Below are 44,506 nucleotides of genomic sequence, written 5' to 3'. Positions count from 1 at the left end.
TAACAAAAATTACGTTAGGTGTGTTTGCCATTCTCAAAAAGGGCGAAAAAACTAATTGACATAGTACGCTTATACACAAAAAAAGACCTCCCACTACAATCAAGAAATGGGAGGTCTTTTCACCCATCGAACGGAAGCAGGCGCTCGCGCTCGGCAGGGCACATCTTCAATTTGAACGGTTTACTCGGTTACGTGAGCGAAATGCTCTTCTACAATCGTCGCACAGCGCTCGCAAATCTGCGGGTGGGCTTTGTGTACACCGACGTCCGTCTTGACGACACGGCAGCGCTCGCATTTTACTCCGTCTGCAGCCGTTACCAGCACTGTGATGCCTTCAAGCTTGGTTGCATCTTCCGGTGCGGTTTCCCCCGCTTTATGCAGGTCGACATGTGCCACGATAAAGAGGTCGGCAAGGTCTGACATGGAAGCAAGCACGTTGGCCACTTCTTCGTTGTGCGGGTACAGGGCCAGTTTCGCGTCGACGGAGTTGCCGAATACCTTGTTGCGGCGCGCCTCCTCCATCGCTTTCAAGACTTCGTCCCGCACAGCGAGGAAGGCGTCCCACTTGCTCTGTGCCTCTGTCGCGAAGCCCAGGTGCTGCTCGTTCGCTTCCGGCATGTCGGTCAGCTGCACGCTTGCTTCATCCACGCCCGGGATGTAGCGCCATACCTCATCAGCGGTATGCGGCAAAATCGGAGCGACCAGCTTCACCAGATTGAGCAGGCAGTCGTACATGACAGTCTGAGCTGCACGTCGTTTGAGACTGGACGGAGCTTCGACGTAGAGGCGGTCCTTGCAGATGTCCAGATAGAACGCCGACAGGTCGATCGTGCAGAAGTTGTGAACGGCGTGGAATACGGTATGGAATTGATACTCGTCGTATGCTTTCCGCACCCGTTTCACCACCTGTGCCCCCTTGGCCAGCACATAGCGGTCCAGTTCGCTCAACTGCTCGTAAGCGACGCGGTCCTGATTCGGATCAAATCCGTCCAGGTTCCCCAGCAGGAAGCGGAAGGTGTTGCGGATTTTGCGATAAATTTCCGCGATCTGATTCAAAATCGCATCGGAAATCCGTACGTCCGTCTGATAGTCAACAGATGCTACCCACAGGCGCAGAATGTCTGCCCCCAGTTTGTCGATGACTTCTTGCGGCACGACTACGTTGCCGAGCGACTTGGACATTTTTCGCCCTTCCCCGTCCAGTGCAAAGCCATGGCTCAAAACACCCTTGTATGGAGCGCGGCCGTGTATGGCAACGGATGTGGACAGGGACGAGTTGAACCAGCCGCGGTATTGGTCTGAGCCTTCCAGATAGAGATCGGCAGGCCAGCTGAGGTCTTCCCGTTCTGCCAGGACCGCTTGGTGGCTGGAACCGGAGTCGAACCAGACGTCCATGATGTCTGTTTCTTTGCGGAATTCGCCGTGTCCGCACTTGGAGCAGGTGAGGCCTGCCGGTACAAGCTCGCTCGTATCTTTGGAGAACCAAACGGAAGAACCTTCTTTGCGGAACAGTTCCGCCACGTGATCAATCGTCTTGTCATTGATGATCGGCTCGTTGCAGGATTTGCAGTAGAAAATCGGGATCGGTACGCCCCATACGCGTTGACGGGAGATACACCAGTCGCCGCGGTCGGCAATCATGTTGGCCAGACGGGTTTCACCCCAGTGCGGAACCCATTTTACTTCCTTGATCGCATCCAGCATTTGCTGGCGGAAGCCGTCGATGGAAGCAAACCATTGCTCTGTCGCACGGTAAATCACCGGTTTTTTCGTCCGCCAGTCGTGCGGGTACGAGTGGGTGAAAAAGCTGAGTTTTAAGAGCGCACCGACTTCTTTCAGTTTTTCCGTAATCGGCTTGTTGGCATCGTCGTAGAACAAGCCTTCAAAACCTGGCGCTTCGGCTGTCATTTTCCCTTCATGGTCAACCGGACACAATACGCCAAGGCCGTATTTCTGTCCTACGTTGAAGTCGTCTTCCCCGTGTCCAGGAGCGGTATGGACGCATCCCGTACCGGCATCCAGCGTCACGTGTTCGCCCAGAATAAGCGGAGACTCACGGTCGTAGAACGGATGCTGGGTCACGACGCCTTCCAGTTCGCTGCCTGCATAGGTCGCCAGTACCTCAACGCTCTCCCAGCCAATTTCTTTTGAAGCCGCTTCAAGCAGGCCGCTCGCCAGCAAGAATTTGCGGTTGTCCGCAAGTACCACACTGTACTCGAGTTCAGGGTGAAGGGTAATTGCCAAGTTGGCCGGAATCGTCCATGGAGTCGTGGTCCAAATGACTACGCCAGTATCCGTATCCAGTTTGCCTTTGCCGTCTTTTACCTGGAAGCTGACGTAAATGGACGGCGAACGCTTATCCTTGTACTCGATTTCCGCGTCTGCCAGTGCGGTTTCCGACGAAGGAGACCAGTAGACACAGCGCAGTCCTTTGTAGATATAGCCTTTCTTTGCCATTTCTCCGAATACGCGGATCTGTTGCGCTTCATACTCAGGCTTCAGCGTTACGTACGGGTTTTCCCAGTCTCCGCGCACGCCGAGTCGCTTGAATTGGCTGCGCTGCTTGTCAATGTAGCTCCACGCGTACTCTTCACAGCGCTTGCGGAAGTCGTTTACTTCAATATTCCGCCGGTCCAGCCCCTCGGCGTTGATAATCGCCTGCTCAATCGGCAAGCCGTGCGTATCCCAACCCGGTACATAGGGCGCATGGAAACCAGCCATGGATTTGTAGCGGACGATGAAGTCCTTCAGAATTTTGTTCAACGCATGGCCGATGTGAAGATTGCCGTTTGCGTACGGAGGACCGTCATGCAGGATGAAGGTTGGTCGGCCTTTGGTACGCTCCTGTACCTTTGCATACATGTTCTGTTCATCCCACCACGCTTGTATTTCGGGTTCGCGTGTCGGCAGATTTCCCCGCATCGGGAAATCGGTTTTGGGCAGATTAAGGGTTTTGCTGTAGTCCATTGCCTGATTCACTCCTCGTTCATAAGTAACAAAAAAAAGCCTCCACTCATCCCTGTAGGGACGAGAGAAGGCTCCCGCGGTACCACCCTAATGAACACAGATCTGCGGATTACAGTCTGGTCACTTTTTCATTCGTAACGGGAATGACGCGCTCACTTACTTGCGGCAGGTATAACGAGCTCCGCTTTCGGCTATTGAACTCCCGGGTGATTTTCGGTGATGGCGACTGACCGGGCTTCCACCTGTCCCCGGCTCTCTTGGCAGTGCTTGATCACGTACTCGTCCCGTTCATCGTTGTAAGGATTTTACACTTGTATGTTTCATAAAAAGTTTGCAATCAATTATAGTACCATGATTGACGGTTCGTCAACGGTTTATTCCGTCACCAAAGAGGAATCCGCTTGTTCAATGTCGTCCCAAGCGCCGTTTTCCAACATCTCCAACTGGGCTTCCAGCAGTGTGCGGAAACGCATGCGATAGACGGATGCGCGCTTTTTCAGCTCTTCGATTTCAATTGCAATCTTGCGGGATTTGGCCAACGCTTCGTTGACAATCCGGTCGGCGTTTTTCTCCGCTTCCTTCAAAATCAACTGGGCTTCCTTCCGCGCATTCGATTTTACATCTTCTGCCGTTTCCTGCGCCACGAGGATCGACTTGCTGAGGTTTTCCTCCAGGCTCTTGTAGTGGTCGACCCGCTCATTCAGCATGGCAACACGCTCTTCCAGATCCTTCTTTTCCTTAATCAGGAGCTCGAACTCCTTAATGATCTGATCAAGAAACTCGTTCACTTCATCGATGTTATAGCCGCGAAAACCCGTACTAAATTCCTTATTGTGTATGTCCAATGGCGTTAAAGGCACGAGAACCCCCCACTTTTTCCAGAATCGTACAACATGATTTCGACAACGATAGCGCTTTTCCTGCCGGAAATTGCAAATTTTTGGTCTGTTTTCATCTTATGTGACCAAGCCGACAATCATGCGCAAACGCCCGCTGCGAGTCGGCCCAGACACCTCCAGGATCCGAAAGCGGCCGAATCCGGCAAGGGAAATCATGTCTCCTGCCTGCAGCGCATGAGCGGGATCATCTACGATCTTCCAGTTCACCTTTAGCTTTCCTGCGCGAATCGGCACCAGCGCCTTGGCTCGCGACAGGTTGTACACCTCGCCAATCACGGCATCAACCCGCGGCGACGGAACGGTAACGGTTTTTTCCGCAAACCGGATTTCCGGCGGTTGAAAATCCTGCCAATCGACGGCCTCAAATCGAACAGGCACACGATGGATATGCGTTACCTGGGAACAGACGAAGTCAGCCACCTCTGCGGCAATCACGACGTAGCATCCTTGTGAGCCGACGATCATGTCGCCAAACTTCTCCCGCTTCAAACCGACGTGTAACAGCGCTCCCATCACATCGCGGTGCTGCAGGGTCAGAAAGCGCTGATCCGCCTGAATGTGCAGGAGTGTCAGTCCGAAATCGGCTTCTTCCACGACAAAATAATCTGGATGCAAAAGAGCCCTTACCCGCTCTGCACCTTCGTACCCGCCGCTGGCCGATACAGTTACATCCTGCACCTGCGAGGAAAGGCTTTGCAAAATGGACAACTGACGCGGATCCAAAAAATCAGTAAGGCGCATGGATTGCTTCCGCTCCACCAGCGTCAGCATTTCCAGCGCCCTTTCCACAAAGGGAAGCTCTTCTTTTCGAAAATGGTTAAAGATACTCATGGCCGTCCGTCCCTAGAACAGTTTCATCAGAATCGACAGGAGACCGATCCGCGCAAAGTGAAGGGCAAACAGCGCAACGATCGGGGAGATGTCGATGAAGCCAAGGGTCGGGATGAAGCGGCGAAACGGCGCCAAATATGGTTCCACCAAACGTACCAGCAGTTGCCCGATGCCCGTATCCCGCATTTGCGGCACCCACGACATCAATACGTACGCGATGATCATGTACTGATAGACGGTAAAAACAAAATCGATAATGGTTATGACATAGCCCATCTGGACTCACCCTCTGTGAAAAATTCTACTCCTCAACAACACCGGAAATCGTGCCTTGGATATCAACATGATCCGGCGTGCAGACGAAAATATGGTCGCCTACTTTTTGAATATCGCCATTCAGGGCGTAAACCGTGCCGCTGAGGAAGTCGATAATCCGTTTAGCCTGGTCCTTATCCACCCGCTGCAGGTTCACCACCACCGGACGGCGATGACGCAGGTTGTCCGCGATATCCTGTGCGTCGCTGTAGTGACGCGGTTCAAACAGGATCAGGCGGATGCCTTCCTTTTCGCGCGCTGCCTGGAACGGGACGACATTATTTGCCCGAGAGACGGGAGTCCGCTTGGGATAGCGCTCCTGCTCGTCCTGTTCTTCTTCCACAACCGATTCCTCGAAGTACTCTTCGTTTTCAAACCCCAAAAAGCCCATAATCTTATTCATAACACCCATGGGTATCCTCCTCCCCGCAGACCAGGATTACGACTCGTCCGGCTTCACCAGAATGGAACCGAGCCTGACATATGTGGCACCTTCCTCAATTGCGACTTCAAAATCCCCGGACATGCCCATGGAGAGTTCTTCAATAGTGGCATGAGCAAAATCCCACTGATTGATTCGCTCTTTCCACTCAGCGAGTTGACGAAAGACGGTTCGCGTCTCTTCCGGGTTTTCGACATGAGGCGCCATGGTCATTAATCCCAAAATCCTTATATGTTTCATATTACTGGTTTCCCGCAAAAAAGCCAATACATCATTGGGACTAAGCCCAAATTTTGTCTTTTCGCCGGAAATATTCAGCTGCAGAAAGCACGAAACGACACAATCCAACTGTTTTCCCCGCTTGTTGAGGGCCTCAGCCAGTGACAATCGATCCAACGAATGTATGTAGGTGAAACGGCCCACCACGTCTTTTACCTTGTTGGTTTGCAAGTGACCAATAAAATGCCAGGTTCCCTGATCACCGTATTGTTCGTACTTCGGCAGGGCATCCTGAACGCGATTTTCCCCGATGTGTGACACGCCGACATCCAGGAGATCACCGATCACTTCTGCGTCGACATATTTCGTAACTGCGATGATTTTGACATCTTCCCGCTTCCGGTTACTCCGGTGGCAGGCGGCCGTAATTCGTTCTTCAATCCGTTTCAATCTCTCACGAAGTTGTTCCCGTTCACTTGTGCGCATGAGACTGCAGCTCCTTTCCTACTCTTTCCAACCAATAAAGGACGCCATCCGCCCCGTTTTCCCCGCTTCCTTGCGATGGGAGAAAAACAGGTCGGTCCGGCAGCTTGTACACCAGCTCGTCCGCAGCACCTGTTCTTCCTGCACCCCCGACTCAGCCAGGATCTCTTGATTCAGTCGGGCCAAATCCAGCAAGTACCGTCCGTTTTCCCGCGGGGTGATTGCCGCTTGCCAATTTTCGGCGGACTTACGGACACGCTCCGCGATCCGCTCATCCACTTCATAGCAGCAGCCGCCAATGGACGGCCCGATGGCCACCTGCAACTCTTCGGCACGCGTCCCGTAATGAGAGTGAAAGGCCTTGACCATTTCCTCGGCAATACGGCCGACGGTTCCCTTCCAGCCGGCGTGAGCCAATCCGATTGCCCCGGTCGTCGGGTCGAGGAAAAAGAGCGGTACGCAGTCGGCGTAAAATGAGGTGAGAAGAATCCCCGTCCGGTTGGTGTGAAGGCCATCCGCAGCAGGCACCACGTCTGCGAGGCTTTCCCTTCCTGCCCCGCCGGCGGTTACCTGACAAACCGTATTACCGTGCACCTGTTCGGCGCAGGTCCATGTTTCAAAGGGCATGCCCAATTGTTGGGCAAGTCGTTTTCGGTTGGCTACCACTCTTTCATCCGCGTCGCCTACATGCAGCCCCATGTTGCTGGCGGAAAACGGAGGCTCGCTGACTCCCCCCGTCCGCAGGGTGAATCCTGCCACCAAATCGGGATGTTTTTCTTCCCACTCGCGTATATGCAACGGCCGGTTCGGATCCGACCAGACAAACGGCTCAGTCATGGTGTCAACCTCCTCCATATGGGTAATCATACCACAGCCGAAAAGAAAAGAAAGACACAAGTCCCTGTGCCTTTCCCCGTTCGTTATGCCCGGTACTCTTCGTCGGCATTGTTCTTTGCGTCCACTTTCAACGTCTCTTCCATCCGGACCAATACAACGTCTTTCCCGATTTTCACAATGTTTCGCCAGGGAATCACATAGTCGTTTCCCGCGGCGAAAAATCCAAGGAATTTTCCCGGACCGGGCACAACGATCGCTTCCACTCGCCCGTGACGCAGATCAATTTCCAGATCAGAAATCTGACCCAGCCGCTTTCCATCCAGGATGTTGACTACTTCTTTTGTCTGAAAGTCGGAAATTTTGACCAATCCTGTTCACCTGCGCTTTCCTCCATTACTTCTAGTATATGAAGGGGTAGGCGATTATGTCCGAGAAAAAAGGCCCGAGCATATGCCGGGGCCATGAATCTTACGACTGCACGTGTTTTTGCATGTGGGCGATTGCTGCCTTTTCCAAACGGGAAACCTGCGCCTGTGAGATGCCGATTTCTTCGGCGACCTCCATTTGTGTCTTGCCCTCGTAAAAGCGCATGGAAAGGATCATTTTTTCCCGCTCGCCCAGGCGCTGCATGCCCTCGCGAAGGGCGATCTCCTCCACCCAGGTTGCGTCCTTGTTCTTTTCATCGCTAATCTGATCCATCACGTAGATGGGATCGCCCCCGTCCTGGTAAATCGGTTCGAACAGCGAAACCGGATCCTGGATGGCGTCCAAAGCAAACACGACATCTTCTTTGGCAACGTTCAGCTCGTTCGAAATTTCCACGATCGTAGGTTCCCGGGAGTGCTTGTTTGTCAGGTTGTCTCTCACCTGCAGCGCTTTGTATGCAATATCCCGCAAAGATCGCGACACGCGTATCGGGTTGTTGTCCCGCAGATAACGTCGAATCTCGCCAATAATCATGGGAACGGCGTAGGTGGAGAATTTCACGTTCTGGCCGAGATCAAAGTTGTCAATCGCCTTCATCAATCCGATGCAACCCACCTGGAACAGGTCGTCGACGTACTCGCCCCGGTTGTTAAACCGCTGAATGACGCTCAACACCAGCCGAAGGTTGCCGTTCACCAGTTTTTCCCGCGCTGCCAGCTCGCCGCTCTGCAATCGTTCGAATAGTTCCCTCATTTCTTTGTTGGTCAATACCGGAAGCTTCGAGGTGTCTACCCCGCAGATCTCTACCTTGTTGCGCGTCACGTCTTTCCCTCCTCGAAGAAAAGAAAAAAGTTCCTAACCCGGATGTCTTGAAAGGCCGCGTGCTGACGCTTGCGCCGAACAAGAGAGTGGCTGAACCAACCATCCACTTTCTGGTACGGTTTAGGAACAGTATCCCCTTCGATTTGGAAAATATGCGTTACACCATTTTGTTGAATTCTTTTCGCAAACGTTTAATGATTCGCTTTTCGAGTCGGGAAATGTACGATTGGGAGATGCCAAGCAGGTCGGCGACGTCTTTCTGGGTCTTTTCCTCTCCGCCCGCCAGCCCGAAGCGGAGCTCCATGATGATTCGTTCCCGTTCGGTAAGTTTATCCAGCGCTTTTTTCAACAGTTTGCGGTCCACCTGATCTTCGATGTTCTTGTAGATGGTATCGTTCTCCGTTCCCAAGACATCGGACAGCAGCAGTTCGTTCCCGTCCCAATCGATATTGAGCGGCTCGTCAAACGATACCTCGGAGCGGATCTTGTTGTTGCGGCGCAGGTACATGAGAATTTCGTTTTCGATACAGCGGGAAGCGTACGTCGCCAGCTTGATGTTCTTCTCCGGGTCAAAGGTATTGACTGCCTTGATCAGGCCGATGGTACCGATACTGATCAGATCTTCGATGTTGATCCCGGTATTTTCAAACTTGCGGGCAATGTAGACGACGAGTCGCAGGTTGCGCTCGATCAACATGCTGCGCACAGCGGAATCTCCCGAAGGAAGGCGGCTTAAGAGGATTTCTTCTTCTTCACGGGTGAGCGGCGGTGGTAACGCTTCGCTGCCGCCGATGTAGTAGATCTCTTCGGCGCGGGCACCAATCCACAGCAGAATACGATACCAGAGCAATTGAATACTGAGGCGAAGTTTTATGTACATATTAGCCCTCCTGTTCTAGAGATGTGCTGGTTTGATGAGGATCCATCTGCATCAAGGCGGGATGGACAATCGCTTGGTACTGTTGATCGGCAGCGAGACCGAACGGATTCAGTCCGATCAGAACCCTTGAACTCCCGTAGCGAACTCCGTTTTGAACCAAAACAACTTCGTCAGGCTTAATGGCGAGAAGAAAATCCATTCCTCTGGACACGCTGCGGTAGGGGATCAGACGAAGCCTGGACTGCCACTCCGCCGGCAGCGTCTCCAGCAGTCCGTCCATTTTTTCCAACCGCTTCTCCCCTTGCTCTGCCAAGGACAGCAGAGAGGGAGGAAGCAGGTGTGCAAACAGACTGCATTCCATAATCATCACCGGGATACGGGTAATCGGTTCATGGAGCTGATTCCCCGTGTCGACGAGTCCCCGGCAAATGACGCTCTCTTTTGCCACACGCACTACTACCTCAACGAGAAACGCTTCCAGCCTCCGCGGTTCCTGGATTGCCTGGTAGCTGCGCCGACTGAGAAAGTAGACCAGGATGAATCCTGCCAGCAGGACGAAAAACGTTGGCTTGGAACCGACCCCAAAGCTGTCGTTGTGTGTGACCAGGATGCCGTTGACAATTTCACTCTGGGAGGAGAGAAAGTACTGCAAGCCGAACACGCCTCCGCCGAATACAAAGGCGATGAAGTAAAAAATGATAAGGTTTTGGATGAATGCGAGAAGCCTTTTGAAGCCAAAAGCGATCCACAGCATGATGACGGAGAACAGCAGCTTTACCGACCATTGGTACATGGAGGCGAACGAAGGAAGGAAAAAAAAGACGAGGTAGGTGGAACCGAACATCGACGCCAGGAATATCCTCCACCACACCATCGGCTCTTTGCGAAAATAGGCCGTAAACCAGAGCAGCAAGGCATCAATGGCGATATTCAGGAGTAGAATGATATCAAGATAGATAACCACACTGTCTTCACCCCCGCCTGGCAAAGACAGTATATATCAATGTTTATGTGCAAGTCTGTCAGATCTTGACCGTATTTTTTCGGTTTTTTTGTAGAAAGGAATAAAGCCCCAAATGGAGAGCACTGCAAAACGGTTCCGTTCATGGGAAAACGGAGGCGTTCTCTTTGCTCCGCTTCGTTGCAGCCCGCCAAGGGGGTTCTCTGTCCGCTCCGAGACGATCCACGGGGCGGGGGCTAAACATCTCGAATAAAACAATAACCTTGCCTACGCAAAGGAAGGCAAGGTTATCTTTTCTTCTATTACTTCTTGTTGCGACGACGGTTTCGCAGGAACGCCGGAATATCCAAGTTGTCCAGATTGCCCATGGAAAACAGGGATTTTTCTTCCTCATCTTCCTTGCTGCGAGCTGTCGTGTGCGTGGAAGACTGCACCGGACGGGCCGGCGAAGCCGGTTGCTGCGATCGGCGCACCGTGGTGTTCTGTCTTTGGTTTTCCTCGAAACCGGTGGCAATTACCGTAACGATAATTTCATTTTTCAAATCTTCGTTGATGACGGCACCGAAGATCATGTTCACGTCAGGGTCCGCTGCGGAAGAGACGATGTCAGCCGCTTCGTTTACCTCGTACAAGCTAAGGTTGTTGCCGCCGGTGATGTTCATCAGGACACCGCGAGCACCCTCAATGGAAGTTTCCAGGAGCGGGCTGGAAATGGCCCGACGCGCCGCCTCTGCTGCGCGGTTTTCGCCGCTGCCCACACCGATTCCCATCAGGGCGGATCCGCGTTCGGTCATGATTGTCTTCACATCTGCGAAATCGAGGTTGATCAAACCAGGCACCGCAATCAGGTCGGAGATGCCCTGTACACCCTGACGCAGAATGTTGTCCGCTTCCCGGAACGCTTCCAGCATCGGAGTGTTTTTGTCCACGATTTCCAACAGACGGTCGTTTGGAATGACGATCAGCGTGTCCACTTTTTCTTTCAAGGCTGCGATACCCAGCTCGCCCTGCATGGCCCGTTTACGCCCTTCGAACGAGAACGGACGGGTAACGACGCCTACGGTCAACGCGCCCAGTTCCTTGGCAATTTCCGCCACAACCGGAGCGGCACCTGTCCCCGTCCCGCCGCCCATACCTGCGGTGACGAATACCATGTCTGCTCCTCGCAGTGCGTTTTCAATCAGTTCACGGCTTTCTTCAGCCGCTTTCTTTCCAATTTCCGGATTGGCTCCCGCACCGAGACCGCGGGTCAGCTTTTCCCCGATTTGCAGCTTGATTTCCGCGCTGGAAAGTTGAAGCGCTTGTGCATCGGTGTTGACGGTGATGAACTCTACCCCTTTTACCCCACCGGCAATCATACGGTTTACAGCATTACTTCCGCCACCGCCGCAACCAATCACTTTAATTCGTGCAAAGGTTTCCATATCTAAGTCAAATTCCAGCATCTTGCCAGTTCCTCCTCAATCGTCATCACAAGAGCTTTGATGAGCCTGTCCTGCAGGCAGTTCGTCTACGGGGCGACTGTGTTCATTCCCTCGATGTAACAGGTCTATTCCCTGTTTCGCTCTAAATAAACTCACTAAACCAGTTCTTTACTTTCTCCATCAAGTTGCCGCCCTCTTTCGGTCTGGAGACAGCTGGCTTATGCCCTCCCTTGAACGAGGTGCTGCTGCGAGTGCTTCGTCGCTCCATCTGCTGAAGAGCGTACTGGATCAAGCCGACGCCCGTTGTGTAGGATGGATCGCGAACACCGATATAGTCGGGAATGGCGATCCGTACGGGTGCGTCCAGTTCTTCCTTGGCCAGCTCCAGCATGCCGGGCATCGCCACGGTACCGCCGGTCAATACGTATCCTCCGGCAATTTCGTCGCGGAAGCCCAGTTTGTAGACTGCCTCCTCTACCAGATTGAAAATCTCCGCGGCTCGCGGTTCGATAATATTGGCCAAATCCACCTGGGTAAACTGTTTTTCCACTTCGCTGCCAATTCGTGTGACTTTGAACTTTACGTCTTCCGATGCATCGTCAATCAAAGCGCATCCATGTTTGGTTTTTACACGATCGGCTACGTCCGTCTGGGTGCGGAGGCCAAGCGCAATGTCGTTGGTAATGTGATCTCCACCGATGCCGATCACCGTAGTAGCAGCCAGTTTTCCCTGTTCAAAAACTCCGATGGTTGTGGAGCCCGCTCCGATATCGACCAGGACTACACCCATGTTTTTGTCGTCTTTGGTCAGAGCCACCGTACTGGCGGCTAACGGCTGCAGGAAGATGCCGGCAACGCGTAAGTTGGTACGTTCGGCACAGCGAACGATGTTATGTACGACCGTCTTTGACCCGGTAACGATGGTGCCCTCCATCTCCAGGCGAACGCCAATCATGCCGCGAGGGTCCTTGATGCTTCCCTGTCCATCGACGATGTATTCCTTGGGCACTACCTCTATAATTTCCCGGTCAGGCGGAATGGCAACAACCTTTGCTGCCTGAATGACGCGTTGGATGTCTTCTTCTCTTATTTCACGGTCTTCGCTAGAGACAGCGACAACCCCCTGTGTTTCATGCAGCTCAATGTGGTTCCCTGTAATCCCAACATACACTTCTTCAATGGATACCCCAACCATGCGCTCTGCATGGTCAACAGCTTCCCGGATGGCATGCACGGTTTGGTCGATGTCGACAATTGCACCTTTTTTAATCCCTTCGGAGTGAGCTTGTCCCACACCGATGATGTTGATGGAACCGTTGTTTACCTCGCCAATCATGACGCGGACCTTGGACGTTCCGATATCTAAGCTGACGATGAGTTCATTGCTTACCAAACCTGTGACACCTCCCTTGCTACGAATAGACTTTTGGTAATGTGAGTACACCTGCATAATCTATTCCACACAGGACAATCATTCCCTTTTTTCTTTCGTGATTTTTTAAAAAAATAAATCCTTTAGCCCATATTTTCCATTAATCCATCTGATTGATCCAGCGGGACAGGATAATCCTGCGGATCACAGCCAGGTTGTTAAACAAGCGCACCCCAAATGCGACGATCGCCGCCAGGTAAAGGTCGATACCCAAAAACGCCCCGATAAAAGCCAGGCCGGCAGCAAAGAGCGTGTTGAAAAAGAAACCGGACATAAAAATGCGCACGTTAAAGGTGCGCTCCAGATAGGAACGAATCCCGCCAAAGATTGTGTCCAAACCTGCGAGCAGAGCGATGGAAAGATAACTGCTGTATTCCTGCGGTACACGCCAGTCCAGCAAAAAGCCGGCTGCGACACCGGCAATTAATCCGATGAGAGGGATCCACATGTTACGAATCTCCTTTTGCCTTCACTGGTTTCATATACTGAATGATACGCGGTTCCTGATTGGAAGGGATCAACACCTTGTCCCGCTTTTCGATGACAATTTTCTTGTTGGCCAAACGAAAGTTTTCCTCCACACCTTCCAGTTTAAGCGCGGAAATCAATACGTCCGGTTCGCCCATCGCCTTCAGTTCATAAGGCGGCTGGATCGTCTTGGTGTCCACCTGAATCGTTTCGCCCACGTTGCGGATGGCTGTAGTGGCGATCAAGCGGTGACCGTTGATGGATACGGCTTGCGCACCGTTCGAAAACAGGATGTTCACCAGCCAGCGCAGATCTTCGTCGTCAATGGTGTAGTTGTTTGGATAACCGGCGGCAGCAGTCTCATCAACAGTAGAATCGGAAACCTCCGGCAATGCGTCAACGATTCGCAGGAAAATGCCCTTTCCTTCCATCGAAACAAGCCCCGCCAATCTGCGCGTCCGTGCAAGCTCTTCCTTCATGACGGAAAGGCTCTCATCCTCGTTCAGTGCTGTTTCGTATTGATAGTACAATTGATTGTACTTGGAAATGTCCGCAAGAAGGTTTTTATGTTTTTCCAGTTCCTTTTGCAAACTGGTTCGCAGATCCGCCACGCTGCGGGACTCCATATGAACGGGATCCAGGTTGCTGCGCAGTTGGATGGTCAACATAACACCTATAATAGCACTAATAATAGAGAGAATAAATGTAATTTTACCGTTTTTTTGCAACATAAGGGAACGCTTCCTTCAATTAGGATGAGGAGTTTTTCGTTTTGGCGTCTCCGACGAATGCCGGAAGCTGCACGAGTTCTTTTTTCGTCACTTCAATCTGCACGAAATCCTGCAAGGTTTGCAGAACTCCCCCCGGAAGATTCAGAGCGTTTTCGAGTGTCGTCGGTTCACCGATCGCGGTGATCACGAACGGGGCGGCGGATTTGATGCCGTTAACGATAATGGTGGGACCCACGCAGCGGATCGCGGAATTGCTCACAAGGCGCTGTCCGTTTATGCTGATCGCCTCGGCCCCGGCAGCCCGCAATTCGTTCACGACCAGCCGAACGTCCTGTTCGTGAACGATATAGTTTGTCACGTCAGGCGAGTTGGCTGCATTTTGGCTGTCCTGCATGGTTACGACAATTCCCGGTCCTTCGACCGGAACCACGCCCGCCATCATCCGCGCCATCTCAAGCTGGCTCAGAATTTCCGCCGCTTCCGACTTGCGCTTCGCCATCGCTTCCTCCACCTCGCCAACCTGTCGCTGCAGATCGAGGAGCTGTACCTCCAGATGGCGATTTTGCTCCTTTTCCGCCAGAATCCGCTCATTCAATTGGGTCTCCTGCTGAAGCTGCTGGTTGTTCAAATGCTCGATTCGCGTCAGCTTTGTCGTTTCAATGGAATTGGCGATGAGAAATCCGGTAGAGAACGTAACGATCGTTAGATACAGTTGAAATGTACGTCGACTCATGAACGTTTATCCTTCCTCTAGGACTGTTTCGGCTGCTCTTCCCCGGTTTGAACCGGAATCGGCGTGTTCGGTGTCCCGTACGGTACAAACCACGGCTGTTCGAACAGGGACAGAACACCTTTGGTATCCTTTGGCAATTCCTTCACAATGGCCGGATACCACTTCAGCATTTTGTCCAGTTTATAGACCACACTGCGTACCTCGTTGCCGTCGCGCATGAACAGCGTGATCCGCTGCTTGTCGTACACGGTCGGCTTCAACGCGATGTCTGAAATCTCGCTCAAGATCGCAGGAGACAGCTTTGCCAGCGCTTTTGCCAGGTGAGGGAGCAGTTCAGGCGCCGACCACGAGCTGATTAACGGCCTGTCCACTACGCGCTGGGAAAAGTCCACCTGTTTAAGAACGATCCCATTTTCCAAAAGCGGATAACGGCTGCCGTCCTGGCCTGTCCAAAAGGCGACTCGCCGGTACTCCGTTACGTGCAGTTCGATCACGCCAGGAAATTTTCGCTGAATGGTCACTTGCTTGATCCCCTCGAGCGGCTTCAAGTTTTCCTGAACGCTGCTTTCCCAGACGTTAAGGATCTGCCCCCCAATAGCAACGCCAGATGTTTTTGCAATCAGCTCAGCCTCGTAGATGTCGTTGCCGTACACTTGCACTTCGTGAATCTTGCTGTATGGGGAACGGAAGAAGATGACGATCAGAACCGTGAGAAAAAACAGCACAAGTAAAAACACCAGCTTACGGTTGCCTTTTCGTTTTGGCCGTTGTTGTTTTACCTGCGGAATGCGTTCCTGGATAACCGCCATGTTCAAACCCTTCCTCACAAATATTGGATGTGCTTGGATAATCTGTCATGGTTGAAAAAGAGGGAAAGCGGCATAGCCTTTATGCCGCTTACATATGCTTGCATGTATTTATTGGGATATGCGTGAAATCCTCGCGCCCAGCCGTTGCAATTGCAGCTCGAGCCGATCGTACCCGCGGTCGATGTGATGAATCTGCTCAACGGTGGTCGTGCCCTCCGCAGCTAAACCGGCAAGCACCAAAGCCGCTCCGGCGCGCAAATCTGTCGCTTCCACGCTGGTTCCTGTAAACCTGCTGACTCCGCGGATAATGGCGGAGCCCAGGTCAACGTATATCGACGCACCCATTCGCGCTAATTCATTGACGTGTTTGAATCTTCCTTCAAATACGGTCTCTTTGATCACGCTCGTTCCTTTCGCCTGAGCCAGAAACACCATCAGCTGTGCCTGGAGGTCGGTCGGAAAGCCCGGAAATGGCGACGTAATAATACGGTCGTACGCCCGGGGACGAGAAGTGCTCTTGACTTCCATTATATCATGGTAGGTCTTGATTTCAACACCGCAACTACGGGCGACCTCGATCAGGGCAGTAAGATGTTCCGGAATCGTATTGGTCAATTCGATATGCCCCTGCGCCACTCCCACCGCCAAGAGATGGGTTCCGGTGACGATGCGGTCCGGGATGATGCGGTAGCTGACGGAACGAAGTCGGGGGACACCCTGAATCTCAATCGTGTCCGTTCCGGCACCGCGAATCCTCGCTCCCATCGCATTGAGGAAGTTTTGCAGATCGACAATCTCCGGTTCCCGTGCGGCGTTGCAAATGCGCGTCATGCCTTTGGCAAGCACAGCAGCCATCATGACGTTTTCCGTGGCTCCCACACTGGGAAAGGACAGAAAAATATTGGTGCCTCGCAGCTGTTTGGCACGGAACGTGATATAACCTTCTGCCTCTTCCATTTTTGCACCGAGCGCTGTCAATCCGGCCAGATGAAGGTCAATGCGCCGTTCTCCAATCAGACAGCCGCCGGGGCGTGAGATCGTCACCTCTCCCAGACGAGCCAACAGCGGCCCTGCCAAAAAGATGGAGGAACGCATTTGTCCCATCAGATCGTCGGGTACATGCGAGACGGAGAGGGACGTCGTGTCCAAATCCACACAGCCATCCGTATGCTTTGCATTCGCACCCAGTTCGTTTAAAATCTGCAGCATCACATCAATGTCTTTTAGATGCGGAACGTCGTAAATATGAAATTGCCCTTCTGCCAGTACAGCGGCAGCAAGTATTGGGAGGGCAGCGTTTTTTGCTCCTTGGATTCGAAGCGAGCCGGAGAGAGGTCTTCCGCCTTCGATCGTAAAAGTCTCCAAACTTTCACCTCCGTGTTACCCCTCGCCCACCACCAGCACTTCCGGATGTAAATCGACGCCGAATTTCTCTTTAATTGTGCATCTGATGTGATCCATCAAGGTGAGGACGTCGGTAGCCGTGGCCCCTCCGCGATTGACGATAAAGTTTGCATGCATTTCCGAGACTTGAGCTCCTCCATAATGAAACCCCTTTAAACCTGCTGCTTCAATCAGCCTTCCAGCATGATCTCCGGGCGGATTACGGAATACGCTACCTGCGCAAGGTAATTGCAGAGGCTGGGTTTGCCGTCTGCGATCCTTATAAGAAGCCATGGCCGCCGCGATTTCCTTGCGATCACCCTTGCGTAATTGGAAGAGGGCTTCAAGCACAATCCCTTTTTCTCTTTGCAGCAGGGATGTTCGGTAGCTAAAGCTCAACTCCTCGTTGGTCAACACCTTTACTTCGCCATTTTCGAAGAGAATCTCGGCTTCTTTGAGAATACGTGAAAGATCTGATCCGTGAGCACCTGCATTCATGTAGACGGCTCCGCCTACTGTACCAGGAATGCCTCCCGCAAATTCCATACCTGTTAATCCCATCTTGCCTGTTTCCACCGCCAGGCGGATCATGGAATATCCGGCACCAACACACACCTGTTCGCCCCTGAACTCACAGTGACTCAAGCCCTCAGCCACCTTGAGCACGGCTCCGCGAATCCCCCCATCCCTCACTAGGAGGTTGGAACCGCGCCCGATAACTTTCCAAGGAATTTCATGACGATGGATGATTTGTACTGCTGAAATAAGTGATGTCTTATCCTTTGGTTGGATTAACAAATCAGCAGGACCCCCGATCCGCCACGTCGTATGGTTGGCGAGAGGTTCATTGGTCCACACTTTCCCCACACCTGCTTGCCTCAACTCATCTGCGATTTGTTTCATCGTGAACCTCCTGATACAAATGCTAGATCGGACCTAGGTCTATCACGTGTTTGCTCCATACTATGCGAACGCCTAAAACGGCGTGACAGTCGCCCAGGATCGTTTTCATACAGTTTACTGACGCATGAGTTCGTAAATGTTTGCGGCGGCCTGCGGCATCCCGAGAGTTAACGATCTCTCTCGCATGGATGCCCAGCGTTCTTGATCTTTTAAAAGTGAGGTCAATGCTTTGTGCAAAGTCTCCCCGGACAACTCCCGTTCCAGGATGACTTCAGCCGCCCCGGCGCGCTCCAGTCCGCGGGCATTTTTCTCCTGATGGTTGTTGGTTACATAGGGAGAAGGGATCAAAATAGCGGGAACGCCCAGCGCGGTAATCTCCGCCAGGGTGGAAGCTCCTGCCCGGCTGACCAGCACATGAGTGGCCGCCAGAACGTCCGGCATATTGTGGACGAACGGCAGCACGGTAAGATTTCGGGGCAGCTCCCCTTTTTCCTGCAGCGCTTTGGTAATCGCCTCATAGTGCACTTCGCCTGTCACGTACACGTAATGAGACTGGAGATCGTCGGCCATGCGCGGGACCAGGTCCAGCGCAGCTTCGTTAATCGCTCGCGCCCCCCGGCTGCCTCCGATGATGAGGACGATTCGTTTGTCCGAAGAGACACCTAAAAACTCTCGTCCCGCTTCAGCATCTCCGTGGATGACTTCCGTTGCTCGCGGATTCCCTGTCACGACCGTTTTGGTCCGCGGAAAATAAGCAAGCGACTCCTCGAACGAGACGGCCACCCGATCGACGAACCGCGCCAGAAACTTGTTGGTCAGGCCAGGAACGACGTTTTGTTCGTGGATCACGGTTTTGATTCCCAGCTTTGAGGCAGCGTACACAACGGGACCGCAGACGTAACCGCCTGTTCCAATTACCACGTCCGGTTGAAATTCACGCAAAATCTGCCTGGAGGCGGAGACAGCCTGTACAAATTTCCACAGTGTCTTCAGATTGTCCAGGGTGAGCTTCCGCTTCAAGCCTGAGATTTCAATTTCTTCAAGCGGGATTCCTGCACGAGGCACCAATTGGGCCTCCAGTCCGTTTTTGGTACCTATATACAAAAAGGTCGCCTGCGGTTCCTGGCGACTGATTTCCCTCGCCACCGCAAGCGCCGGATAAATATGTCCACCTGTTCCTCCTCCAGTGAGGACGACACGCATTTCCATCACTCATTTCATCTTTTTTATCTCGAAAACCGCGATATGTTCAGGAGAATCCCCACCCCGGTCAGCATCAGCGTCAAGGATGAACCGCCGTAGCTCAAAAACGGAAGGGTAATCCCGGTTACCGGAAACATCCCGGTCACAACGCCGACGTTAATGACCACCTGAATCGCGATCATGCTGATAATCCCCAGCGCCAGCAGGTTGCCGAACAAATCCGGAGCGGTGATCGCTGTCCGCATCCCCCGCCACAGCAGGAGCAGGAACAGAAGCAGCACCAGCGTTCCGCCGACGAAGCCAAGTTCCTCGGCAATGATGGAGAAAATAAAGTCGTTGTACGGCTCCGGCAGGTAAAAGTGCTTCTGTCTGCTTTGTCCCAGGCCCAGACCCAATAAGCCTCCCGGACCGATTGCGTAAAGAGACTGGATGATTTGATAGCCCGTCCCCAGCGGGTCTTTCCACGGGTCGATAAACGCCGTAATCCGGTCCATCCGGTAAGGCGCCGATATGATCAGTCCGGCAAACCCTGCCAGACCGAGCATTCCAAGCCCGACGAAATGGCTGATCCTCGCTCCTGCCGCAAAGATCATCACAATCGCTGTTCCCATCAACACCACGCCCGTGCCCAGGTCAGGCTGGAGCATGATCATGCCGAAGCAGGCCACCGGTATCCCCAAAGCAGGCATCAGTCCTTTCCGAAACCAGACGATCTGCTTTTGATTGTCGGACAGCCATTTGGCGAGAAACGCCGCAACGCCGATCTTGGCAAACTCGCCTGGCTGAATGCCAAATGCTCCGAAGCCGAGCCAGCTTTTTGATCCGTTTACTTCAATTCCCACCAACAGTACGAGGACCAGCAAACCCATGCTGATGAAAAAGCCGACTTTCGCCCACTTTTTCCACACCCAGTAGTCGATGTTCATCGTAATATACATCGAGGTAATCCCAAGCAAGGCGAAAATCAGCTGCCGCTTGGCGAAAAAGTAAGGGTCATGAAACGGAGGCCTCTGGCCGACGATGGCACTGGCGCTGTAGACCATCACGACGCCAATTCCCAATAAAAAAAGGGTTGCAAAAATAATGACGAAGTCAGGGGCGGACCGCACCTTGGGCATGTTCGTTCAAACATCCTTTCAGCGGTGTTATAGGCTTGTTCTAAGTCTATGCACACCGTCCTTAAACATGCTCCCCCTTGCCTCAAATGACGGAAACATATCCCAGCTGGCGCACGCCGGGCTGAGCAGCACGACATCACCCGGCTCGGCAGCGGCGGAAGCGGCCTGGACGGCTTTCTCCACAGTATCGACCAGGATGCGCCGACTAATTCCTGCTTCTTCCGCTCTTGTCAGCAGAATGTTTGCGGTTTGCCCGTAGGCAACGATCGCTTTCACATGTTTGGCCATGACCGGCACAAGTTCGCGAAAATCCACGCCGCGGTCCAGGCCGCCGGCAATCCAGACCACCGGCTCGGAGAAGGTGGAAAGCGCTCTGGAGGCCGCCTCCGGATTGGTCGCCTTGGAATCGTTGTAGTACTTCACGCCGTTAACGGTGGCGACGAATTCCATGCGGTGCTCCACTCCGGGGAAAGTGGACAATACCTTCACCATGGATCGCGTGTCCGCCCCGGCAAGCTTGGTTGCCAGGATCGCCGCCAGCGCGTTGTCCAGATGGGGAACAGACAGGTCCGAGACGGACATGATTTCTTCCCGTTCACCCATTTCCCCGGAATAGACGATGCATCCATTCTCCACGTAAACACCGGGAGAGACCGCCTGCCGCTTGCTGAAATAATACCGTTTCGCCTGAAGTCCGCCGCATTTCGCCAGCACCTCGGGCTGATCGTACGGCAAGATCGCGTAATCCTCCGCTGTTTGGTTGGCAAACAGCTTCAGCTTGGCCGACAGGTATTCGTCCATTGTATGATGATAGTCGAGATGTGCGGGGTACACATTGAGCAGCACGGCGATACGCGGGCGAAACGTCCGTGTTCCCATGAGCTGAAAGCTGCTTAATTCCGCGACGATCCACTCGTTCGAATCGGCGGTTTCGGCAATCCCGCACAGGACGTTACCGATGTTGCCGCCGACCTGTGCGTCAATCCGGGCTTCCTGTAAAATCAGCCCGATCAGCGTGGTCGTTGTCGTTTTTCCGTTCGATCCGGTGATCCCGATCAGCGGCGCCCGGGATATCTGATAGGCCAGCTCCACTTCCGTAATAACCGGAATTCCCAGTTCCAACGCTTTGGCCACCGGCGGAGCCTCGTACGGAATTCCCGGATTTTTGACCACAAGCGAAACACCGGGATGGATAAGCTCGTCCGGATGATAGCCGGTGATCACGGTGATGCCGAGCGCTTCCAGCTCATCCGCTCCCCCTGCCTCTTCCCGCGGCTTTTTATCGTTTACCACAACATGCGCACCAAAGCGGTGCAACAGTTTCGCGACTGCAGCACCGCTCTTTGCCAACCCAAGCACAACGACGTGTTGATCTTTGTATCTGTTCAACATTATCGGACCACCTCAAGGTAAACACCCAGACCGGCGAAGACCATTCCCACCAGCCAGAAGGTAACGACTACGCGCCACTCCGACCAACCCGTCAACTCAAAGTGATGGTGGAGCGGACTCATCCGAAAGATGCGTTTGCCTCTCGTTTTAAAGGAGACCACCTGCAAGATGACAGAGAGCGTTTCGACAACGAAAACGCCTCCGATCACGGCCAGCAGCAGCTCGGTTTTGGTCATGATGGCGATTCCCGCAAGCGCGCCCCCCAGTGCCAACGATCCGGTATCCCCCATGAAGACCCGCGCCGGGTGAGCATTGAACACGAGAAAACCGAGGACCGCACCGACGACGGCCGCGCTGAAAATCGCTGTCTCCAGGTTGGTGGACAACCAGGCGATGATGGCGTAGGCACCAAACGCAATCGCCCCTGTCCCGGCCAACAGTCCGTCCAGACCGTCCGTGATGTTCACAGCATTTGTGGTACCGACGAGCAGGAACAGGAGAAACGGAAAGTACAGAATACCCAGTTGAATTTTCCACGGCGTTCCCGGCAGGTGAAGCGAGGTGTCATGCCCCATTTGCTGCAGCAGGTAGTACGCGCCAACGGCAAGAAGGATTTGACCGGCAAACTTTTGCTTCGCGGTCAACCCGAGATTTCGTTTTTTACTGATCTTGATAAAATCATCCATAAAACCAATAAGTCCGTAACCAAGCGTAACGAGCATAAGAAAGAAAATTTCCATCGTCACATTGGCAAATTTGAGCACAGTAAAAATCAGTGCCAACAGGATAATGGTTCCACCCATGGTGGGTGTCCCCGCTTTTTTCTGATGGGTTTGCGGCCCCTCCTCCCGGATACTCTGCCCGAATTTCAGGCGGCGGAGTACGGGGATGAACAGGGGACCGATGAGTACGGCGATTAAGAACGCGGCGACGATCGTGATGATAAGGACATTGTCAAAAGGCATGCCCTAACCTCCTTCCTCTGGCAATTCTACGTCGAGTTACATTCCTCTGAAGCCAAATTCGGGTGCCCAAGGGTGCTTTCTCTGATGCTATTCACACAACTGTACCCGTATCATTGGTTGTTTTCCAAAATAGCCTCCCGCGCCACCAGGCGGTCGTCAAACGGAAGGACCTGTCCTTTGATGATCTGATAGGTCTCATGCCCTTTGCCGGCGATCAGCACGACATCTTTTTCCTTCGCTTGGGAAACAGCAAAGCGGATCGCCTCCCGTCGGTCCACAAGCGTGGCATAACGGTCCGGCGCCACATGTTTGATGCCGGCAAGCATGTCGTCGAGGATCGCGTGCGGGTCCTCGGAGCGAGGATTATCTGATGTTAAGACGGTAACATCCGCATATTTTGTTGCAATTTGCGCCATAATTGGGCGCTTGGTTCGGTCGCGATCTCCGCCGCAACCGACGATGCAAAAGATTCGCCCCTTGGCAAATTCCTTGACGGTCAGAAGCGCGTTTTCCAGGCTGTCCGGCGTATGCGAGTAGTCAACCACTACGGTAAATGGCTGACCTGCGTCGACCGATTCAAAGCGTCCGCTAACGCCTGCAACTTCTTCTAGACTTGCTTTGATGTCGGCTAGCGGCACTCCTTCGGCCAATGTGGCGGCGATGGCAGCCAGCGCATTGTATACGTTGAATTTGCCCATCAGCTTCAAGTTCATCCGGATCGATCCGGCAAATGTGTGCGCCGTAAACGAGGTTCCGCGGCTGGTAATGTCGATATCCACCGCCCGCACGTCAGCCGGCCGGTCTATGCCGTAGGTGATGACCCGCGCAGGTGTTACCGTTGCAAACAGCTTGGAAGCCTCATCGTCTGCATTCAGCACTGCCGTCTTCAAGCGTTCGGGGTCATAGCTGTTTCCCAGTTGGGAAAACAGCAGCGACTTGGCGTATCGGTAGTTTTCCATGGTTTTGTGGTAGTCGAGATGATCCTGCGTCAAGTTGGTGAACACAGCGGTATGTACGTCGCAACCGCGTACGCGTCCCAACTCCAAAGCGTGAGAAGAGACCTCAATAATGGCATATTCCGTATCGATGTCGCGCATGCGGCGAAAACTTTGCTGCAGTTCCAAAGCATCCGGTGTGGTGTTTTTGATTTCTTCGATTACGTCGCCGATCCGCATGTGAATGGTACCGATCAAACCGGTCCGTTTTTCCTGGTCGCGCAGAATCTTGTCAATGAGATGCGTAGTGGTGGTCTTTCCGTTGGTTCCGGTGACGCCAATCAGCTTCAGTTCACGCGTGGGCGAGCCGTAAAAACGGTCAGCCAGCATCGCCATTGCCCGACGGGTATCAGGTACCCTGACAACGGTGGCTGGCACGTCCACATCTTCTTCGGAAAGTACGGCAACGGCTCCTTGTTCTACTGCCTTTGCCGCAAACGTATGACCATCTACGGTAAACCCTCTCAAACAAATGAAGAGAGTTCCGGGTTTCACCTTGCGTGAATCTGCCGTCAATCCAGTAATTTCTAAGCTGTCCTCCCCTATTACCCGAACCGGCAACAGAGGTGCAAGCAGATCCCTTAACAACATGACAATGGCACCCCATTCTCCCACTAGTATAGACAAAAGAATACCGTTTTGTACAAAACGGTTGGGAGGAAGAGAGCCTTTACGTCTCTCCCACCCGACATATTGTAATGCTAATTGGCTGATTTGTCACCAAGGTAGATGCGAATTTTTGATCCCTGTTCGATCCTCTCTCCGGGCGCGGGTGACTGCTTGATGACACGGCTGCCTTTGCCGTCGACGACCAACGGCAGCGTGTCATACGTGGTGGCAACTTCCTTGAGGCTGAGACCGATCATATTGGGTACTTCCAGATAGCGCTTGTCGGGGTAAACGTATTCCTTCTGGATTTGGTTCTGTCGCTTTGGCACCTTCAGGTATTGTAGCGACGACTCCAAGATGCTTCTGACGCTCGGGGCGGCGATCAAACCGCCAAACGCAAGCGCCTTGGGATTATCAACCGCGATGTAGACGAGAATTTGCGGGTCATCCGCGGGCGCAAAACCGATAAAGGATACGATATACTCCCCGTCCATATAGCGGCCGTTCCTGACCTTTTGAGCCGTACCGGTCTTGCCGCCGACGCGGTATCCGTCGATAAAGGCTTTGCCCCCCGTCCCTCGGGCCACAACACTCTCGAGTGCGTAACGCACCTTGGCCGAAGTCTCGGAGGAGATGACCTGGCGCACTTCGGTCGGAAGCGTCCGGCCGACGACATCGTGGGTCACGCTGTCCCGCCACTCCTTGGCAACAAATGGCTTCATCAGCTTGCCGCCGTTGATGATCGCCGCAACCGCGGCCATCTGCTGAATGGGCGTAACGGAGACGCCCTGTCCGAATGAAGTTGTCCCCAGTTCCACCGGACCGACGTTTTTCAGGTTGAACAGCAATCCGTTTTCCTCACCGATCAAATCGATTCCCGTTTTTTGCCCAAAACCAAACTTCTTAATGTACTCAAACAACCGCTCTTTTTGCAGCCGCTGTCCCATCGTCACAAAACCGGGATTGCAGGAATTTTCCACTACTTCCAGCATGGTTTCCTGCCCGTGGCCCTGCCGTTTCCAGCAGCGCAGTCGCTTGCCGGCGACGATAATGTAGCCGGGGTCAAAAAAACCCTCTTCCAGCTTGATTACACCTTCGTTCAGGGCGGCCGCCAGGGTCACGATCTTGAAGGTAGACCCCGGCTCGTATGTCTTCCAGATGGGCAGGTTGCGGTCAAACGTTTCCGTCGGGTACTCCCTGTATTTGCCGGGATCAAAGGTGGGCCTGCTGCCCATTCCGAGGATTTCACCCGTTTTGGGGTTCATCGCGATGGCAATCACGTCGTCCGGCTGGTACGCCACCATCGCTTGATCCAGTTCCCTCTCAATAAACGACTGTATCGTACTGTCTATGGTCAAATACATGTCCATGCCATCAATGGGTGCCACGTACTGCTCCGATTCCCCAGGCATCATTCGACCGCGGGCATCCGCAGGGAAAGAAACATAGCCTGGCGTGCCCTTGAGGAACTTGTCGTAGACGCGCTCCAATCCGGTCAGCCCCTGGTTGTCAATGCCGGTAAAGCCGAGCAGATGGGAAGCGAACGCGCCGTTCGGATAAAACCTTTCGGTGTCTTCGGCTACCTGAATTCCCGCAAGGGCCAGTTCTTGAATCTGCCTTGCTTTTTCCGCAGAAATCTTGCGACCTCCTGGCACGCGGTTGATCAGCACCCGCTTGGTAATCGCCTTGTAAATATCCTCTTCCTTCTGTCCCAGGATGACGGCCAGCTTTTTGGCCGTGTCGCGGGGATCCTTGATCTGCGCAGGAATGGCCATGACGGAGGGGACGCTTGTATTGGTCACCAGCTCGTTGCCGTTACGGTCGAGTATTTTGCCCCGTTTTGCTTCAAACGGGATATTACGGCCCCACAATTGTTTCGCTTCATCCTGCAGCCACTGCCCCTGCACCAGTTGAATGTACCCTAAACGAGTAATCAATGCGCTATACAAGACAATGCCGATCGCAAGTGCGATAAAAATACGGCGGCGTACGGTTACATTGGATACCCGCACAGCGCAGTCCCCCCTTCATCGTGGCGATGCTACGTCGAGAGACACCCTTGCGAAGCCACACCCAGGTGCCCGCAGGGTGCTTCATCGTGGCGATGCTACGTCGAGAGACACCCTTGCGAAGCCACACCCAGGTGCCCGAAGGGTGCTTCATCGTGGCGATGCTACCTCGAGAGACAACCTCGCGAAGCCACACCCAGATCCCCGTAGGGGGATATATAAACAGGTTGTCTCTTTTCTTACCCTATTCACCGGGGGGACTGGTTAGAACTGCTATGGGGATGCCGTCGTTTCAGCCTCAGCTGCAGGCGGAGATACGCCTTCTGCAGATGGTTCAGATTCCGCTGGGATGATATCCGATGTCGGTTTCAACGTCACCTGCAGCTTTTCGCTGCCCGAGATCGCAGTCCCGGGCGCAATGCTTTGCTGGGCGACGAAACCGGTTCCACTGACTGTTACCTGCATGTGCAAAAGAGAGGCGAATTCCATCACTTCCCGCAGCGATTTTCCTTTGAAATCCGGCATCTTCGTACCTTTTACGCGATCCGTAACCAGCACGATCTTTGCTTTGGGCAGGACCATATCGTACGGGACCGGGTACTGCTCCACAATTTTGGTACCATTGCCCATGAGAGTAACCTGGAAGCCGTCCTTCTTGGCCCGCAACTGCGCCGCCGTGGCGGACATGCCGACAAATTTGGGCATCATGAGCTCCTGCGCCTGGGCAGGCACCTGTTTGCCTGATGGCGGAACGGCCGCTTGAATCTCAGGTTTTTGCTGCAGGTACTGCAAGCTTCGCTCCATAACCGATTTGAAGATCGGAGCTACAACCTTGCTTCCCAGCAAACTGGAGGGCAGGTCGGTTTCGGGATCGTCTACGACCACGTATACCAGCAGCCGAGGATTGTCCTTCGGAGCAAAGCCGATAAAGGACACGATGTAACGCCCCTCCATGATCTTGCCGGTTTGCTCGTCGTATTTTTGTGCCGTACCTGTTTTCCCCGCTACGTGGTATCCCTCGATATTGTATGCTTTACCTGTTCCTGCTTCTCCTGTGACAACCGTCTCCAGAATATCGCGAACCTGCTTTGCTGTTTTTTCAGAGACAACGCGCTGGACGACTTCACGTTCGTTTCGCTTCACCACTGCACCTGTATGCGGGTCCCTCATTTCCTTGATAATGTGAGGCCTCAGCAATTCCCCGCCGTTGGCGATGGCGCCTACTGCCGCCACCTGTTGAATGGCGGTTACGGCAACCCCTTGACCAAAGGTGGTAACGGCCACGTCGCGCGGCGAACGGGGATTCTTCAAATCCGTCATAATCCCTTTTTTCTCATAGGGCAAGTCGATATTTGTTTTTTTGGTGAAGCCGAACAGGTCGAAGTATTTACTCAACAGTTCCTGTTTCAGCCGCTCATAGCCCAGGATGACGAACGCTACATTACTGGAACGCTGCACGCCTTCGAGGAAGGTGATCTTTCCCCAGCCGTGTCCGTTGTTGTGGTCTTGAATCGCCTTGCCGGGCACTTTTTTATACAAACCGGATTGATAGGTTTCATTTGGGTTAAACAACCCTTCTTCAATCGCTGCGGCCAAGGTGATAATTTTAAAGGTTGATCCAGGTTCAAACATGCTGCTGACGGCGTGGTTGGTAAAGTTCTCAATATTCCAGTACGAATTGGGGTTGAACTGCGGGCGGTTGCCCATCGCCAAAATTTCTCCGGTGTTCGGGTCCGAGACGATGACTGTCATTTTTTTCGGTTTGTATTCCTGTTCCGTCTTGTCCAAGGCCTGTTCCACGTAATCCTGAATCTGTTGGTCGATGGTCAGGTATACGTTGAGCCCGTCCTTCGCCGGTTTATAGATGTTTTCCCCCTCCGGCAGCTGGTAGCCGGCTGCGTCGGTCAGCACCTGCAGTTCTCCCATTTCACCGCGCAGTTCCTTGTCGAGCTGCAGCTCGATTCCCATTTTGGCCTCATCTTCATAGGTCATGTACCCGAGGACATGAGAAGCAAAGCCGTTGTTGGGATAAAAGCGGCGGGTCGTATCCGTAAGGAAAATTCCCGGCAATTGATTTACTTCCGAACGCTCCCCATTCGGCAATCGCGGATACTGAACATCCAGGATCTGCTTTTTTTGCTCTTCCGTAATCTTCTTTCCCGCTCTTCCCAGTTCCACGTAGAGGCTGGTCTGGTTGGTCAGGCTTTGCAACAGCTTGTCCACCGGAACGTTCAGAATGGGGGACAGCTTGGTCGCCGTGTAGTACGGGTCTTTGACGTAATTGTCCCCGATTCGTTTGGCCTCCTGTTCGTTGCGGGGCGGCATCGTGGCGTTCACCGTATACGCCTTCCCCTCGTATGCCAGAACTTCGCCGTTTCGGTCCCGAATCTCCCCCCGCTTTGGCTTCAGCTTCTTTTTCCAGTCCCACTGTTCTTTCGCCTCATCCATAATCCAGGCGGCATCGACGGTCTGAATCCACCAGAGTCGAACCGTCAGTCCGGAAAAAACCAGAATCGTCATAAACGCCAGGAACAAAATGCGCCAGTTGACTCGACGTTTTGTTTCCATGCTGCTTCACCTCACCGTTCAACGTTCACAAGTTCCATTTCCCTTTTTCAACTGGCGGCAACAATGGAAGATTCCCCTGTGAAGAAAAAATGTTACCGAGACTATGCTGGTAACATCTTAGTTTGTCATGCCTGTTTTTGTTTTCCCTGTTGAATCGTTTTGACCAATCACGTGAACAGAACCCGGATTGGAGACCATCCCCATCTTTTCCGCTTCCGCAACAATCCGGTCGCGATTGCTCATTTGTTCAATTTGCAGCTGCAGCGCAGCGTTTTTCTCCTGGTTGATGCGTATTTCTTTTCGGAGACTCTGGATCTCGTAATTGTATTGGGAGATTTCCGAGTAGCGGACGCCCACAAATCCCGCTCCGGCGACGATAATGGAAATGAAGAGCAAGTATAAAAGCTTTTCGCCGGTAGGAATGGACGGTTTTATCTTTATGGTTCGCTTGGTCTTCTTCCTGGAGTGGTTTTTTTCCAGCTCCACAGCGAGATTTCCTCGGTAATAATAACTCATTCCTCTCCCTCCTTACAGTTTCTCGGCCACCCTCAGCTTGGCTGAACGGGCGCGGGGATTCTCGGTCAGTTCCGCTTCCGACGGTACGATCGGCTTGCGGGTAATGATTTTTACAACAGGCTGGTTGCCGCACGTGCAAATGGGGAAGCTCGGCGGACATGTACAGCCCTTGGCGTAATCCTGGTACACTTGCTTGCAGATCCGGTCTTCGAGAGAGTGGAAGGTAATGACACTTACCCTTCCCTGCGGACGGAGAAGCTCGATGGCGTCAACGACTGCCTCCCGAAACGCATTGAGTTCGTCATTCACGGCGATGCGGATCGCCTGAAACGTGCGTTTTGCGGGATGCGGTCCCGTTCTGCGGGCGGCGGCCGGAATCGCTTCCTTGATAATTTCTACCAGTTCTCCGGTTGTCCGAATGGGAGCCTTTTTCCGATGCAGGGAAATTTGCCGGGCAATTCGGCGGGAAAATTTCTCTTCTCCATACTCCCAGATCAGTTGGGCCAGCTCTTCTTCTTCCCAGTCGTTCACAACATCGTAGGCAGTCAGCGGCGACTGCTGGTCCATCCGCATGTCGAGCGGTGCATCCGCATTGTAGCTGAACCCCCGCTCTCCTTCGTCCAACTGAGGGGAAGAGACCCCCAGATCAAACAGCACTCCATCCACACCCGACAAGCCCAATTCCTGCACGACTTGCCTGATGCGGCGAAAATTGCTTTTTACCAGTGTCACTCGATCCAGATACGGAGCAAGCCGCTCTCTTGCATTGGCCAGAGCGGTGTCGTCCTGGTCAATGGCAATCAGCCTGCCGTCCGCTCCGAGCTTGGAAGCGATGAGACTGCTGTGCCCGGCTCCGCCAAGCGTACAGTCTAGATATGTACCGTCCGGACGGATGTTTAAGCCCTCCACAGCTTCGTTTAATAAAACGGTAATATGATGAAACGACAATGAAGTCACTCCCGATGCCACAAGTTAAAATCCAAAATCCACCAGCTTCTCGGCGATTTCGCTGAACGAGTCTTCGGCACCTTCGAAGTAGGATTCCCACTTCTCCTTGCTCCAGATCTCAACGCGGTTGGATACGCCGATCACGACGCACTCTTTTTGGATGCCGGCATGCTCCCTCAAGGTTGGCGGTATATTTACCCTTCCCTGCTTATCCCACTCGCATTCGGTAGCTCCCGAGAAGAAAAAGCGCGTAAATGCGCGAGCATCCGCTTTGGTGAACGGGAGAGACTTGAGCCGCTCCTCCAGCGCTTTCCACTCATCCATGGGGTAAACAAACAAACACTGATCCAAGCCGCGGGTAACAACAAAGGATTGCCCGAGTCCTTCACGGAATTTGGCGGGAATGGTCAGGCGTCCCTTATCATCGATGCTGTGCTGATATTCACCCATGAACACGCCCGTTCCCCCCACTTTCCCCCCGAAGGTCTCCACTTTCCCCCACTTTTCCCCACTTGGCTACTATTCATCATTATAAAAAAAAATCCTGCATTTGTAAGCAGGATTTTTTCGTTGATTTTTTCAGCGGGAAAATACCGATTTTGCGGCTTATTCGACCCAGCTGTCCAAATATGCTTTTTGTTCCTCGGTCAGCTTGTCGATGGACACGCCCAGCGCCTCCAGTTTATAACGGGCAACAGTCTCGTCCAGCTCGTACGGCACGTTGAGTACGCGCTTGCCGATGGATTCGTAATGCTTGTTTACATATTCCAGCGAAACGGCTTGCAAAGCAAAGGTCATGTCCATGATTTCTGCCGGGTGACCGTCGCCTGCAGCCAGGTTGACCAGTCGCCCTTCTGCCAACAGGTACAATTTTCGACCGTCTGCCATGACAAATTCCTCAATGTCTTTGCGAACGACACGCTTGGAAGTCGACAGCGCTTCCAGTTCCACTTTGTTCACTTCGACATCAAAGTGGCCTGCGTTGGAAAGGATCGCTCCGTCTTTCATCACTTCGAAGTGCTCTTTGCGGATGACGTCGCGGTTTCCGGTTACGGTCACAAAGTAGTCGCCGTGCTTGGCCGCTTCGCTCATCGGCATGACTTCAAAACCGTCCATGTACGCTTCGATCGCCTTGATCGCGTCAATCTCCGTAACGATTACTTTGGCACCCAGGCCTTTGGCACGCATGGCTACACCTTTGCCGCACCAGCCGTAGCCGACAACGACTACCGTTTTCCCCGCCACAACGAGGTTGGTCGTACGGTTAATGCCGTCCCAAACGGATTGGCCGGTACCGTAGCGGTTGTCAAACAGGTATTTGCAGAATGCGTCGTTTACAGCGACCATCGGGAATTCCAGCTTCCCCTCTTTCTCCAGGGCTTTCAGGCGAAGGATACCGGTTGTCGTCTCCTCCGCGCCGCCGCGCACCTGGCTCAAGAGATCACGGCGCTCGCTGTGCAGAATGGTAACCAGATCGCCGCCGTCGTCGATGATGAGATCCGGGCGGGTTTCCAGCGTTTTGATCAGGTGCTCCTTGTACTCTTCCGGAGAAGGGTTGTACTTGGCAAATACGCGGATGCCGTCTTCCACCAGCGCTGCGCATACGTCATCCTGTGTGGACAACGGATTGGAACCGGTGATGGTTACTTCCGCGCCGCCCGCTTGAACCACTTTTGCCAGGTAAGCGGTCTTTGCTTCCAGGTGAAGCGAGATGGCTACTTTCAGGCCCGCGAACGGTTTTTCCTGTTCAAAGCGCTCACGAATGCGGTTCAGGACCGGCATGTGTTCCTTTACCCAGTCGATTTTCAGATGGCCGTTAGGGGCCAGGGACATATCTTTTACGATGCTTTCAGAAACCATGTTCACGAAAAGAACCTCCTTCTTAGTGGCAACACTACGTGGATTTACTGAGACACTCACTCTTTATCTTATCACAACCTTGCCAACATCAGCCAGACAAAGCGGTTCATCCGTGTGAACGATACGGATAAACCCGCTTGTGCGAACGCTTCTCGCAGATCTTCGTGCAGCTCGTAAAACTCCGTTTCCAGATCGCGGAGCAGGTTCTCTTTTTGCTGGGCACGAACGCGGGCAAATACCTCGGCTCTGCTCGCTTCGCTCTCATAGCAGGTATCTGCGAAGACGATGACGCCCTCAGGACGCAGCAGCTGCTTCATCGTAGAGAGCGCCTCTCGTTTCTCCACGAGTGTCAGATGATGAAACGCATAAGTGCTGACGATGGCGTCCACGCGCTCTTCCGCGCCAAGAGGCAGCTGCAGAAAGTGCCCTTCTCTTAAGTCAATGGCCAGATGTTTGGCCGCTACCTGCTGTCTCATCTGTTCGGATGGCTCCACACCAATGACGCGATAGCCAGCATCCGCCAGCAATCGCGACAGGTTGCCTGTTCCGACGCCAATTTCGAGCACGTCCTTCGCACCGGGGGGAATGCGCTTCACGACCTCGGCGAGGATCTGGTCGTAGCCTGCAAACACTTCGTTGTACTCCCCTTCCGAGTCGTGGACCGTCTCGTCGTAGACAGGGGCCCATTGATCGAACAATTCGGTAAAATCATGTGTACTCATGGTGTATACTCCTTCTCTGTCAAAAAGAGGGAACGAAAATCACACTATTCCAATATGTTTTCGTGACATTAACACATTATACCGAACCGGCTTCATCCGTCAACATGTCAAGAAACCTCCGAAGCGCTTGCGGCATCCATTTCTTTTTGTGGTAGACAAGCTGCTTGTAGACGCGTATGTCGGGGTGGGAAAAAGGAAGCACCGCCAGCTTTCCTTTTTCGACCTCATCCATCACTGCCAGCCGCGGTACAAGTGCGATGCCCAACCCATAGGCCACGCACTGCTTGATGGCCTCGAGACTGCCAAACTCCAGCGAGGTTTCGATCGGAGTGTCGGCGTCCCGGAGCACTTGTTCCATCATCGACCGGTAGCTGCAGCCAGCCTCTGTAAAAATCCAGTTCTCCCCGGCAAAATCAGTCGCAGTAACCCGCTGTTTTTGGGTGAGTCGATGATCAGGTGCGGCAATCACAACCAACTCTACTTCCCCGAGGTTGATGCAGGTGAGATCCGGGTGGGTTTGCAGCCAGTCAAGCACGACCACAAAATCAAACGTTCCGTCCTTTACCCCTTGACGAAGCTCGCTGCAGATGCCAGGGTGGAGCAGCACCTTCATCTTGGGATGCTCCTGCCGAAACCGCTGCAAGTACGGGGGCAGGTAAAAGGCGGCTAACGATTCTACAGTGCCGATCGTCAACGTACCAGCCATCTGCGACTGTTCAGACAGGCTTACTCTCGCTTCCTCCAACACCGCCAACAGCTGTTCGCTGTAACCAAGCAATAGTTCACCGGCATGGGTCAAGCGAATTTTCCGCCCCCAGCGCTCAAACAGGGTGACGCCGAATTCGTTCTCCAGATTTTGAATCTGCGTCGTGACGCTCGATTGAGCGTAGCCCAGAACCTCGGCAGCCCGCGTAAAGCTTTGCCATTTGGCCACCTCACGAAATGTTTGCAAGTAACGGGTGTCCATGCCTCTTCTCTCCCCTGTTTAAAATCGGAAATACCGATGTATATGATCAATTATTATAGATAATGCCGATACGCACGTCTATGCTACACTTGATCTATCGATCACATCTACGTTTAGCAAAGAGAGGGATTTCAAATGGAGAATGCGTCAGCGAAAACGGCTGGCCTAGAAAAGACGCTGTCTTTTCCGCAGATTGTCGCTTTGTATATCGGGGCGGTCATTGGTTCGGGCATACTGCTGATCCCCGGATTGGCGGCTGAAAAAGCGGGACCTGCTTCCATCCTTGCCTGGCTGGTCATGTCCGTCCTGGTGATCCCGATGGCGATTACGATGGGTTTGCTCTCAGCCCGTTATCCCAGTTCCGGGGGTGTGTCCCACTTCGTGCGGCTCGCGTATGGCGATCGCTTCGGCAATATGGTCGGCTGGTTTTTCCTGTTGTCTGTGCCGATCGGTGCGCCCATATTGTCGGTCACCGGGTCCAAGTACGTCTCCGTGCTGCTGCAGTGGGGCGATGTACAGGTGTATATAACAGCCGCATTGATTTTGATCACGGTTCTGACCATGAACCTCTTTGGACTCCAGCTCGCGGGCAAAGTACAGACGATTGTGGTCTCGCTCATCTTGGCGATCCTGCTGCTGGCAATCGCCACCTCGCTGCCGCACTATGATTCAGTCCACTTTACCCCGTTCGTGCCGAACGGCTGGCTGAGCGTCGTACAGGCAGCAGGTTTGCTGTTCTGGTGCTTCATCGGTTGGGAGGCGGTCACCCATCTCTCCGAGGAGTTTGTCGACCCGCAGAAAAATGCCATAAAGGGCGTGCTCTGGAGTGCAGGCATCGTGGCACTTCTATACTTTGGTGTTGCCTTCATGACTGTCGCCACCCACAGCTACGGCAACGGCTTGTCGGAGGCATCCCTTAGCGTGATGGTGCAGCTTTCCCTCGGTCCTGCAGGCGGGTGGATCGTAGCCGTGACTGCCCTGTTCATATGTATCGCCACCGCCAACGCCTACATCAGTGCCGCGTCCCGGATCGCCTACTCCCTGTCCAAAGAAGGCATCGCCCCGAAGTGGTTCGGAAAGCTGCATCCCACCCATCGAACACCCATCGGCGGATTAAGCTTTTTGACCCTTTGCTTCGCCTTGGTGCTCACGGTTCTCGCCTGCGGCTGGATCGACCTTGCCCGGCTGATTGAACTGCCGAACGCGACATTTTTCGCCACCTACATCGGGGGCTGCTTCGCCGGTGTGCGGCTGCTGAAAGAAAGCAAAATCGGCAAGATTGCCGCGTGGATCTCTCTTGTGGTGACCATCGGACTCTACCCGTTTCTCGGTTGGTCGGCATTGTATCCGCTGGTGATCGTCGCCTCGTTGTGGATCTGGGAGAAACGAAAGACGTCTGCCCAATCCGATTTGTCCGCGTAGGAAAGATAAAAAGAGTAAGGGTTCGCTCCTTACTCTCAGTTTGTTGAGAAACCAATGTTTTGTAGAGGGACCGATTCTCTCAAGCTACCCGCGAGCTGTGACGACCTGCTAGCGTAGGGTCCCAGAGTAAGGGTACGGAATATCACCTGACTGCCTGATTGCCGATTCTGGTTTGGCCGCCTTCACTTTGCCCGTTTTTCCGTACCTTCGTCTCTCTGTTTACTTTTTATTCGTTTTTTCCGATCAATTGAAATGCCTTACCATCTTGGGAAGACAGGTAAAAGGTTCTGTCGACGCTGCCACCCAGCTCGCCGGAGTAGTACTGAACGGTCATACGGTACTTGTTGTCTGTGATTCGAGCGAAGTAGAGAAGCTCGTTGAACTGCGGGAAGCTGATGTAGTCGGTTGCTTCATATTTCATGAAGACAAAATGCTCTTCGAGAAACTTCTGGGATACCGGCAGCTTATTCTCCTGGACATACTTGACTAGCTCGTCAAACCGGCGAATCTTCCGTTGATCCATCACATCTTCCACGAAGGTTTTCACCGCCGCGATCATCGCCTGCTTGGCGGACGCATCCACGTTAGCAGGATACAGCTCCTTGATTTTCTGCTGCAGCCGCTTCAACAGCACAACAGACTGGGCACGGGTCAGCATTCCCTCCGGCTGAAACGTCCCGTCCGGGAATCCCGTCATCATCCCCAGCTTATAGATCGGGTAGACGGTAATCACTTCATATTCGTCAGAGACGTGGATATCTGTAAAAAACTGCGCCTTGGTGCCGCGGTACTTTTCCCCTTCCGACTGACTCGCCAGCGCCGCCAACAGAATTCGCGCCGCCTCCACCCGACTTATTTTCCCATCGGGCTTCCCGTAGGCGATAATCCCTGCCGCCAGCAGGTTGGTGTAGGCTTTCTCGGACCAGCGTCCTTTTACCGCGGACAAGTAGGTTTCGCGGGTATATTCGTCAAATTCTCGTCCCGGGAATGACGGGAGCATCCGTTGTACCAGCGTCATGAACTGTTCCTGTGTAATCGGCTGATCCGGTCGGAATCTGCCGTCTGGAAACCCTTGGACGATTCCTTTTTGCACCATGTCACCAATTTCGCCTGCCGCCCAGTGTCCTTTGATGTCCGCAAAGGCGCTAAGGGTCGTTTCCACGCCCGAATGCGCGTGAGTCGGACTGGCGGGAAGCAGCCCGAGGATCACCGCCATGCCGATGATCAGCATGCGGAACGGTTTCAAACGGCGTCGCATGAAGCCATACCCCCTTTCTATGAAAATCACCTGACATTCCATATGACGAATCATGAAAGAATATGTTTCAAAAGAAAAAAATCCAAGCCGCCTTCCGCAGTGTAAGGCTCCTGGATTCTATATCGTTACAGCTTGTTTACCTGCACAGACTCTACCTGTCGACGAAGCTCTTCCATCGTCTCGGCGAGATTGTTCCCATCCACACGGTGTGTCCCCGCTGCAATGGAGTCGATAATGTATTCGTTGATCTTTGCCGAGTGGTGAGCCAAATCCTTGTAGTTGTCCAGGTTGAACGTGATTTCCTCATCCTGTTGGAAGTCATAGATCCGGACATTCGGCAAAGAACCTACCTGTTCATACAGGTACCGCTTGGTCGCCAGCTCGTTTTCAAACAGAGCCGGGCTCTTTTCGTAGAAGAAGCGGTGCTGCAGGATGGAGTACGGCGGATAGTACAGGATAAATTGAATTTCCTTGTTCTGTTGAATCAGCGGAATGATATTTTCATTCAGGTTTTGCTTGATGTTGTCAAATTCGTATTCACTCGGCACAAAGGATCCGCCGCTCATCACTTTGTTCCACTCGGCCAGAACGATTTTTTTGCTGAACGTGTACTGTGTCCAGGTGTTCAACCGCTCCAGATCGGTGTTATCCGGCTTGATGATCCCAAGAGCGGCCTGCAGTGCTTTCACCGTATCCGCTGTCGTATCCAGATTGAGCAGATACTTGATGTCATTAAACGGGTTGCGGTCGTAAAAATAGTGGGGGAACGGTCCGAATTCGTCGCGAACCCGGTCCGGCTCTCCGCGCAGGGCAAAGTAGTCAACACCCCAGATGACGCGCTTCACTTTTCCCGTGTCGATGGCCAGCTTGGCGATCATGTACTGCTCCTTGGACGTCGCCCCTGACATGGAGAGCTTCAAGGTTTTGCCCCCGAGCCTTGCGTTGACGTAGCTCGACAGAAAGTTTTCCGTCATCGATGTGCCGACGATAATCGTATCGTAATCGTAATGTTTTGCTAACCCCGGGTTTTGATAGCGCTGCTGGGTGGAAAAGGATGCCTCATACCATGCCTTGCGGTAAAATTGCAGCGGGTCCACCGCAAAATTAAGCGACACCAACAGAGCCAAGAGACCCAGCGTCATCGTCAAGACAACCAGGGACCATTTTCTATATCGCTTCATAACGTCCTCCGTTGAAGTTTAGAACTGGAAGTAAAGAAATTCGGAAACGCGGTTCAAGCCAAAGATGCCGGCGACGATAAACAGCGAGGCGACCAACGCCCATTTCAGACTCGGCTTGAATGACTTGTCCCACTCCAGGCTGTTTTTCCAGACGTTGACGAACAGATAGGTAACGGCCAGATAGAAGAGTTCAATCCGCCCCTGTGGCAAGGCAGGGGTAATGCCTGCCGTCAGCAGCCCAGTGTGCTGCCAGTTCACCATCCCTTTCAACACGACCAGGGCTTGTCCGAAGCTCTCGGCACGGAAAAAAACCCAGGCCACGACGACGAACAGAAACGTCACGATGCGGCCCAACAGCCAGTGCATGCGCAGGCCGAGGGAGCGCCAGAAGTGGTTGACCATCAATCCGGCTCCGTGCAGGAAGCCCCAAAAGACAAACGTCCAGGCAGCCCCGTGCCACAATCCGCCGAGCACCATCGTAATCATCAGATTCAGATACCGGCGAACCTTTCCTTTGCGGTTCCCGCCCAGGGCTATGTACAGATAGTCGCGCAAAAAACGGGACAGCGTCATGTGCCAGCGGCGCCAGAAGTCGATGATGGAGGTCGCTTTGTACGGCGAGTCAAAGTTTTGCGGCAGCTTGATGTTAAACAAGAGGGCAATCCCAAGCGCCATGTCGGTATATCCGGAAAAGTCAAAATAGAGCTGAAACGTGTAGCTCAGCGCGGTTGCCCATGCTTCCGTCAGCGTCAGATACGTGGCCTTGAAGCCGGGGTTGGCCCACATGGCAAAGGTGTCGGCGATGATTACCTTTTTGAAGAGACCGATCGCAAACAACAAAAGGCCGTGCGCGATGTTGCGCCAGTTGATCAGCTTGGCGCGTACGCTGTCAAACTGCGGCATCATTTCCTTGTGGTGCAGAATCGGCCCGGCAATCAGGTGCGGGAAGAACGTCACGAACAATATGTAGTTGATAAAGTTGTACTCTTTGCTCTCCCCCCGGTACGTATCGACCAGGTAGGCAATTTGCGTAAAGGTAAAAAAGCTGATGCCGAGCGGCAGTACCAGATGCAGAAGTCCAAGCTCAGTCCCGAACAGGGCATTTACGTTCGTGATCATGAAGTCAGCGTACTTGTAATACCCGAGAAACGCCAGATTGACAGCGATCCCGAAGACAAGGACCGGCTTATTTCCCAGACTTCGCGCCAGCGTTCCCTTTGCCAGCAAGGTTCCAATCGTGTAGTTGAACACGATGCTGCCCAACATCAATGGCAAATTGGCAATATTCCACCAACTGTAGAAAAACAGCGAGGCCACAGCCAGCCAGCCGATGGACGCTTTTGTCAGGCGAAACCGGTTCAATAAAAAGTAAATGGCAAACGTGACCGGGAGATACAGGAAAATAAACTCGTATGAATTAAAGAGCACTGGAAAGAGCATCCTTTCTCTCGTAAAATACTCGGTTGTAACTATACCTCTTTCCAAATAGGGGGTCAATAGTAGAACAGACTCTTTTCCAGCCAGTTCCTGTTACTACCCCGAACCCCTGTCTGCTATGGTCTGTCCATCCTGGTCATCGATTCTGCCAGCTTTTCATCAGTGTGCTGCGCGTTTCGTATGGTCTCTTGGCGGCATTCCTCCGGATATCTTTTCTTCCTTCGTTTACGATCTGCCAGCCAGGCGCCAAAGAGAACGATCGCTGCAACAGTTCCAAACCAGATCCAGAACATGATGCCCCCTCCTTATGAATTCTTATTTATCATGTGTTTAGCCAGCTCTACCACGTGCTCCCTGGTTACTCTGTTATTTGCCCTTATATGGATATGATAGTCGTATTCCCGCGTTTTCCAGTGCAGCTGCCATCCGGGTACTGCTGTTGCTTGCTCGCATAGGATAACCGACAACTCCGAAACCCAAATCCTTTCGATGTTCCATCTTGTTCGCTTCCCGATATTGGCCCCAAACGTTTCCGGAAATGGACTTGCCAGAGATTTAGGAGCACACCAGATCCAGATGCAGTCTGTATGATTGTTCTCATCGCGCAATAAGATCTGATACTCCATGGCATCCGCTTGATGATACCTCCCTACAGAATCCCAGATAAAGTCTTGAAACTGAATCGGCGGTAATCGAACATCATCGGAGGAATCGTTGCTGTCAAAGAGATCTGCCGCTTGCCAGTGTACCCGATTAATGGGATCATCCTGGGACCAACGAGGAACATGAAACCTGGCGGTGTGACTCGTTACCGCATATGCTTTTTCTCCGATGTTCGACACAGCAGCTGGCACGGCCGGAACCAAACCGTTGCAAAACGAGAGCAGATCTTCTCGGGAAAATTGTCCGGTGAGAACAGAAATCTCAACCTGCGTAAACCATCGGGCGTAAGCGACAGCATCATTTCCTTTATAATCACGGCCGATAAAACCGGCAACACCGTGTAGCACGAATGGTTCTCCCTGCCCGACCAGGTTTGTATCCGCATAAATACCCGGTATCGACCAATCGTAAAAAAACTGCTTCACCCGAAAAGTACGGTTTTGGCCTATCACTTCAAAACGAATGGAAGAGCGTGTCTTTGACGTTTCCTTTCTGACCGTTACTCCGGCCAATACAGTACCCTCCGGAAGGTAAGCCGGCACCAGAATCACAAAATTCACAAACGCTTGCGCATCTTCAAATGACATCTGCTCGATGGCATTCACACCTGTTTCGATACGAGGAAAAGGGTTTACCCACATCGAAATCACCCCGGACGATTTAATACCCAGATTATACCATTCACATGAAATATCCGACAAAAAAAGGCCAAACCGCTTGATTCAAGCAGTTTGGCATCATTGGTCATTACAAGTAGACGATCTGATGACTGCCGTCCAATGCGAATGGTGCTTGGACGAGTCGATCAAGCAGCGACAAACCGTGTTTGTTGGCAAAAGAGAAAAAGGACCGTTTCCGTTCCTGCCAAACACCCTCCGGGAGTAAAGCGGCTTCAATGCGCTTCACCCGCGTATGGGAGACGTCCTCCCTTCGACGATCAGAGCGGTTCAACCTATCTTCCAAAAAAGCTACCTGTGCGAGCAGTTTGTCAAAGTTTTTCTCGGCCAGCTCACGAAGGCCGGGATCCCGTTCAATTACCTCGTCAACGAGCGGCCGGTACAACTTCTCCAGCGCTGTTTTTGTCTCTGCAAACCGCTCTCCCAGTGGATCCGGCTCCTGTTGGCTCTGCCAGTCTTCCTTCCAAACGGAAAAGCGTGTCAGTACCGTCTCCACAGGCAGTTCCAGCTGGTTAAGCTGCCGTGCGATCGCCCCTTCTATCAGCGTGACGGACATGCGGGGCAGAACGATCGGCAGCTGGTATCCCAACGCAGCAAACATTTGCCGGTAATACGCCCAGTAGGCTACCTCCGCCTGTCCCCCGATGAAGGCGAGAGTGGGAAAGAGGTGCTCCTGCATCAACGAGCGGGAGACAACGTTGGCGCTGAAACGTTGAGGCTCGGCATCCACGAGTGCGAGCAGCTCATCTCTCGTATAGGAATGGCGTCGGTCCTTGGTCCGATATCGTTCGCCGACCCGCTCCAACAGCAGCCGCTCCTGTCCTTCGTAGATAAACAGGTTTGCCTGATTGGCATCCACCTGCAGTTGCGGCTGATAGCCCGCCTCTTCAATCCGGGCCTCCGATTCTACAAGAAGCTGCGCAATCTGTTCATTTTGTTCGATCAATCTTTGGAATAACGGTTTCTCCAGCTCTCGGACAAACGGGAGAGAGGACTCCACCAGTACCAAACCGTGCTTGCCAAACAAGGCTGCCATCAGACGGGCGAACCAGTCCGCCGCCGTCTCCGATTCGGCGGCCGTCCGCTTCATCAGATCGCGAATCGCCGTCGTCTCTCTTGTCTCCGTATGATCCTGTAAAAACCTCTCGATAAACTGGTGACAGGCCGCTTGCTCCAGCTTGAGATGACTCGCGGAGACACGTCCTTTTCGATTCCATTCGATTTTCCCTTTAAAGACGGCTGTCTCATCGTCCGTCAGCCAGTACAAGTGATCAATTTCATCAATATCGTGATCTTCACCGGCAATCCAGAATACCGGTACAACCTGCACCTGCAGATCTTCCTGCAGTTTGCGTGCCGTCTGGATCAGGTGAATCGCCTTGTAAATCGTGTAAAGCGGTCCCGTGAGCACTCCAGCTTGCTGCCCCCCAATCACCACATACGTGTCCGATTGGCGCAGCTTGTCGATCTGCGCAAGCGCGTTTGGATGGTTGCCCATTTGTGTATTGTAGTGGGATAACCCATCCGCAAGTCGGTCCCGGTGCAAACAGGAGTGGGCGTTCAGCCAGCGAATCCGTTCCTGGTACGACTCGCTTCGATACGGGTGATATTGAAAAAATTGCAGCGCGTCAGCCTTCCCTTGCTGGTAGTCATGGGCCAACCGATTCGCCAATGGAAGCGAAACGCTTTTGATGATCATGCGATGCTCACCTTTCTGTTACATGTCAAAGCAAATTATACCACGCCCCTAGGAAACAAAAAACAAGACAACCCGCTTCATTGGGTTGTCAAAGTGTAATCTTCTCCTGTTGTTCATTCAGAATTGCGGCGGAGTGACCGCCCAGATCAGTACCGCCTCTTCCTCGCCGGTGTTTTCCAGCGAATGCGGCTTGGCGCTGTCAAATGAGATGCTGTCGCCTTGTTCCAACACGTATTCTTCATCACTGAAGCGAACCAGCACGCTGCCTCTGATGACCACGAAGCACTCTTCCCCTTCCGCTTGTACAAACTGGTCAAGCACTAGCTGGCCCGGTTGCAGCCGAACCTCCAGCATGCCCAGCTTGGCGTTGCTTCCCGTGGAAAGCAGGGAGAAGGTGCCGGCCGATTCCGGAAAGACCAATTGTCTTCGCTTCTGCACACGCGTAACGTGCACGTGCTTTTGGTCGATATCCTCGAAAAAGTGGATAATGGAGGACTCAAGTGCCTTTGTAATTTTCCAGAGAGAGTCCAGAGAGGGCTGGGAAATTCCCCGCTCCACCTGGCTTAACAAGCCTTTGCTCAGCCCGGTTTTGCTGGCCATTGTCTCCAGTGTGAACCCCCTCTCTTTCCGAATCATTCGAATTTTGTTTCCAATCGATTCGATGGGAAGCCGCATCTTACTACCTTCTTTCTGTCAGAAAATGATACTCTCAAACTACGCTCATCGTTTTCCAGATGCCTGTTGTAAACAACACCAGATAGACAAGACCAAACAGCAAAAACGTCAGCCGCCAGGTCGAAAAACTAATCTTGCGCAGAGAAATTTTGCCTTTCAGTTTGATTTGCAGCCAGGCCAGCAATCCGACGACTACCAGATAAAAGCCGACAACCCACCACCAGGCGGACACGGCCTGCGGCCAAATCACACCATAGGCAACGATCACCGCGTGAATCAACAAAAAATTCGTAATATTCACGGCCCAGCGTACGGCCAGACGCCGATCCCGCTTCCACAAATAGGCGACCACATATACAAGAAGAAAGCCGACAAAAGGCAAAGCGGTCAGGATTCCCCATAAATAAGACCAAATGCTAACCAATACGGCCATCCTTTGCCCTCCCTCTCAACAATGGCACAGTCGTTTTGAGGAGAATCGCGCGTAGGACTGTCTCGTGCAGCGGTGTCGAAATGCCTGCCCTCTTCCCCTGTCGGACCAGAAAGCCGTTGATGGAGTCGATTTCCGTCGGCTTCCCCTTCCACACATCCTGTAGCATGGATGAGTAATTTTGGGAAGTATTTCGGCATATGGTTACAATTTCCTGCCAGTGCGGTTCATGAATTTTTTGCCCGCAGCTGGCTGCAACAGCCGCTGCTTCGGCAAACATGTCCCGCATGAGCTGCAAGGTAGAAAAGGAGTCGAGCAAAGTCCCGTTTGGTACCTCGAACAATGCCGTCAACGGGTTGATTAATGCATTGGCCACAAGCTTCCGCCAAGCGTAGGAACTGATCTCGTCTGCATACACCGCCGGGATGCCGCAGTCATTGACCTTTTCGACAAAGGAGGAGATCAAAAGATCGCGCTTGTCCTGCCTGTCCCACGGCCCAATTCGAAGGAGGCCGCTGCCCGTATGCTGAACTTCAGTTGGAGAAACGCGGCGGGCACCCTCTGTGTTGATGGCGAAAAAGCACTGATCGTGAAACAGCGCATCGCTCAACAGCTCGTGGTGACCCATGCCGTTCTGCAGGGCAAGTACGCGTGCATGGCGGGGGAGATGGCGCAACAGGGGAATCACATTGGACACATCTGTTTGCTTCACGGCAAGCAGATACACATGGCCTGACGGCAGGGGCGAATGGATGTTGCCGGCGGGGACCATGACCTTTTCCGCGCCTCCGTCCAATCGCCGCAGGAGAATACCGTCGCGGTTGATCTGTTCGGCCTGCTCCCGGCTGCGGGTCACCAGTTCAACGGACTGACCGCCAATGCGCAGTCGTGCGGCGAGCAGCAGTCCCACCGAACCCCCCCCAATTACAACCACATGCATAAATATGCCCTCCAGTTGCTTCTGTTCACCTACATTAATCAATACTTATCCCAAGCATACCAAAGATTGTTGCGTCCATCAATTCATTGCAGGGAAAGAATGCAAAATTGCAAAAAAACTAAGAAAACCCACCCGGCATTAGCTAACGCTTCGCCGGGCGGGGCCCCGAGCACTTTCCGAGTGGCTGTATTGGATGTCCAAATTTATAAATTCTACCCTGAAAATCTAAGTGACTTAGAACAGGCCTTTTTGGCAATAGCAAACTAAGCCCCCGTTGCTTCGTTTTT

Annotated in this window: 42 protein-coding genes and 1 other annotated feature; of the genes, 1 reads left to right on the top strand and 41 read right to left on the bottom strand. The window is 53.0% G+C overall.

Going from position 1 to position 44,506, the window contains the following annotated elements; genetic code table 11:
- Window positions 1-180 precede the first annotated feature (180 nt).
- From ileS to ACE99V_RS15615, 32 genes are all read right to left on the bottom strand, one after another.
- A complete protein-coding gene (gene ileS, locus ACE99V_RS15770; RefSeq protein WP_400492124.1) occupies window positions 181-2,967 on the bottom strand; it encodes an isoleucine--tRNA ligase in 2,787 nt (928 codons plus the stop codon).
- A gap of 53 nt (window positions 2,968-3,020) precedes the next feature.
- Window positions 3,021-3,268, bottom strand: a binding site (T-box leader).
- Window positions 3,269-3,341: 73 nt separating this feature from the next.
- Window positions 3,342-3,827 carry a DivIVA domain-containing protein gene (locus ACE99V_RS15765; protein ID WP_400492123.1) on the bottom strand — a complete coding sequence of 162 codons (486 nt, stop codon included), beginning with the start codon at window positions 3,825-3,827 and terminating at the stop codon, window positions 3,342-3,344.
- 96 nt (window positions 3,828-3,923) lie between these two features.
- On the bottom strand, window positions 3,924-4,697 hold the full coding sequence (locus ACE99V_RS15760) for a YlmH family RNA-binding protein (RefSeq protein WP_400492122.1): 774 nt from the start codon (window positions 4,695-4,697) through the stop codon (window positions 3,924-3,926).
- A 12-nt stretch (window positions 4,698-4,709) separates the two neighbouring features.
- A complete protein-coding gene (locus ACE99V_RS15755) occupies window positions 4,710-4,973 on the bottom strand; it encodes a YggT family protein (RefSeq protein WP_400492121.1) in 264 nt (87 codons plus the stop codon).
- A gap of 25 nt (window positions 4,974-4,998) precedes the next feature.
- On the bottom strand, window positions 4,999-5,424 hold the full coding sequence (locus ACE99V_RS15750) for a cell division protein SepF (protein WP_400492120.1): 426 nt from the start codon (window positions 5,422-5,424) through the stop codon (window positions 4,999-5,001).
- 27 nt (window positions 5,425-5,451) lie between these two features.
- Window positions 5,452-6,159, bottom strand: a complete 708-nt coding sequence (locus tag ACE99V_RS15745; RefSeq protein WP_400492118.1) for a YggS family pyridoxal phosphate-dependent enzyme — start codon at window positions 6,157-6,159, stop codon at window positions 5,452-5,454.
- An 18-nt stretch (window positions 6,160-6,177) separates the two neighbouring features.
- On the bottom strand, window positions 6,178-6,993 hold the full coding sequence (gene pgeF, locus ACE99V_RS15740; protein WP_400492117.1) for a peptidoglycan editing factor PgeF: 816 nt from the start codon (window positions 6,991-6,993) through the stop codon (window positions 6,178-6,180).
- An 83-nt stretch (window positions 6,994-7,076) separates the two neighbouring features.
- Complete coding sequence (locus tag ACE99V_RS15735) at window positions 7,077-7,361, bottom strand: YlmC/YmxH family sporulation protein (protein ID WP_400492116.1); 285 nt, start codon at window positions 7,359-7,361, stop codon at window positions 7,077-7,079.
- 100 nt (window positions 7,362-7,461) lie between these two features.
- On the bottom strand, window positions 7,462-8,241 hold the full coding sequence (gene sigG, locus ACE99V_RS15730; RefSeq protein ID WP_400492115.1) for an RNA polymerase sporulation sigma factor SigG: 780 nt from the start codon (window positions 8,239-8,241) through the stop codon (window positions 7,462-7,464).
- Between the two features lie 157 nt (window positions 8,242-8,398).
- Window positions 8,399-9,121: an RNA polymerase sporulation sigma factor SigE gene (gene sigE / locus ACE99V_RS15725; protein WP_400492114.1), complete on the bottom strand. Its 723-nt coding sequence runs from the start codon at window positions 9,119-9,121 to the stop codon at window positions 8,399-8,401.
- 1 nt (window position 9,122) lies between these two features.
- Window positions 9,123-10,085, bottom strand: a complete 963-nt coding sequence (gene spoIIGA, locus ACE99V_RS15720) for a sigma-E processing peptidase SpoIIGA (RefSeq protein ID WP_400492113.1) — start codon at window positions 10,083-10,085, stop codon at window positions 9,123-9,125.
- Window positions 10,086-10,384: 299 nt separating this feature from the next.
- A complete protein-coding gene (ftsZ, locus tag ACE99V_RS15715; protein WP_400492112.1) occupies window positions 10,385-11,527 on the bottom strand; it encodes a cell division protein FtsZ in 1,143 nt (380 codons plus the stop codon).
- A 121-nt stretch (window positions 11,528-11,648) separates the two neighbouring features.
- Complete coding sequence (gene ftsA / locus ACE99V_RS15710; RefSeq protein WP_400492111.1) at window positions 11,649-12,899, bottom strand: cell division protein FtsA; 1,251 nt, start codon at window positions 12,897-12,899, stop codon at window positions 11,649-11,651.
- Window positions 12,900-13,038: 139 nt separating this feature from the next.
- Window positions 13,039-13,386, bottom strand: coding sequence for a small basic family protein (locus ACE99V_RS15705; protein ID WP_400492110.1), 348 nt, complete (start codon window positions 13,384-13,386; stop codon window positions 13,039-13,041).
- A gap of 1 nt (window position 13,387) precedes the next feature.
- Window positions 13,388-14,137, bottom strand: coding sequence for a DUF881 domain-containing protein (locus tag ACE99V_RS15700; protein WP_400492109.1), 750 nt, complete (start codon window positions 14,135-14,137; stop codon window positions 13,388-13,390).
- Between the two features lie 19 nt (window positions 14,138-14,156).
- A complete protein-coding gene (locus tag ACE99V_RS15695) occupies window positions 14,157-14,870 on the bottom strand; it encodes a DUF881 domain-containing protein (RefSeq protein WP_400492108.1) in 714 nt (237 codons plus the stop codon).
- A 17-nt stretch (window positions 14,871-14,887) separates the two neighbouring features.
- A complete protein-coding gene (locus ACE99V_RS15690; protein WP_400492107.1) occupies window positions 14,888-15,679 on the bottom strand; it encodes a cell division protein FtsQ/DivIB in 792 nt (263 codons plus the stop codon).
- 108 nt (window positions 15,680-15,787) lie between these two features.
- Complete coding sequence (gene murA / locus ACE99V_RS15685) at window positions 15,788-17,044, bottom strand: UDP-N-acetylglucosamine 1-carboxyvinyltransferase (protein WP_400492106.1); 1,257 nt, start codon at window positions 17,042-17,044, stop codon at window positions 15,788-15,790.
- A gap of 15 nt (window positions 17,045-17,059) precedes the next feature.
- A complete protein-coding gene (gene murB, locus ACE99V_RS15680; RefSeq protein WP_400492105.1) occupies window positions 17,060-17,965 on the bottom strand; it encodes a UDP-N-acetylmuramate dehydrogenase in 906 nt (301 codons plus the stop codon).
- Window positions 17,966-18,079: 114 nt separating this feature from the next.
- A complete protein-coding gene (gene murG, locus ACE99V_RS15675; protein WP_400492126.1) occupies window positions 18,080-19,168 on the bottom strand; it encodes an undecaprenyldiphospho-muramoylpentapeptide beta-N-acetylglucosaminyltransferase in 1,089 nt (362 codons plus the stop codon).
- 23 nt (window positions 19,169-19,191) lie between these two features.
- Window positions 19,192-20,286 (bottom strand): stage V sporulation protein E, encoded by a 1,095-nt coding sequence (gene spoVE, locus ACE99V_RS15670; protein ID WP_400492104.1) that lies wholly within the window; start codon window positions 20,284-20,286, stop codon window positions 19,192-19,194.
- A 27-nt stretch (window positions 20,287-20,313) separates the two neighbouring features.
- The gene (gene murD, locus ACE99V_RS15665; RefSeq protein WP_400492103.1) at window positions 20,314-21,678 is read right to left on the bottom strand and encodes a UDP-N-acetylmuramoyl-L-alanine--D-glutamate ligase; all 1,365 of its coding nucleotides are present in this window, start codon (window positions 21,676-21,678) and stop codon (window positions 20,314-20,316) included.
- Window positions 21,678-22,643: a phospho-N-acetylmuramoyl-pentapeptide-transferase gene (gene mraY / locus ACE99V_RS15660; protein WP_400492102.1), complete on the bottom strand. Its 966-nt coding sequence runs from the start codon at window positions 22,641-22,643 to the stop codon at window positions 21,678-21,680. The genes murD and mraY overlap by 1 nt, the downstream gene beginning before the upstream one ends.
- 110 nt (window positions 22,644-22,753) lie before the next feature.
- On the bottom strand, window positions 22,754-24,229 hold the full coding sequence (locus tag ACE99V_RS15655; RefSeq protein ID WP_400492101.1) for a UDP-N-acetylmuramoyl-L-alanyl-D-glutamate--2,6-diaminopimelate ligase: 1,476 nt from the start codon (window positions 24,227-24,229) through the stop codon (window positions 22,754-22,756).
- 110 nt (window positions 24,230-24,339) lie between these two features.
- On the bottom strand, window positions 24,340-26,259 hold the full coding sequence (locus tag ACE99V_RS15650; RefSeq protein WP_400492100.1) for a stage V sporulation protein D: 1,920 nt from the start codon (window positions 26,257-26,259) through the stop codon (window positions 24,340-24,342).
- A 270-nt stretch (window positions 26,260-26,529) separates the two neighbouring features.
- Entirely contained in the window at window positions 26,530-28,824 is a 2,295-nt protein-coding gene (locus ACE99V_RS15645; RefSeq protein WP_400492099.1) for a penicillin-binding protein, read from the bottom strand.
- A 117-nt stretch (window positions 28,825-28,941) separates the two neighbouring features.
- Complete coding sequence (ftsL2, locus tag ACE99V_RS15640) at window positions 28,942-29,340, bottom strand: cell division protein FtsL (RefSeq protein WP_400492098.1); 399 nt, start codon at window positions 29,338-29,340, stop codon at window positions 28,942-28,944.
- Between the two features lie 12 nt (window positions 29,341-29,352).
- Window positions 29,353-30,297: a 16S rRNA (cytosine(1402)-N(4))-methyltransferase RsmH gene (gene rsmH / locus ACE99V_RS15635; RefSeq protein WP_400492125.1), complete on the bottom strand. Its 945-nt coding sequence runs from the start codon at window positions 30,295-30,297 to the stop codon at window positions 29,353-29,355.
- A gap of 15 nt (window positions 30,298-30,312) precedes the next feature.
- Complete coding sequence (mraZ, locus tag ACE99V_RS15630; RefSeq protein WP_400492097.1) at window positions 30,313-30,744, bottom strand: division/cell wall cluster transcriptional repressor MraZ; 432 nt, start codon at window positions 30,742-30,744, stop codon at window positions 30,313-30,315.
- A gap of 150 nt (window positions 30,745-30,894) precedes the next feature.
- Entirely contained in the window at window positions 30,895-32,154 is a 1,260-nt protein-coding gene (locus ACE99V_RS15625; protein WP_400492096.1) for an adenosylhomocysteinase, read from the bottom strand.
- A gap of 65 nt (window positions 32,155-32,219) precedes the next feature.
- Window positions 32,220-32,870, bottom strand: coding sequence for a class I SAM-dependent DNA methyltransferase (locus tag ACE99V_RS15620; RefSeq protein ID WP_400492095.1), 651 nt, complete (start codon window positions 32,868-32,870; stop codon window positions 32,220-32,222).
- Window positions 32,871-32,946: 76 nt separating this feature from the next.
- Window positions 32,947-33,837, bottom strand: coding sequence for a LysR family transcriptional regulator (locus tag ACE99V_RS15615; RefSeq protein WP_400492094.1), 891 nt, complete (start codon window positions 33,835-33,837; stop codon window positions 32,947-32,949).
- A gap of 135 nt (window positions 33,838-33,972) precedes the next feature.
- Here ACE99V_RS15615 and ACE99V_RS15610 point away from each other — a divergent pair, with 135 nt between their 5' ends.
- Entirely contained in the window at window positions 33,973-35,259 is a 1,287-nt protein-coding gene (locus ACE99V_RS15610) for an APC family permease (RefSeq protein WP_400492093.1), read from the top strand.
- Between the two features lie 226 nt (window positions 35,260-35,485).
- On the opposite strand, the gene ACE99V_RS15605 is transcribed toward ACE99V_RS15610, so the two are convergent.
- The 9 genes from ACE99V_RS15605 to ACE99V_RS15565 all read right to left on the bottom strand — a co-directional run bounded on the left by ACE99V_RS15605 (window position 35,486) and on the right by ACE99V_RS15565 (window position 44,219).
- Complete coding sequence (locus ACE99V_RS15605) at window positions 35,486-36,517, bottom strand: S-layer homology domain-containing protein (protein WP_400492092.1); 1,032 nt, start codon at window positions 36,515-36,517, stop codon at window positions 35,486-35,488.
- Window positions 36,518-36,642: 125 nt separating this feature from the next.
- Window positions 36,643-37,698, bottom strand: coding sequence for a hypothetical protein (locus tag ACE99V_RS15600; protein WP_400492091.1), 1,056 nt, complete (start codon window positions 37,696-37,698; stop codon window positions 36,643-36,645).
- A gap of 18 nt (window positions 37,699-37,716) precedes the next feature.
- Entirely contained in the window at window positions 37,717-39,126 is a 1,410-nt protein-coding gene (locus ACE99V_RS15595) for an MBOAT family O-acyltransferase (RefSeq protein WP_400492090.1), read from the bottom strand.
- Window positions 39,127-39,251: 125 nt separating this feature from the next.
- A complete protein-coding gene (locus tag ACE99V_RS15590; RefSeq protein WP_400492089.1) occupies window positions 39,252-39,428 on the bottom strand; it encodes a hypothetical protein in 177 nt (58 codons plus the stop codon).
- A gap of 12 nt (window positions 39,429-39,440) precedes the next feature.
- Window positions 39,441-40,499 (bottom strand): hypothetical protein, encoded by a 1,059-nt coding sequence (locus ACE99V_RS15585; protein ID WP_400492088.1) that lies wholly within the window; start codon window positions 40,497-40,499, stop codon window positions 39,441-39,443.
- A gap of 46 nt (window positions 40,500-40,545) precedes the next feature.
- The gene (gene bshC, locus ACE99V_RS15580; RefSeq protein ID WP_400492087.1) at window positions 40,546-42,174 is read right to left on the bottom strand and encodes a bacillithiol biosynthesis cysteine-adding enzyme BshC; all 1,629 of its coding nucleotides are present in this window, start codon (window positions 42,172-42,174) and stop codon (window positions 40,546-40,548) included.
- 117 nt (window positions 42,175-42,291) lie between these two features.
- On the bottom strand, window positions 42,292-42,849 hold the full coding sequence (locus ACE99V_RS15575) for a helix-turn-helix domain-containing protein (RefSeq protein WP_400492086.1): 558 nt from the start codon (window positions 42,847-42,849) through the stop codon (window positions 42,292-42,294).
- Window positions 42,850-42,883: 34 nt separating this feature from the next.
- On the bottom strand, window positions 42,884-43,282 hold the full coding sequence (locus tag ACE99V_RS15570; RefSeq protein ID WP_400492085.1) for a DUF3397 domain-containing protein: 399 nt from the start codon (window positions 43,280-43,282) through the stop codon (window positions 42,884-42,886).
- A complete protein-coding gene (locus ACE99V_RS15565; RefSeq protein ID WP_400492084.1) occupies window positions 43,266-44,219 on the bottom strand; it encodes a ketopantoate reductase family protein in 954 nt (317 codons plus the stop codon). Before ACE99V_RS15565 ends, ACE99V_RS15570 begins: the two co-directional genes overlap by 17 nt.
- Between the last annotated feature and the right edge of the window lie 287 nt (window positions 44,220-44,506).

Source organism: Brevibacillus soli, from assembly GCF_044759095.2.
In the GTDB taxonomy this organism is placed as follows: Bacteria; Bacillota; Bacilli; order Brevibacillales; family Brevibacillaceae; genus JBIYSM02.
The sequence above is the reverse complement of the archived record's forward strand: the minus strand, read 5'-3'. Positions and strand labels throughout refer to the sequence as shown.

Coding starts and splice junctions, on each gene's coding strand:
- ileS (WP_400492124.1), bottom strand. CDS start 2,967: ATGGACTACAGCAAAACCCTTAATCTGCCCAAAACCGATTTCCCGATG.
- ACE99V_RS15760 (WP_400492122.1), bottom strand. CDS start 4,697: ATGAGTATCTTTAACCATTTTCGAAAAGAAGAGCTTCCCTTTGTGGAA.
- ACE99V_RS15755 (WP_400492121.1), bottom strand. CDS start 4,973: ATGGGCTATGTCATAACCATTATCGATTTTGTTTTTACCGTCTATCAG.
- ACE99V_RS15750 (WP_400492120.1), bottom strand. CDS start 5,424: ATGGGTGTTATGAATAAGATTATGGGCTTTTTGGGGTTTGAAAACGAA.
- ACE99V_RS15745 (WP_400492118.1), bottom strand. CDS start 6,159: ATGCGCACAAGTGAACGGGAACAACTTCGTGAGAGATTGAAACGGATT.
- pgeF (WP_400492117.1), bottom strand. CDS start 6,993: ATGACTGAGCCGTTTGTCTGGTCGGATCCGAACCGGCCGTTGCATATA.
- sigE (WP_400492114.1), bottom strand. CDS start 9,121: ATGTACATAAAACTTCGCCTCAGTATTCAATTGCTCTGGTATCGTATT.
- ftsZ (WP_400492112.1), bottom strand. CDS start 11,527: ATGCTGGAATTTGACTTAGATATGGAAACCTTTGCACGAATTAAAGTG.
- ACE99V_RS15705 (WP_400492110.1), bottom strand. CDS start 13,386: ATGTGGATCCCTCTCATCGGATTAATTGCCGGTGTCGCAGCCGGCTTT.
- ACE99V_RS15700 (WP_400492109.1), bottom strand. CDS start 14,137: ATGTTGCAAAAAAACGGTAAAATTACATTTATTCTCTCTATTATTAGT.
- ACE99V_RS15695 (WP_400492108.1), bottom strand. CDS start 14,870: ATGAGTCGACGTACATTTCAACTGTATCTAACGATCGTTACGTTCTCT.
- ACE99V_RS15690 (WP_400492107.1), bottom strand. CDS start 15,679: ATGGCGGTTATCCAGGAACGCATTCCGCAGGTAAAACAACAACGGCCA.
- murB (WP_400492105.1), bottom strand. CDS start 17,965: ATGAAACAAATCGCAGATGAGTTGAGGCAAGCAGGTGTGGGGAAAGTG.
- murG (WP_400492126.1), bottom strand. CDS start 19,168: ATGCGTGTCGTCCTCACTGGAGGAGGAACAGGTGGACATATTTATCCG.
- spoVE (WP_400492104.1), bottom strand. CDS start 20,286: ATGCCCAAGGTGCGGTCCGCCCCTGACTTCGTCATTATTTTTGCAACC.
- murD (WP_400492103.1), bottom strand. CDS start 21,678: ATGTTGAACAGATACAAAGATCAACACGTCGTTGTGCTTGGGTTGGCA.
- mraY (WP_400492102.1), bottom strand. CDS start 22,643: ATGCCTTTTGACAATGTCCTTATCATCACGATCGTCGCCGCGTTCTTA.
- ACE99V_RS15655 (WP_400492101.1), bottom strand. CDS start 24,229: ATGTTGTTAAGGGATCTGCTTGCACCTCTGTTGCCGGTTCGGGTAATA.
- ACE99V_RS15645 (WP_400492099.1), bottom strand. CDS start 28,824: ATGGAAACAAAACGTCGAGTCAACTGGCGCATTTTGTTCCTGGCGTTT.
- ftsL2 (WP_400492098.1), bottom strand. CDS start 29,340: ATGAGTTATTATTACCGAGGAAATCTCGCTGTGGAGCTGGAAAAAAAC.
- ACE99V_RS15620 (WP_400492095.1), bottom strand. CDS start 32,870: ATGAGTACACATGATTTTACCGAATTGTTCGATCAATGGGCCCCTGTC.
- ACE99V_RS15615 (WP_400492094.1), bottom strand. CDS start 33,837: ATGGACACCCGTTACTTGCAAACATTTCGTGAGGTGGCCAAATGGCAA.
- ACE99V_RS15610 (WP_400492093.1), top strand. CDS start 33,973: ATGGAGAATGCGTCAGCGAAAACGGCTGGCCTAGAAAAGACGCTGTCT.
- ACE99V_RS15605 (WP_400492092.1), bottom strand. CDS start 36,517: ATGCGACGCCGTTTGAAACCGTTCCGCATGCTGATCATCGGCATGGCG.
- ACE99V_RS15600 (WP_400492091.1), bottom strand. CDS start 37,698: ATGAAGCGATATAGAAAATGGTCCCTGGTTGTCTTGACGATGACGCTG.
- ACE99V_RS15590 (WP_400492089.1), bottom strand. CDS start 39,428: ATGTTCTGGATCTGGTTTGGAACTGTTGCAGCGATCGTTCTCTTTGGC.
- bshC (WP_400492087.1), bottom strand. CDS start 42,174: ATGATCATCAAAAGCGTTTCGCTTCCATTGGCGAATCGGTTGGCCCAT.
- ACE99V_RS15575 (WP_400492086.1), bottom strand. CDS start 42,849: ATGCGGCTTCCCATCGAATCGATTGGAAACAAAATTCGAATGATTCGG.
- ACE99V_RS15570 (WP_400492085.1), bottom strand. CDS start 43,282: ATGGCCGTATTGGTTAGCATTTGGTCTTATTTATGGGGAATCCTGACC.
- ACE99V_RS15565 (WP_400492084.1), bottom strand. CDS start 44,219: ATGCATGTGGTTGTAATTGGGGGGGGTTCGGTGGGACTGCTGCTCGCC.